This is a genomic window from Cryptosporangium phraense (assembly GCF_006912135.1).
Taxonomy (GTDB): domain Bacteria; phylum Actinomycetota; class Actinomycetes; order Mycobacteriales; family Cryptosporangiaceae; genus Cryptosporangium; species Cryptosporangium phraense.
Map to the genome: position 1 here is coordinate 168,221 of NZ_VIRS01000014.1, position 43,410 is coordinate 211,630.

Consider the following 43,410-nt stretch of genomic DNA (forward strand, 5'->3'; position numbering starts at 1 on the left):
GGGTACCGTGGCGGATCGGTACCGACGCGGTGCTCTCGGGTGACCCACGGTCGGTCGCGGCGGCCGGTGCGCTCAACACGTTCGCCCGGAACGTCTCGGGTGACGATCCGACGCGCATCCGGGCCGGGTACTCGCTGAAGGGTCGGGCGCTCACCGACGACCTCGAGCCGGCGTTCGTGGTGCCGTTCGCGGTGCCGGCGATGCTCGATCCGGGTGGTCAGCGGTGGATCGACAATCAGTGGCACTATCTGACGTCGACGCCGGTGCGGTCGGATGCGTACTACCCGGCGACGATCGGCCTGCAGGTGATGATCGTGCTCACCGGCAACTGGTGGACCCCGGGAGTCTTCTAGGGGTTGTGTGACCGGCCGGGTTCTCGGGTGCTTCGTCGGTGGGATGTCCCGGACCGATACCGGTCCCGGACCGCCCCTGAGCGCCTGCGCCGCTGGACCGCGGCGGGCTGAGCAGCACGTCCGCCTCGCCGCGGACGGGCCGGGAACGGCCCCGCAAAACGCCTTGACCGGGTGGTCGGGAACCAGGCGTATACGCATCCCCGACCCCGGGTCGCGCTGCGGCGGCGCGGGATCGCGGTGGCCGATAAGGCCTATTCTCATCCCTCGACCCGCGCCGCGCTAGGGCGCCGCAAGGTCGCGGTGACAATTCCTGAGCGGTCCGACCAGATCGCCCGGCGCGCCGCAAAGGGCTCGGCCGGAGGCCGGCCCCCGGTCTTCCACCGGCAACGTAACCTCGTTGAACGATGCTTCAACCGGCTCATACAGTTCCGCGCGGATCGCGACCCGGTATGCCAAACGCGGCCGCTGGCCGAGCCCTTAGCTTCAGCCGGACGGCCATGGGCCGTCCCCGCCCCTCGACCGCGGATCTTGCTGCTCAGCCCGCCGCGGAACCGCCCGATCGCCTCGCCTTGATGCGCCCGAACGACGCTGGAATCAACGTGGAAGGTGCACTCGATCTCCCCGACCGCGTCGTCGTGGACCTGGACGTGTTCCAGGATCCGGTCTCGAGTTCCGTCCGCGGACCAGCGGCGCAGCCGCTCATGAGCGGTACCGGTCCGGACCCGGCAACAACGACGCGATCCGCTCCCGCCCCGGCGGCGTGCCGGGGCGGTGGGGCTAGCTGTTCGGGGCGGGTTGGAACGTATTGGCGAAGTTCTGGAAGATCGGTCTGCCGGAGTTCCAGAGATTCGACGGCGTCTCCCAGTACAGGCTGTACGCCTGGGTCTTCGACGTCGCGAAGCCGCGGTTGATCACGTGGATCTGCTGGCCATCGCGGTTGAACGTGAACTCCCAGTCGGCCGCGGTGAGCGAGTTCAGGTAGTCGATCTTCTTGATGTAGATCCGGTTGTAGCCGTTGCCCTGGTCTCGGCGGTACTGCTCCTGACCCCGCCAGTCCGCCACGGCGTCGGGCTTCGGCTGGTCGGACTGCTCGATCAGCAGGAAGAAGCCCTTGCCGTCCTGGATCCGGAAGTCGGTGCCCCGGACCTCGGTCCGCCAGCCGTTGGGGATGCCGATCGTGAAGCCGCCCGGGCCGGTGACCCGGCGCCAGCCGGCCGGCAGCGCGGTGGTGCCGGTGCCGGTGCCGTTGCCGTTACTCGCGGACGCCGACGGGCTCGCCGGGGCGCTGGGGGAGGCCGACGCGGGCGCCGACGGGCTGCCGCTCGGTGCGGCCGACGATGCCGACGGCCCGGCCGGCGACGCCGAAGACGTCGACGGGGTGGCCGCGTTGTCGTCCCCATTGCGGTTCGAGAGCACGTAGGCGAGACCGGCCACCACGACCAGCACGATGACCACGGCGGCGATCGCGCCCAGCAGCGGGCCGCGGGATTTCGGGCGCTCGGCGGGAGCCATCGGCGTGCTGCCGGGCGGCGGAATCGACGCCCGCCTCGGCGTCTTGACCGCCGGCTCGGAGCCGAAACCGGCCACGGCGGGCTCGTCGGCGTCGGCACCGGCGGCGGCCGGCGAGACCGGGGCCGGGCTGACCGAGGCCTCCTCCGGGGAGGTCCGCTGCGCGGGCGCGGCGGAGCCGGCCGGAGCCGCCTCGGCCGCGGGCGCGGCCGGGCTCGTCGGCGCGGCCGGGCTGATGGGCGCAGCCGGACTGACAGGCACCGCCGGGCTGGTCGGCTTCACCGATGCCGGACCCGCAGCCGCCGCCGGGCCTGAGCCCGCCGCCGGGCTGGTCGGCTTCACCGCACCGGCCGCGGAACCCGCGGCCGAAGCCGCCTCGACGGCCGGCAGCACGGCCGTCCGGGTCGGCGTCCGACGACGGGGACGCTCGGGCGCGGGTGGCAGCGCGGCCAGCGAGATCTTGCGCAGCGCGAGCCGCGCGTCGTCGACCGACGGACGCTTCGCCGGCTCGCGCTGGAGCAGCGCGGTGAGCACCGGCGCCAGCGGACCGGCCTTCACGAACGGATCGGGGTCTTCCATCGCCGCGGCGGTCAGAATCGGGACGATCCCGTCCCGATCGTACGGCGGACGCCCCTCGACGGCCGTGTAGAGCGTCGCGCCGACGGCCCACAGGTCGCTGGCCGGGCCGGCGGGCAGGCCGCGGGCGCGCTCCGGCGCGATGTACGACGGCGAACCGAGGATCAGGCCCGACCGGGTCATCGCCGGGTCACCCTGCACGCTGGCGATGCCGAAGTCGGCCAGCACCACCCGGCCGTTGTCGCCGACCAGCACGTTGCTGGGCTTCACGTCCCGGTGGAAGATGCCGGACGCGTGCGCGACGCCGAGCGCGTTGAGCAACTGGACGCCGATCGAGGCCACCCGCTCGGGCGGCAGCGGCCCCTCGTCGCGGACGACCTGGTTCAGGCCGCGGGCCTGGACCAGCTCCATCACGATCCACGGCCGGCCCTCGACCTCGACGACGTCGAAGACCGTGACGACGTTGGGGTGGCTCAGCCGGGCGGCGGCGCGGGCCTCACGCTTGGTGCGCTCCATGAGGTCGTCGCGGGTCTCGTCGTCGACGCCCGGGGGCAGCAGCACTTCCTTGACCGCGACATCGCGGTCGAGCAGCTCGTCATGGGCGCGCCACACCGTGCCCATACCCCCGCGACCAAGCTGGTCGACGAGGCGGTAGCGGCCCGCCAAGACCGTCTGCTGCGTGTCGGCCATCGCTCTGAGGTACCCCCGAGTCCGTCACCGAAACGATACCGATTCTCCACTGTGTCCGTTGAACGGGGGATCGGTGCTGTACTTGCCCAGGTCAGAATGGGTCAGCAGGTCAAGTGGCCTGCGTCATAGCAAACCGGTCAGTTTGCCGGTTTTGGGCCAACGCGGAGTTTCGGGCAGCTGAATGTCTGATCGGGCTTGGTCCCAAAACGGAAACAGCTATGGAGCTCAGGCCCACCACGGCGGTACGAAGTTGCAGGTCCCGCCGTCATTTGCGGGGCCACCACGGACGGTTCAGGGGAACCGCCCGCGTGAAGGAGGACCTGTGCGTAACCCTCTCGCCCGCCGGTTCAGCCGGGTTGCGGCGCTGACCACGGCGGCAGCGCTCGCGCTGGCGATCACGGCCTGCTCGCCGCCCGAGAAGAACGACGACTCGAGCAGCAGCGGCGACACGGCGAAGGCGGCCACCGCCACCAGCGCCAAGGACCTCGGGAGCCTCGACGACCTGGTCGCGGCCGCGAAGAAGGAGGGCGCTCTCAACGTCATCGCGCTCCCGCCGGACTGGGCCAACTACGGCAACATCATCAAGGCCTTCGAGAGCAAGTACGGCCTCAAGGTCACCTCGGCCCAGCCGGACGCGTCCAGCGCCGACGAGATCACCGCGGCCAAGCAGCTCAAGGGCCAGGACCGCGCGCCGGACGTGTTCGACCTCAGCCCGGCCGTCGCCGCCGCGAACACCGACCTGTTCGCGCCGTACCAGACAGAGAAGTTCGCCGACATCCCGGCCGACCTCAAGGACCCCAAGGGCACCTGGGTCAACGACTACGGCGGCTACATGTCGATCGGCTACGACTCGGCCAAGGTCCCGGCTCCGGCGTCGATCGCCGACCTGCTCAAGCCCGCCTACAAGGGCAAGGTCGCGCTCAACGGTGACCCGACGCAGGCCGGCGCCGCGTTCAGCGGTGTCGTGATGGCCGCGCTGGGCAACGGCGGTTCGGCCGACGACATCGCCCCGGGCGTCGAGTTCTTCAAGAAGCTCAAGGCCGCCGGCAACTTCCTGCCGGTCGACCCGACCCCGGCGACGATCGAGTCGGGCCAGACCCCGGTCGTCATCGACTGGGACTACCTGAACGTCGCCGAGGCGGCCAAGCTCACGACCTGGAAGACCGTCGTCCCGGCGAACGCCGTGCTCGGCAGCTACTACGTCCAGGCGATCAGCAAGGACGCTCCGCACCCGGCCGCGGCGCGGCTCTGGCAGGAGTTCCTCTACTCGGACGAGGGTCAGAACCTGTGGCTCGCCGGTGGCGCCCGCCCGGTGCGCGCCGACTCGATGGAGAAGGCCGGCACGATCGACAAGGCCGCCTACGGGAAGCTCCCGGCCGTGACCGGCACGCCGGTCTTCCAGACCGACGAGCAGACCACGAAGACCAAGGAATACCTCGCCGCGAACTGGGCGAAGGCCGTTGCCTGAGTCAGCTCCTCCGATTGAGGTGCTGACCCGTCCGACCCCGCCTCCCGCACCAGGGGGCGGGGTCGGGCGGTCACGCCTCCGGTCACTGCCGTCACTGCTCGGCGTCGTGCCGTTCGGCGCCTACGTCGTCATCTTCCTGATCATTCCGACGCTCGTCGTCGCGATCGGGGCGTTCACCGCCAACCCGGAGGACGGGGGCGGCGTCACGCTGGCGAACATCAAGGCGCTGGGTGAGCGGCAGGTGCTCGACGCGTTCGTCTTCAGCATCTCGCTGTCGGCGGCGTCGGCGCTGATGGGCGCGATCCTGGGTGCGCTGCTCGCGTACGCGGTGGCGACCGCCAAGCCGAACGGGATGCTGCGCCGGGTCGTCACGTCGGCCTGTGCGGTGCTCGCGCAGTTCGGCGGCGTCACGCTGGCGTTCGCGTTCCTGGCGACGATCGGCCTCACCGGCTTCATCACGCTCTACCTGCAGAACCACTTCGACGTGAACATCTTCTCGGGTGGCGTCTGGCTGTTCGAGTTGCCGGGCCTCACGCTGGTCTACACGTACTTCCAGATCCCGCTGATGGTGATCGTGTTCCTGCCCGCGCTGGACGGGATCCGTCCGCAGTGGCGGGAGGCGGCCGAGAGCCTCGGCGGCTCGACCTGGCAGTACTGGCGCCTGGTCGGTGGCCCGCTGCTGGCCCCGGCGTTCCTCGGCTCGACGCTGCTGCTGTTCGCGAACGCGTTCTCGGCCTACGCGACCGCGGCCGCCCTGGTCAGCCAGGGCTCGCCGATCGTGCCGCTGCAGATCCGGAACGCGCTCACCAGCGAGGTGCTGCTCGGCCAGCAGAACGTCGGCAAGGCGCTGGCGCTCGGCATGGTCGTCGTCGTCGCGATCGTCATGTGGCTCTACGCGCTGCTGCAGCGTCGGACGTCACGGTGGCTCGGGTGAACGCGGCCCGGCGCCGGAAGCTGGCGCTCTTCCGCTGGATCGTCGTCGTCGTGCTCGGCCTGTTCTTCCTGCTCCCGCTGTACGCGATGCTGGAGTTCACGACCCGCGCGGCGAACGGCCGCACCGCGCAGACGTGGAAGACGCTGGCCGACTGGCGGCAGATCCAGGAGAACTATCCCGATCTGTCGACCGGCATCGTCTACTCGCTGGAGCAGGCGGCGTTGACCGCCGTGCTGATGCTGATCCTGCTCGTCCCGACGATGGTCTGGGTCCGGCTCCGGCTGCCCTGGCTCCGCCGTCCGATGGAGTTCCTCTGCCTGCTTCCGCTGACGATCCCGGCGATCGTCCTCGTGGTGGGTCTGGCTCCGGTCTACGCCTGGGTGACGTACCTGGTCAACGGCTCGTCGATCTGGCTGACGTTCGCCTACGTGATCCTCGTCCTGCCGTTCGCGTACCGGGCGCTGGACGCCGGGCTCTCGGCGATCGACGTCAAGACGCTGTCCGAGGCGGCCAGGAGCCTCGGCGCCGGCTGGGGCACGGTGCTCTGGCGGGTCGTGCTGCCGAACATCCGCTCGGCGGTGCTGTCGTCGGCGTTCCTCTCGGTCGCGCTGGTGCTCGGCGAGTTCACGATCGCGTCCCTGCTCAGCCGGGAGAACCTGCAGGTCGCGATCAACCTGCTGGGTAAGAGCGACACGCAGATCTCGGTCGCGGTGTCGCTGGTCGCGTTGGTTCTCGCGTTCGTCCTGTTGTTCGCGCTCTCGTTCGTCGGTGGCCGACGACGGTCTTCGAAGGAAGCCTCATGACGGTTGCTACGGATTTGCGCCAGGACAGCCTGGAAGTCGCGCTGGCCGGCCTGCGCCGCTCGTACGGCCCGGTGCACGCGCTGGACGGGCTCGACCTCACGCTGGCGCCGGGTGAGCTGGTCGCGCTGCTCGGCCCGTCCGGGTGCGGCAAGACCACCGCGCTACGCGTGCTGGCCGGTCTCGAGGACGCGGACTCGGGCACGGTGACCGTCGGCGGGAAGGACCTGACCCGGGTTCCGGCCAACAAGCGGAACATGGGCATGGTCTTCCAGGCCTACAGCCTGTTCCCGCACCTCACCGCGGTCCAGAACGTCGAGTTCGGACTGCGGTTGCGCGGGATCGGATCGGCCGAGCGCCGGAAGCGGGCGTCCGAGGCGCTCGACCTGGTCGGGCTCTCGGCGCAGTCGGGCCGGTTCCCGCACGAGATGTCCGGCGGGCAGCAGCAGCGGGTCGCGCTGGCCCGGGCGCTGGCGATCCGGCCGGCCGTGCTGCTGCTCGACGAGCCGCTCTCGGCGCTGGACGCGAAGGTCCGCGTGCAGCTGCGGGACGAGATCCGGCGGATCCAGCTGGAGGTCGGCACCACCACGCTGTTCGTGACCCACGACCAGGAGGAGGCCCTCGCGGTCGCCGACCGGGTCGGCGTCATGCGGGCGGGCAACCTGGAGCAGATCGGGGCTCCGGAGGAGGTCTACGCTCGCCCGTCGACGGCGTTCGTCGCCGAGTTCGTCGGGCTGAGCAACCGGCTTCCCGGTGAGGTCCGGGACGGCGGGGTGGTCGAGGTCCTCGGGCAGGTGCTGCCGATGGCGTCGGCCGAGGCCGCCTCCCGTGGGACGGCGGTGACCGCCTACGTGCGGCCGGAGGCCGTGCAGGTCTCCGCCGACGACACTGCGGACGCCCGGGTGGTGGCCGCCGCGTTCCTCGGGCCGAGCAGCCGGGTGACGGTGACGATGCCGGGCGGTGAGACCGTGATCGCGCAGGTGCCCAGCTCGACCGTGTCGTCGCTGGGTCCGGGCACGGCGGTGCGGGTGTCGTTCGCGCCGACCCCGGTCGCGGTCTCCGTCTGATCGGTGGGGCCGCGACTACCCGCCGCGGCCACGCCCCCTCCTACGTGTGTGTTCCTGGGCTCACTCCAGCCGGGGTGAGCTCAGGACTCCGTCTTCGACCGCGCGGTCGCGGAGTTCGAGCTTCGTGCGGGCCGCGCGCCCGGCCTGCTCGTACTTGTCGCGGACGCGGTCCAGGTAGCTCTTCGCCGTGCCCTGCTTGACGTTCAGGCGCCGCGCGACGCTGGACATCGTCAGGCCCGAGGCGTAGAGGCGCAGGGCCTCGCGCTCCTGGCCGGAGAGTTCCGGCACGCCGTAGGTCTTCGTCCGCTGGATCAGCGCCGCGTGGCTCTGCGACACGTGCCGCTCGCCGTTGGCCGCCGCGGCCAGCGCCTGGCGCATGTCGGTCGCGTCCTGCGATTTGCGGACGTAACTGAGCGCACCGGCGCGGCCGGCCTCGTGCACCAGGCCGGCGTCGTCGATCGTGCTGCACGTGACGACCGCGAAACCGGCCTGGATCAGCGCCATCACGTTCTCGGCGACCCTCCGCCCGTCGCGCAGGCGCAGATCGAGCAGTGCGACCGGAGCGAGCGGGGTGATCGGGCCGTCGTCGGCGAACGTTCGCGGGCGCATCGACGGGACCGAGGCGGTGCCCCGCGCCGGTTCGCCCGGGTGCACGCCGTTGTTGCGCCGCAGCGTCTCGTACGGCGTCCGGCTGTACCCGCCGGTGCCGTTGGTTCTCATTCCGTTGGGTTGAGCGACGCGCGCGAGCAGCTCGGTCACCGACTTCGCGGTCCCGACCACCCGGACGTCGAGTCCGTCGGTCGTCCCGTCGGGTCTCGGGGCCGCGTGGGAGAGCCAGGCGGCTATCCCGTGCAACAGGATCTCGTCATCGTCGATGACCACCACGCGGACCACGCCACCACGGCTCAGGCCGCTGTCTTCGTGTCCCATGTCACCTCCAGCCAGGCGATGCTCGTCATTTCGGGTTCTACGTCAACGCGGATATGTCGATCAGGAATCAGTTGGTTGCCGGTGCCGACCGCCACCGCCTCCAGTACCGGCGCGGGCGTGCCGGTAGGGAAGCAGAACGTGATCGCGATCTCCTCGGGCGTTCCCCGGACGGTGAACGTGGCCTCACCGGGCAGCGCCTCCATCAGCATCCGATCGGCCAGCCGCGTGAACGTGCGCTGCCAGTCGGGGGAGAGGGCGTCCAGGCCGTCGCCGAGATGCAGGATCGGTACGACGTCGCGCTGCCTCGCGCTGCGGGTGACGGCGGCGACGGCGTCCAGGGTGGCTATCGGGGTCGTGAGGTCGTCGTGGTCGACCAGCGCGCGGACCTCCGCGGCGGCGAGCTCGCACCGTCTTCGAACGACTGGGGTCTCCGGGTTCGCGCTGCCGTTGGCCAGGGCCCGGAGCAGCGGGAACAGGTCGCGGTTGAGGGCCGCGTCGCGTTGCTTGCGATCGGCGGTCACGGCCTCGCGCGCTGCGCGCGCAGCGTCCAGATGGTGCTGTTCGGACAGCGCGGCCGCCGCGTCGGTCGCGTGCTGACGGAGCTGGAGGACGATCACCAGCGCGCCGACCTGGGGAATTCCGGCACCGAAGACGACGCCGAGCGCGTACGCGAAGGCCGGGCCGGAGCCGCTCCACTCGATCGTCACCGCGCTGAGCGTGGTGAGCGCCAGCGACAACCAGGCCAGGTCGAACCACCGCGGACGCTGGACCGCGAACACCGAGAGGATCCAGCCGAGGACGCCGATCGGCCAGTTGGCCGGCGTGAGCAGGCCGGCCGGGGTGCAGTCGAGCAGGACGGCGAGCGCGGCGACGACCGAGAGGCCGGTGAGCCACCACGCGTGCCGGTCGATCAGGTCCGAGGGGAACCGGCCCTTGCCCTGCACCGTGACCAGCGCGACCTGGATCAGCGTGACGACGAACAGCACCAGCCAGCCGGAGAGCGCGGCCCAGCCCGAGCGGTACTCCGACCAGCTCGTGATCAGCAGGCCCAGGCTCAGCGCCTGCCAGAAGTGGCCGATCCAGGCGAGCGCGAGCAGCCCGTAGCGGGTGAAGCGGTCGGCGAGGACGCGCTCCTCGATCAGCGGGCCCGGCTCGGCCTCGCCGGGCGCCGGCGCGGGGTCGGCGACGCCGGACGGCGCGGGCTCCCACTGGGCCCCGGGCCGGACCAGGCGGGCCTCGGCCAGCGACCAGCGGAGCGTGACGACGGTGCCGCGCCCGATCGCGGACCGGACGTACGCGGCCCCGCCGACCGCGGCCATCCGGCCGGTCAGCGACTTCGACAGGCCGAGCCCGCCGCTGCCCGCGTTGGCCGGGTCGAAGCCGCGGCCGCGGTCGTGGATCGTGAGCTCGAGCGCGTCCGCGGTACCCCGGGCGGCGATGCCCACCTCGGTGGTGCCCGCGTGCTTCTCGACGTTCGACAGCGCCTCCCGGCTGGCGGCCGCGAACGCCGCGGTCACCTCGGCCGGGAGCACGTCGTCCGGAGCGCCGTCGGCGAGGTAAGGCCGCAGCCCGCGGTAGGACGCCTGCCGGGCGGCGACGGCGACGAGCTGGCGGCCGGTGCGCAGCGGCTCGTCGGACTCGGAGTCGCGGGACAGGGCCTCGAGGTCGTCGGTGCAGCGGGCGCGCACGATGTCGGCGCGGCCCCGCAGGCCGCCACGGGCGATCGCGGTCAGCGTCGTCAGCACCGTGTCGTGCAGCAGGAGACGGCGGGCGCCGCGGTCGTGCAGACGGGCCTGCTCCACCGTGTCGGTGCGGCCGGTGATGTTGCGCCTGGCGATCGTGGCGCTCGCGTTGGTCGCACCGAGCCGGACCAGGTGGACCAGCATGAGGCCGATCGCGGCCAGGGCCAGCAGCACGCCTGCGGCCTGCGCGGTGCCCTCGAGCGGACGGGCCAGCCCGAGCGGTTCGTTGCTGCCGGCCTGGATGCCGGCGACCCGGGAGCCGAACAGATACGCGGCGATCTCGACCAGGGCGACCGCCCAGACCAGCGGAGCGCGAAGCCGCCAGGCCGCGAGCAGGATCGAGACGCCGGCCCAGCCGACGACCCAGCTCCCGGCGGCGCCGACGAACTCGGTGGGGAGCAGACGAACCATGGCGATCAGCAGCCCGACTGAAACGAGCGTGTCGCCGAGAACCGCCCAGACCGGTAACTGTCCGCCACGCCAGCACGTCCAGGCCGCGATCAGCCCCCAGGCGATCGCGCCGGCGAGGAGCACGTCCCGCCAGTACGACGGCGCGGCCACCGGCCCGCTGGCGTACGCGACGACCGGCGCGATGACGCACCAGGCCGTCCGCAGAATCGCCGCCGATCGGGCCGCCACCGGCCCCAACCCGACTTCGCGGGAGAGGAGTGTCGGCGCCGGGAGCGCGGAATCCGTAGGTGTAGCCGGGTCACCGTCGTGGTACTCGGGCGGCACGTGCGCCGGTCTACCGCGTAATGCGTAGACCAATGTCAGTGGCATCCCGTCGATCCTTCGGTCTCGTCGGTCGGGCGGAATTCGTCTCTATTCGGGCTTAACACATCGGCTAGGAATGCGAAAACCTTTCAGGTATCGATTTCTGTGCTGTACTTCCCCGTTGGCGGGGCTGCTCACTCGTGCTGGTTCCGACCGGTACCAAAGATTCTTATTCGGTGGGTGACGCTGAGTGACTATTTCGGAGCCGGTCGATCGGTGACGCTCTGCAATGGGCTGGTGTCGCTGCTGCATTAGTGACGGATCGAGTCGCGGAATTGCGGGTGCGGCCCGCGCTCGGTCGGACACTGTGGATTCCCCGGAACCGGATTCCGTAGTGACGCGGATCGGAGTATGCCCCCAAACTGGAGCCAGTGGGGGGCAGGGCTCGTGGGCAGGGACGGTTCGGCGGGTCGGCTGAGGAGCGGGTAGTCCGTCCGGCCGAGGCGACTGGGTCGTGTGACCGGTGGGTGCTCTGAGGCTGGTGTTCGGCGGGCCGGCGGCGCGGCTTAAGAGAGCCCGAAGGCTCGCGTAAACCGGGCACCCGAATTGACCGGAGGGCAGTGGCACCCGGCACGATGAGACCCGTTTAGATGAGCACCGGTCTGTACGGCGGGTGCGGGGGTACTGGACGCATTCAGCGTCCGGTGTGGAGTGCGGAGGAACGGCTTGACCAGCAGGGCGTCAACCGACAAAGGCGTTCGGGCGTGACCCGGAATCGCCCGGAGGATGACTCGCGGGACGCGCTGGCCGAGACCGACTTCTTCGGAGCACCGCGTTCCCGGGACGGTGGCGCGCGAGCGCGGGCGCGTTCCGGGGATACGGGAGAGCTCCGATTCGGCACCGATCTGCCCGACTCCGGCCGTGGCCGTCATCGTGGTCAGCTCGGGCGGGACGCCGACACCGATCCGGGCCGTGGGCCCGGGGGGATAGCCGAATGGCGTCGTGATCTGGACGCCTACCGGACGCCGGAGCCGCGCCGCGAGCCCGAGCCGCAGCGGGAGCTCGAGGTTCGGCCGGAGGCGCAGTCGCGGCGCGACCTGGATTGGCGCCGGGAGCCGCCGGCCGGTGAGCGGGAACCCGGGGAGGCTCCTCGGCGCGCGGTGACCGGCGGCGCGGTGACCGGTAGAGCGGTGACCGGTAGCGCGGTGACCGGTAGCGCGGTGGCCGGCAGCGCGGTGGCCGGGGTGGCCGGGGCGGTGGCCGCCCGCTCGACCGGTGGGACCGACGGCGGGCGCCCGGACGACGCATTCCGGACGGCCGGCCTGGCCTCGGAACGACCGAGTAGCTTCTTCGCGCCGGTCAGCGCTGTGCCCGACCGGTCGTCCAGGCCCGAGGGGCCGGCCGCTTTCGCCGGCCCGACCGGCTGGTCGGCCTCGCCGACCGCTCCGCCGACGGCCACGGCTGAGGCGGACGCCGAGACCCGGGTGATCAGCAAGCCGCGGGCGGCGGCCGGTGGAGCCGCTGCTCCGGGCGGGCGGCTGGCCGGGTTGCGGCGGGTGCTGCGCCGGCGGTGGTTCGCGCCGGGGCTGGCCGGTGGGGCCGTGCTCGGCTCGGTCGCGCTGGTCACCGGCGTCGCGCAGTTCGCCGGTACCGCCTGCGCGGCCGCCCCGGTCGCCGTCCACGCCGCGGTACCCGCGCCGGGCACGACCGTCACCGGCAACGCCACGTTCTTCGACGGCGGAGTCGGCAACTGCTCGTACCCTTCGTTACCCGCCGACGACCTGTACGTCGCGCTGGGCCCCTCGGAGTACGCCGGATCGGCCGCCTGCGGCGAGTACCTCGACGTCACCGGCCCGGACGGCAAGGTCCGGGTCAAGGTCGTCGACCAGTGCCCGGAGTGCGCGGCCGGCCACATCGACCTCAGCCGCGAGGCGTTCGCCCAGATCGCCGACCCGGACGCCGGCGACGTCCCGGTGACCTACACCGCGGTCGCCAACCCGCCGGTGCCGGGCAACCTGAGCGTCCAGGTGAAGGACGGTTCCTCGGAGTTCTGGCTCGCGCTACTCGTCGACAATCACGGGAACCCGCTGACCAAGGTCGAGGTCTCGTCCGGCGGAGCTTTCACGGCGCTGAGCCGCACGACGTTCAACTTCTGGGTCGCCGAAGGCGGCCTCGGCGCGGGACCGTTCTCGGTGCGGGTCACCGACAACCAGGGCCGGACCGCGACGATCCCGGACATCGGGCTGAACCCGGGCGAGGTGCAGCAGTCGGACGTCGCGATGGGCGACGGTCCGGTGATCGCCCCGGTCGCACCGACGAAGTCGGCCTCGGCCTCGACTTCGGCTTCGCCGAAGCCGGCCGGGTCCTCCCAAACGTCGGACTCGGCTTCGGCCGATTCGGACGACACACCGCTCGCGGCTGGCGTTCCGGACAGCAGCACCCGAGCCGGGAGCGGCTCGACCACGGCGGCGACCCCGGACGCGGACGCGTCCGAGGAACTCGCGGCCAACCCAGTACCGTCGACGTCGGCCGCGACACCTCGCGCGTCCGAATCGACGGCCGGATCCACGGGGCGGAACACATGTGGCTAGGCCCAGGGGGGCGTCGGCGGTTGGTGGCCCGGCGAGGGCGTCGTCGCCCGGCGTCCGCACGGAGGGGGCCGGTCGGCCCGCAGCTGAGCCGGCCGCCGGCCGGTCAGCCCAAATCATCCCGCTGAGGGGTCCATCGGTTCGACAATGACCGGATGGCGCACGCCACGGTCACCGTCGACCTCGTCGTCCGCGATCTCCTCCACGAGGACCTCGCGGGCTGCGCGTGGACCGGCCACGTGCCGTTCATCTCGGCCGCCCTCGGGCGGCGGACGGCCGGTGCGGTCGACTACCTGGCCGTGTGCGGTCCGAGCGACTTACCGGTCGGCGTCGGCGGCGTGGACTACAGCCGCCAGGCGGACGCGGGGTGGCTCTGGCAGTTCGCCGTGCACCCGGCGTTCCGTTCGTGCGGCGTCGGCACGCTGCTCGTGCGCAGCGCCGAGGACCGCATCCGGCAGCGCGGGCTGTCCTTCGCCGAGTTGGGCGTCGAGCAGACGAACCAGGGTGCGCGTCGGCTGTACACGCGGCTGGGCTACGAGGTCACGCGCGAGCAGGACGAGGAGTGGGATGCGCTGGACGCCGCCGGACGGCCGGTCCGGCGGCGGGCGCACTGCGTCATGATGCGGCGGGCGCTGTGATGGTGCGTCGGCCGTTCAGTCTCCGACCTCGACGACCTTGAGCAGGACGATCGAGACGTTGTCCTTGCCGCCGCCCTCGAACGCGGCGTGCAGGAGCGCGTTGACCGACTCGATCGGGTCGGCGTGCGGGTTGGCGAGCGCGGCGGGCAGGGCCTCCGGCTCGCTGTAGTCGGTCAGGCCGTCGCTGCAGAGCAGGAAGCGGTCGCCCGGCACCACGCGGTGCTCGGAGACGTGCGGGTGGATGACGCTCTCCTGGCGGGTGCCGCCGAGCGTCTGCGTCACGATCGTGGTGAACCGCCGGCCCGACGACGGGTCGAGCGGCGGCGAGTCGTCGACCGAGAGCTGCTCGAGCGCGCCGTCGTCGTGCACCCGGTAGCAGCGGCTGTCGCCGACGTTCAGGCAGAACGCCCGGTCGCCGTCGAGGACCAGGCCCACGACCGTGGTGCCCATGCCGTACCAGTCGGGGTTGTGCGCCATCTCGGCGAACACCGCGTCGCTGGCGCCCCGGACGGCTCCGACGATGGCTTCCTCGTCGTGCAGGTCGGGGGTGGCGTCGGACAGCAACGCGGCGGCCAGCCGGCTGGCCCGGAAGCCCTCGACGTGCCCGCCGAGCCCGTCGGCGACGAGGAACGACACCGGGCGATGGGTGTTCACGTCCAACCGCACGGGCTCGTTCTCGAACGCGCCGGAGAGGAACCCAGCGACCGCCAGGGTGTCCTCGTTGCGGCCGCGGACCAGGCCGCGGTGCGTCACCGCGACTACGTCGACCCTGGTCACCGTGGACCTCCTCTACCGGCTCTGTGGCGACAGGCTATGCCCCGCCAGCATCCTGTGCTGCTCTCCGCGCCGCGCACGGCCGGAAAGCAACAGCGTCCGACGCGCGACGTGTGGCTGACGCCGCGGCCCCGGACCGGCAATCACTATGGACGCCGTCTACCGACGTCACCGCGCGGATGGTACCCAGTCGGCGCCAACCCGTCCGCTCGCGGCCCGGGTTTGTGGGTGTGGCGAGGTCTGGGGGCAAGACCCTTCGGGCGTTCTGGGGATATCCGGCCGGGTTGTGGACGGGCTAATCGGCGAGTGGATTCCGCGCATTCTGAGTGCCTCTTCGGAAATGGGAGGTGTTCTCATGGCGGGCAGTTTCGTGGGCGTGGCGGTACTCGTCGCCGGTGCGCTGGCCCTGAGTGCGGGCGGGCCGGCCCCGGTGACGTTCCACGTCCGGTACCAATCGGAGGGCGGCAGCCACCAGACGTACCTGGATGCCCTGCAGAGCGGGGGTGTGGCGGGGGAGGCGTGGCTCGATTCGTCCGAGCACGACGAGCGGCGGGCGCGCACGCTGACGGTCTGCGACCGGCGGGCCGACGGGGTCGGGGTCGCGGCCCGCATTCTCGTTCCGGACGGTCGCCGAATTGTCTATTCGGCGTCGGTCGGGAAGCGTTGTTTCGAGCGCGTGCTCGGTTATCCGATCGTGCGCTGGCAATTGTGGTTCGGCGGCGCGTTCTCCGGCGAGGTGCCGGCGCCGCCGCTGGTGTGAAGCTCGTGGAGCCAGGCCTGGTCGGCGACGGCGTCCCGGGTCCAGTGCCCGCGGACGCCGGGCCGGCCGGCCAGGTAGTCGGTGACGGTCTCGGGGTCCCAGCCGTGCGCCTCGGCCAGCCCGCCCGCGATCATCCCGAGGTAGCGGGGCGCCGGTGGGTTCGGTTCGACGTCCGCGCAGGCCCACGGTGCGGTGAACGTCACCATCGGGTGCCCGTCCAGCCGGCCCGGGCTGACCAGCGTCTCGTACCGGCCCGGGCCCAGCTGCGCCCGGCCGTCGGCCAGCGCCGTGCCCAGGTCGAGGTCGACGTCGGGCACGCGGGCCATCTCCTGCGCGGCGATGTCGGCGAACTGACCGGCGGTGACCAGGTAGCCGCGGGCGGCGGCCCGGCCGGGTAAGGCCGGGTCGTAGAACGCCATGCCGCCGGTCCAGGTGAGCGACTCGAGCGCGAAGTAGATGCCGCCGGGCAGGAACACCGGGGCGGTGCGGCGGGGCGGGCGGGCGTCGCGGCAGCCGGGGTAGACCCGGGCGGCGCCGGGCGGCTGCCCGCCGGCCAGGTAGTAGCGGAGCCGGTCGGCGTGCAGGTTCGACCCGTAGGCGACGTACCACACGAGCTCGGCCACTGCCCCAGCGTAGGCTCGGGGCGTGACCGAGCCCGCGAAGCCCGCTGAGCCGACGCTGGACGTCCGCATCGACACCTGGCTGCGTGGTCTGGCCAAACGGCGCGACGGGGGGCAGGGGAAGAAGCGCACGAAGACCGTCCGCGTGCTCGTGTACTGGCCCGAGGCCGAGTGGGACGCGATGGCCGCTCGCTGGCCGGCGTTCGTCCCGGAGTACGGCGACGACCACGACACGCACCGCCGGAACGTCGAGGACATGCTGCGGCGGCACGCCGAGGAGCCGAACGCGTCGCTCGGCGTGGCGTCGCTGACCGTCGACGGCTTGGTGGAGTTCGCGGAGGCCCGGGAGCTCGACCCGGCGGCCTCGGAGACGCGGGCCGCGTACGCGGCCGAGCTCGGGCGGGCCGGGAAGGTCACGTCGTGGCCGCCGTCGCTGCGCCAGAAGTGCTGGTGCGGGTCCGGGATCAGCTACCGCGACTGCTGCGCGGCTATCTGACCAGCTCGGGCCGGGCGTTGCGGACCGGGTAGGTCGTCGTCGACGTCACGATCAGCGGGGCCAGTGCGCCGCTGCTGCCGTCGGAGCCGGACCAGATCACGGCCCAGGTGATCGCGATCGTCGGGCGGTAGGCGCCGGGGACGCGGTAGGTGTGGCCGCAGTCGGGTGAGCCGGCGGGGCCTTCGGCCGGGTCGCTGAGCGGGGCGCCGGGGGTGCGGCAGACGATCCTGGTGCCGTCGCCGGGGCGCCAGGTGAGGCGGACCGGGGCCGCGGTGACCGTGGCTCGGAGGGTGCCGGCTCGGACCGTGCGGGTGAGCGGGGTGCGCCAGGGGGCCGGGTCCGTCCAGAGCCAGACCGGGACGCCGGTGAGGCCGCCGGGTCGGGCGTCGGGGAAGCGGACGAGGGGGCGGAGGGTCGGGGCCGGGAGCGGGAGGGCGAGTCGGCTGCGGGCTTCGGCGGCGAGCCGGGTGACGCCGGTGCCGAGGTTTTCGCCGCCGGGGGCGGCCAGGCAGAGCGCGTTCACCGAGGCGTTCGGGACGACGCAGGCCTCGTCCCAGGCCTCGGGTGCGTCGGCGGCTCGCGGGGGACGCGGCTCTTGGGTTCGGGTGGCGTCGTTCCGGACGCGGATGTCGACTGATCGATGGTTGTCGCCGGTGACGGTGATCGGGTCGTCGTCGGCGACGGCCGGCTGCGCCGCGAGCGCCACCAACACCGCGGCGACCGCCGCGACGCTCCAGCGCCGCAGCCCGGCGACGCGCCTGGGTGCGGCGGGGCGCCTGAGGTCGGCGGGGCGCCTGAGCGCGGCGGGGCGCCTGGGCGCGGCGGGGCGCCTGAGGCCGGCGGCGCGCCTGAGCGCGGCGGGATGGTTCAGCATGTCGGGGTGGCGGGGTAGGTGATCGCGGAGATGCGCCAGGTTCCGTCGGGGCCGCGGAGAAGCGTGGCACGGACGGCGTTTCGGGCGACTCCTCGGGTGACCGGGGCGCCGGTGGCGGTGTCGGCGACCCCGGATCCTCGTGAGTCGAGGCACCCCTCGACGAGCGCGAGCCCGCCCTGCACCCGGACGGTCGATTCCAGCGGTCGGTCGCGCCCGTAGTTGCGCTGCCCGTCGGCGTCGAGGGCCGCCCAGTTGGTGAGGAGGTGGCTCAGCTCGGGCTCGGTGGTGACCGGAGCCAACAGCGCCTCCCGCCGCCCCGCCGGCGCAACCCCGGCCCGAGGCAGCACGTCCACCCAAAACGCCGTGTACTGCGCTAACACTAGATCTGCGACCCCACCGGACGGCGCCGCAGAGGCCTGCGGCGCCCCATCGGCATCCGCCCCGCCTGGCGACCCCGCGGTCGCCGCAGCCGTGGTAGGCGCCGCGTCGGTAGCCGCCGACGGCAACGACCCGTACTCCTCACCCGAACCACAACCCGAGCCCACCACCAGCACCATTGCCCCGGTCACCCCCGCAACCGCGGCACGGCGCACGGCGGCGGTGCGCACCGCCGCGGCGGTGCGCACCGAGAGGGGTGGAGCTAAGCCGCCCAGGCGGCGGCGCCGAAGCCGAGAGCGCGAACGCATACGCCCCAAGGTAGCGAGCCGGCTACCCCTCGTACTCGTTTTCCACAGGCCAATCCGCCAGCGTGGACTCGAACCGCGACCGCACCAAATCGACCAGCTTCTCGACCTCCCCACCCGGCCAATCCACCGTCTCGATCGGCTCGAGAACAGCCACCTCCACCACCCCCGGATGCACCAGCAAAGAATCCCGCCACATCAGATCCCCAGCGTTCCGGATGACGATCGGCACGATCGGAACCCCGGCCTCGACGGCCAGATAGAACCCACCCTTCTTAAACCGCCCCAGCCGAGGCGTCGGCGACCGCGTTCCCTCCGGAGCGATCGCGATCGACACCCCGGCCCGCAGCTTCTCCACCGCCGGCGCCAGCGCCGACCGCCCGCGTCCGGCCGACCGGTCGACGTACGCGACGTCCAGCAGCGCCCCGATCGCCGCGAAGCGCGGGTCGTTCCGCGCCTCCTTCTTCACGACCGCGGTCACGTCCCGCCGGATCAGGCTCCCCAGCACCCCCAGATCCAGGCTGCTCTGATGGTTGAACATGAACACGGCCGGCCGCCGCGCCCACAGGTGCGACTCACCCACCACCGACAGCCGCACCCCGGCCAGCGCCAACGCCAGATCCGGCCCGATCGACCCGGCCAGGTTCGCCGCGGTCGCCCGCGACCTGCTCAGCACCCCGACGCCGGCCGAGAGCCCCACCGACCCCAGCAACGCCCCCAGCGCCACCGACGTCCGCACCAGCGGCCCGACCCCGAACCGCGACCCCGGAGCCGCCAGCCGCAGGATCGGCCACCCCTGCGTCAGCGCCAGAGCGGGCAGGTCACCGTCCGGGTTCAACGCCACCGGATGCCCCGCCAGCGCCAGGAACGGCACGTCCTCGGCCCCGTTCGAGTATGCGTAGCTGGTCGCCAGATCCACACCGGCCCGGGAAGCGAACCCGGACACCGCCGCGGCCTTGCCCGCCCCCCACAGCGTCCCGCCGTCCAACTCGCCGGTCAGCATCCCGTCGCGCACCTCGTGCCGGGTGCACAGCACCTCGTCGAACGACAGGTCGCGGGCCACCGGACAGGCCTGGAACCAGGTCGCCGACGTCGCCATCACCAGCGTGTGCCCGGCCTTCCGATGGGCCTCGACCAGCCGTCGCGCGCCCGGGTAGATCAGCCCGGCGATCTCCTGCCGGAACAGGCGCTCGCCCCACTCCTCGAGATCCTCTTCCTGGCGTCCGGCCAGGGCCCGGACCGCGAACGCGGCCAGCGCGTCGAGGTCGGCCCCGCGCAGCCGCATGTCCAGTGCCAGCCCCAGCGTCTGCCCGAATTCGAGCAGGCCGACGTCCCGCTTCCGGATCCGGTCGCGGTAGACCGCGACCGCGGTGTACCCGTCGATCAACGTCCCGTCGAGGTCGAAGAACGCTCCGACGGTCGGACCCTGCGGGCCGTCGGCGATCGCCGCCAGCCGTTCCTCCAGCTTCACGGCTGGGACACTCCCGGCCGACGAGCGCTCACGGTCACCGAGCCGAGAAACCCGGGGGACGCCTCGTCGGCGACCGGACCGAGCGCCGCGTCGCCCGGGTCGAGCGGCTCACCGAGCGCCAGCGCCCGCACCCGGCGGACCCGGCGCACCCAGCCCTCGATCTCGTCGGCGAACTTCTGCCGGGCCGCTCGCACCTCGTCCCGCCCCGGATCCACCAGGTCCCGGTTGGATGCCAGCTTCAACGCGGTCGCGAACAGCTCGCCGGAGATCGACTCCGAGCTCGCCAGCTGCTGCTGCATCCGCAGTTGCCGAGCCACGTCCAGGCACTCGCGGGTGAACGGCTTCGCCTCCACCGGAACCCGCGGATCCCGTGCCGCCAGCCGCTGGGCGACCACCCAGTACGCCTCCAGGAACGGCTGGAGCACCCGGTGGGCCAGGTGCACCGGCAACGACGCCAGCAGCGTCGACGGTTCGTTCAACCGCGACCGCCACTCCGGGTCGATCAGGTCGAGCTCCCGATGCAGCTCGGCCCGGAACGCGTCCTTGTCGCTGAAGAAGAACTCGAACTTCAGCAGGTCACGCAGCTCCAGAGCGACGGCCCACCCGTACTCGAGGACGTCGGGGGAAGCCAGCGATCGCTCGGCTACCGCCTGCAGCATCAGCTCGGCCACCGCCCGCACGACCAGGAAGTGGATCGTGTTGTTGCGGTAGAACGCGGCGACCAGGTGCTGGTCGGGCCCGACCCGGTAGACCGCCTCGGTGCCCTTGTCGAACCGCTCCACCACGCCCGACGACGCCAGCTCGTCCAGCACCCGCCGGACGCTCCGCTCCTCCGAGAGATCCAGATCTGAGGCCAACCCACGAGCCGAGAAGTAGGAAACCAGCGGCGAGAGGACGGCGAAGACCTCGGCCACGGTCAGCGCCCGGTCCTCGATCCCGAGCAGCGCCAGCGTCACCAGCGACCGGGGCATCACCGGCGTCGCCTCGTTGATCCGGTGGCTCACCTCGAACGCGGTCTTCTGCACGGCCAGCCGCTGGTCCGTCTCGGAGTCCAGCGCGGCCCGCAGCGACAGCGGCTCCCCGAACCGCACCTGCACCGACCCGCGCTGGGTGTCCTGGGCCCGGTTGAACTTCAGCAGCCAGGAGAAGCTCTCCGGCGCCTTGGCCGCGCCGTGCGCCTCCTCGGCCATGATCCCGACCTCGTACAGCTGGTCGTATGACAGCGACACCGGTACCAGGTAGACGTCCTCGGCGCCGCTGGAGCGGAACGCCTCGGCCAGGTACGTCAGCAGCCCGTACCGCGGTGGACGCAGCTTCCCGGTGCGCGACCGGCCGCCCTCGATGTACCACTCCAGGTTGAAGCGCTTCGAGATCAGGTAGCCCATGTACTCGCGCAGCACCCAGCGGTACACCGCGTCGTCGGCGATGCTGCGCCGGATGAACACGTACCCGCTGCGCCGGGTCAGCGGCCCGATCGGCCAGAAGTCGATGTTGATGCCGCCCATGACGTGGTTCAGCGGCAACCCGTGGGCCAGCAGCGCCGGCCGCAGCACCAGCGGATCCAGGTACGACCGGTGGCTGGGCAGGAACACCAGCGGGTACTTCCGCCCGAGTTCCCGCAGCGAGTCGGCCTTCGAGTCGTCGACCGACACCCGGTAGGCCCGGGAGAAGTACCGGCCGAGCCGGTTCCAGGCGTCGATCGCCGTCCGGCTCTGCGTCGCCACCATCTGGTTCAGCGCGGCCAGCGCGCGCTCGTAGACGACCTCGACCGGGAGGTCGAGCTCGGCCGACAGCTTCTCGATCCCGGTGCGGAACCGCGGCGACGCGGTGATCTCCTCGACCACGTACCGGGCGACCTTGTACTGGCTCCCGATCAGCGCCCGCTCGGCCCGGTCGAGCGCCAGAACCGCCTGACGGCGCACGAACGACTCGAAGTCTCCCGATCCCGCCTGCCGCTGCCACCGCTCCCGCAGGTCGTCCACGGTCGCCGGCTTGCCGACGATGACCCGGCAGCGGTCCGGCCGCAACTTCAAGATCAACTTCTGGACGCTCTGCCGCGAGCGCCGTGCCCCCGCGCGCCCGACCGACGTGCGCAGACGGGCGAGCGGGCCGTCGTCCCCATCGGCCGGGAGCCAGGCCACGCGCACCGGCGTGACCAGCAGGTCGTCGTCCAGCGTGGTGCGAAGCCGCTCGTCGGTCAGGTCGAGCACCAGACGGCCACCGTCGCCGTTCTCGAACTGGCTCGTCAGCCAGGCCGAGATCGCCTGCCGCTCCTGAGGAGTCTCCGACTGGATCAGGTACAGCGTCGCGCGCGTCATCGAGCACCCTTCCTCTTGCGGCCGAGCCGCAGGACTTCGTCCAGCCCCTCGGAAAGACACTCGAGGAACAGGTCCGGTGACGTCACCGCGGCCGTGTCGATCGTGACGCCGATGCAGCAGACCCCGGTGTGCGAGACCAGCGTCGCCATCACGCCGCAGCCCGGAGCGGGCGCGAACGGGAACATCCGGTCGATGCGCGCACCGGCCATGTACACCGGCACCGTGATCCCGGCGACGTTGCTCGCCTGCAGGTCGATCAGCGCGGTCTGGGCCAGGTACCAGCGGGCCACCGCGGCCACCGGCAGCCGGGAGAGCGCGGGCGCGGCCATCGACAGGACGTCGGCGGCCGGCTCGTCGCGGGCCTCGAGCACCAGCTCGCGCACCCGCCGGATGCGGTCGGCCGGATCGGCGACGCCCACCGGCGCCGCGAACCGGGCGACGCCGAACCGGTTGCCGCCCATCGGGTCGGACGCGTCACGCAGGCTGATCGGCATCCCGATCGGCAACCGCTCGATCGGCGAATCGAGCCGCTCGTGATAGAGCCGGAACCCGCCCAGCAGCGCGGCCAGGTAGGCGTCGTTCAGCGAGCCGCCGACCGACTTGGCGGCCGCGCGCAGCTCGTCGACCGTCGTCTCCAGCGTCCCGAACCGGCGCCCGAGGCCCCGCGCGCGCATCAGCGGCGACGGCGGGCAGGCCGGCGGCGCGGCCAGCCGCAGCAGCGACTCGGCGAACCCGAGCGCGGCGCCGGGGTCACGGGCGACGCGGGAGGCCAGCGACACCCCGGCGCGGCCCGCACCGGCCACCGACGACGGCAACGTGAGCACGCGCTCGACGACCTGCTCGCGCAGCGCGTCGAACCCGGTCAGGTGCTCGGGCGGCGGCGGGAGCGCGGTCGGCTTGTCGGGCGTGGGCTCGCGCCGGCGACTGTGCAGCAGCGTGACCAGCTGCATGCCACCCATGCCGTCGGTGATGCTGTGGTGGGTCTTGAGCAGGTAGATCGCCCGGCCGTCGTCCAGACCCTCGACGAGCAGCGCCTCCCACGGCGGCCGGGCCCGGTCGAACGGCCGGTCGACGACCGTGCGGCAGAAGTCGAGTGCGTCGTCGAACGTCGCCGGGGAGGGGAGCCGGATGCGCCGGAGGTGGTAGTCGAGGTCGAACTCCGGGTCGACCGACCAGACCGGCTTGCCCAGCCCGAACGGCGGGTCGACCACCCGCATCCGGAACCGGGGAATGACGCCGAGGGCCCACTCGTGGGCGGCGACCAGCCGCTTCCACTCCGGGGTCGTGTCGAGGACGTCGACCGCGGCGATCGTCGACCGTAACCGCGGCTCGGCCGTCTCCAGCCGCCACATGCCGGCCTCGAAGTCCGACATCGTGCGGCTCGCGCCCCAGCCGATCGTGCCGTAGTCGACGTCGACTGCGCTCGGAGGAAGCTGCGGTCCCGCCATGCCACCTCCCCCGGAACGGACGCCCTTCCTATTTCGGTCGCCCGCGCCCAACTCTGCTTGCCGTCGATGTGGCGCGCAACACAGTTGGCGAGATCGGTTGGCTCCGGAGTGACCAGCGCACGAGCTGGGCCGGACGGTCCGACCGGAGATCCACGGTGTCCGGGCACGTGTTCCGGTGCGCGATCGCGCCCGGGTCGCGGTAAGCCTCGGGGAACTCCTCGAGGATCTCGTCCAGCGCGGTCTGCAGCCAGGCCACCGCCGGCTCCGAGAGGCCCTGCCGTCGACCGGCCCACAGCGTCCAGGCGGTGAGCACGGCCGGCATCGCGTTCCGCGCGGCCGCGTCGAGGGCCGCGTGCTCGGGGACGTCGACCAGCAGCAGTTCGTCGAGCACGCCCGGACCGACCCGGGCCGGATCGTCGGACGCGTTCAGCGCCCGGTCGACGAGCAGCCGGGCCCAGCGCTCGGCCATCTCGAAGTCCGGCAGGTCGGCGGCCTCGGACGACGACAGGAACTCCTCGATCAGGACGTCCGGGTCCACGGCCGGCTCGGGTTCGTCGAGTTCGATGCTCGGCGGGAGCGTCCGGACCCGGGCCAGCGCGAGCGCCCGGTGCGGCGCGAAGTCGTCCTTGACCCGGGGCTCGACCCGCCCGTCGGTGGTGCGGAACGCGCGCTGCAGCCGTCGCCGGGCCACCCCCGGCTCGATCGGTTCGAGGAACGCGACCGGCGTGGAACCCAGCTCGTACTGCAGGTCGGCCAGGCTGCCGGCGACCGCCTCGGTGAAGAACACGTCCTTGGCGATGCCGCCGAGCGTGTAGTCGATCAGCACCAGCATCGCGTGCTCGGTCTCGCCGCGGCGGAACGCGCAGAGGATCGTCTCCTGGTCGCCGTAGACGTCGCCGTAGTGCCAGCACTCGCCGGACGTGATCTCGTCGACCGCGGCGGCCCAGCGCGGACGCGGTTCGCCCAGTCGGTCGGCCGCCGCCAGAGCCGCGCGCCGGGCCGATCCGCTGCCGGCGATCGCGCCCAGCGCGGTGAGCGCGACCAGCGCCGCTCCCTCGTCGTCGTCCTCTTCGGCGGCCGCGATCCAGGCCCCGACGAACGTCTCCTCGGCCGTCGGGTCACCGTCGGTTGCGGCCCAGACCGCGCCCAGGACGTCCGAGCACCAGAGCTCGACCTGGATCGGGTCGTCGATCTCGAGCAGATTGCCGGCCTGACGGAACAGCAGTCGTACGAGGTTTTCCGGCAGCGCGTCGGACGGGCGAGACTGGAGGGGCGGAGCGAGGGACAGGTGCGACGGCTTACGCCTCATGGGCCGGAATCCTTCCACCGATCCGTGTGCTCGTACGACGACGCCCCGGTAGTAACTGGTAATCGTAGTTTTATACGAGAAACCAGGACCTTTGCGATACCGACGCGTATCAGCGCGGAAGAAGGGGACTAGGCGTTCCCCACCACGACACCCGGAGCGACTCCCTTGTCCGGGTTGCGGCCACGAACAGCAGTGAACGCTCCTGCTGGACGTCCATCGCGTAACCGAGCGGGTCGTCGTCCTCCGGGGTCAGCGCGGCCGAGTCGGGCACCGCTCCGGCGTTGACCCCGATCAGCGCCACCCGCCGGAACTCCAGGCCCTTCAACGCGTGCATCGTGCCGACGAAGACGCCGTCCAGCATCGAGCGGGCCCGGTCGGCGACCGCGGGCGTCCGGGCCGCCACCCCGATCTCGTCGGCCGGCACGCCTTCCGCGCGCCAGCCGGCCACCGCCTCGGCCAGCCCGGCGAACTCCTCGGCCGCGGTCAGGTACCCCACCACCTCGGGCGCCGGACCGTGCCGGGCCGCGCGGTAGCCGCGCATCGAGTCGACCCCGCCGTTCAGGTCGTCCGAGTCGGTCTCCTCGAGGACCCGCACGGCCCAGTCGAGGACCTCGGCCGTCGTCCGGTGGTTCGCGGTCAGCCGGACCGTCCGGTCCCCGACGTCGACCCCCATCCCGGCGAGGTGCACCCGGTGACCGTGAATGCGCTGGTGCGGGTCACCGATCAGGAACAGGTCGTCCGGCCCGGCCGCGACCGCGGCCCGCAGCAGCCGCCACTGCGCCGGGTGCAGGTCCTGCACCTCGTCGACGACGACGTGCGCGAACGGCTTGTCCGGACGCGACGCGAGCAGCTGCGCGGCCTGGTCGGCGACGGTCAGCGGAGTGCGGACGCCGGTCGCCAGCAGTACCCGGCTCGCCTCGGCCAGACCGGGCCAGAGCTGCTGCTTCTGCGCGGTCGACAGCCGCAGCCCGCGCCCGCGCCGCCCGGCCGCCAGGTAGCCGTCGAGGTCGGCGACGCGCTGGGCGAACACGACGTCCTCCCACTCCCGGCGCAGGAAGTGCGGGCCGAAGCGACCGCCGGTCCGCCGGGCGGCGTCGGCCCAGAGACGTTCGTGTTCGGCGTCGGTCACGTACCGGATCGGGCCCTGCTCGGCGCTCACGGTCTCGTCGGCGAACCGGCCGAGGCTGAGCACGCGGACGGCGGCGCGCTGGGTGGCGTCCACCAATTGGGACAGATCGCGGTCGAGCGCGTCGGTCAGTTCGTCGGAGAACGAGGTCAGCAGGACCGGCCCCGCGGAGCGGGCCAGCAGATGTTTGACGCGGTGGAGCGCGACGACGCTCTTGCCGGTGCCGGGACCACCGAAGACGGTCGCCGGACCGGGGAAGGAGTGCCGGTAGGCGACCGCCTCCTGGGCCGGGGTGAGGAAGATCCGCTGGCGCGAGGGCGGGACCGCGAGCAGCGCGAGCAGCTCGGCCGGGCCGTCGACGAGCGCGATCCGGCCCTGGGAGCGGCGGATCGCGGCGGCCAGGTCGCCGGACTCCGGACGCTCGGGAGGATCGGGCGTGAGCCCGTCGCCGAGCAGGTGGAGCGTGGTGTACTGCGCCTCGGGCAGGACGTTCTCGAGGGTCCGGAGCTGGTCCAGGTCGCGGATCGTGCGGGCGATGTCCAGCACCGGGGGGCTGATGCCGAGGGCCCGGAGCCGGTCGTCGGTCAGCCGGTCGAAGAGCCGGGCGGACGCTTTCTCGGCCTCCTTCCGGTATTCGGGAAGGAGCCTCTCCAACTCGTCCAGATCGGTGATCTCGAGAACCCCGGACGCGCCGTTCACCGTGACCGCGGAGCGTTCGGCGACGGCGGTCGCCTCGTCGGTGGGGTGCAGGCCGAGGAGGAGCGGGGGATCGGCGGCCACGACGACGGCGGAGAGCCGATCGGTGAGGGTCGCGGTCCGTAACCGCTCGTCCCGCGCGCCGGGCACCGGATCGGTCGTCAGGCCTCGTTCCAGCGCCACTCCGACGGCCTCGCGCCGGGCCGGGTCGAGCCGTCCGTACCGGTTGACGAAGTCGACATGTACGGCGAGCGATTGCGTCACAGCCCGAGCCTGCCATGCCGGGAGTCGTCGAATTGATCTGGTACACACGGGGACATGGCGAAGTTGAGCACGATCCTCGACCAGGTGGACGCGGGATCGATGCTCCTGCCGGAGTTCCAGCGCGGGTACGTGTGGAACCGCGACCAGGTCCGCGGGTTCATGCGATCGCTCTACCTCGGCTACCCGGTGGGCTCGCTGCTGGTCTGGGAGACCGACACCACCGACAAGGCCGTGCGCGGCGGACCCGGCGGCGGGATCCGCCAGTTGCTGCTCGACGGGCAGCAGCGCGTCACCTCGCTCTACGGCGTGACCCGCGGGCAGCCGCCCGCGTTCTTCGAGGGCGACCCGGCCGCGTTCACCGGCTTACGGTTCAACGTCGCCGAGGAGACGTTCGAGTTCTACGCGCCGGTCAAGATGAAGGACGACCCGCTGTGGATCGACGTCACCGACCTGTTCGTGCGCGGGGCCGAGCCGCAGATCGAGCGGCTGTCGGTGGACGCGAAGAACTGGCAGTACGTCGGCCGGTTGATGAAGCTGCTCAACCTGCTGGAGAAGGACTTCCACGCCGAGCAGATCACCGGTCCCGACAAGACGACGGACGTCGTCGTCGAGATCTTCAACCGGGTGAACTCGGGCGGCACCAAGCTCTCCAAGGGTGACCTGGCGCTGGCCAAGATCTGCGCCGAGTGGTCGGGCGCCCGGCCGACGATGCGGTCGTACCTGCAGCGCTGGGCCGACGAGGGCTACGACTTCAGCCTCGACTGGCTGCTCCGGAACGTGAACGCGGTCGCGACCGGCCGGGCGCCGTTCTCGGCCCTGGACGACATCTCGGCCGACGAATTCGAGCAGGCGCTGACCGGCGCGGCCGAGCACATCGACCTGGCGCTGGACGAGATCGGGGCCCGGCTCGGGCTCGACCACGCGCGGGTGTTGCCGGGGCGGCCGGCGATCGCGGTGCTGTCGCGATTGCTGTCCGAGTCCGGCGGTGCCTTCTGGGACGAGGGGCAGCGGGACAAAGCGCTCTACTGGTACGTGCATGCGGCGTTGTCGGGGCGGTTCGCGGGCTCGACCGAGACCTACCTGAACCAGGACCTGGCGACGGTGTCCGGGCCGGACGGCGTCGACGGGCTGATCGCGCGGCTGACCCGCTGGCGGGGGAACTCGCTGACGATCACCGCGCGCGACCTGGAGGGGGCCGGCAAGGGCGCCCGGTACTACCCGCTCGTGTACCTGGTCTGCCGGGTGCTGGGGGCGCGCGACTTCGCGACCGGACAGCCGGTGGGGGCGCTGGCCGTGCAGCCGCTGTTCTCGAAGTCGCTGCTCTCCCGGGCCGGGTACCGGCCGGCCGAGATCAACGCGATCGCGAACTTCGTGCTGGTGTCGCCGTCGTCGGCGGTGGAGGTGGCGCGTCGGCGTCCGGACGACTACCTGGGCCGGGCCGAGGCCGCGTTCCCGGGCGTGCTGGCCTCGCACGCGCTGCCGTCGGACCCGGCCCTGTGGTCGGTGGAGCGGTACCGGGACTTCCTGGCCGCCCGGCGGGAGCTGCTGGCGTCGTCGGCGAACTCGATTCTCACCGGGCTGTTGTCCGGGTCGCGGGTCTCGGCACCGCGGCTGCCGGCCGTGGTGGTGCGGGCCGGTGGCGAGGACGAGATCGACATCCGGGCCGAGGAGGTCGGGGCCCTGATCGAGGAGTTGCTGCAGCTCGGGCTGGCCGCGCCGGAGCGGGACTCGGAGATCCCGGATCCGGAGACCGGGCGGGCGCTGTCGGTCGCCGAGGCGGTCTGGCCGGACGGATTGCAGCCGGGGCAGGGGGCGCCGGTGGTGCTCGAACTCGATCCGGACGACGCCGATCTGCCGCGGATGGCTGAGCTGGGGTACGAGGTCTTCACGTCGGTGGAGGCGCTGCGTGGGTACGCGTTGCGCCGGAACCGGGAGGCGGGGGGTCTGCCGGTTCCGGAGCCGGCCGCGCCGGTGGCTGCCTTGCCGGTGGCCGTGACCGATCTTCCGGCGGAGTTCCATCAGGCCATGGCGACGATCTACCAGCGGGCCCGGGACGAGACCGGCCACTCGGCGACGTACCTGCTGGCGATGCTGGCCGAGGACGGCGGGGTCGAGACCGCTCGCCGGCTGCTCGCGTCGGCCACCGTGAGCACCGGGTTCACCGCGCTGTGGAACAAGGGGCGCCTCGACCTGACGGTCGAGGCGCTGGTCCTCTCACCTCGTTTCGCGGAGCTGTTCACGGCCGAGGAGTTGCAGGTCGCCCGGGGCCGGCTGGCCCAGTTCGGATCAGAGCTGGGCGTCCAGGTAGGCCCGTAGGTGGGTCAGCGCGGGCTGGGGCGGGTTCCGGAACGTGAAGACGACCTCGCCGCCGGCCGAGCCTCCTCGCGCGACCGCCACCTCCATCGCCGGCATCCCGGCGATCGGCAGCTCCAGCGTCCCGCTGGTCGCGCCGGCCGCGGACTCCCCGGCCGCGAAAGCCGCCCGCACCCCGCCCTCACTCGCGTCCTTCAGCGTCACCTCGTACCGCCGCCCACCGGCCGCGAAGACCCCCACCCCGCGCACCGGGATGCGTTCATCGGCTCGCCGTTCCATCTGGTTACGCAGGTCCGACATCCCGCGCACCCGCTCCAGCGCATTGGCCAGCCGCTGGTCCATGCTCGCGACCGTCGCCTGCTGGTGGTTCGCCACCTCCAGCAATGCGCCGGTGGCCTCGTCGACCCCGCCGATGCCGGTAGTCATCGCGCTGATCGTCGTCGACACCGCGCCGGCCTCGCGCTCCAGCGCCTGGATCGTCCCGGTGATCTCCTCGGTCGAGCGGGCGGTCGTCGCGGCCAGCTCCTTGACCTCGTTCGCGACGACCCCGAACCCCTCGCCGGCGTCGCCGGCCCTGGCCGCCTCGATCGTGGCGTTCAGCGCGAGCATCTTGGTCTGGTCGGCCACCGACGCGATCAGCTTCGTCATCCCGGCCACCCGCTGCAGCCGCTCACCGAGCGCGGTCGCCACCGCGTCCGCGTTGCCGGCGTCGGAGAGCAGACCCCGCAGCACCTCGTCGGCGTTGCCGACGCGCTCGTGGATCGAGCCGGCCGACGCGCGGACCGCCTCCACCTCGCCGGCGACGTCCGACAGCTCGCTGGTCAGCGCCGACACACTCTCCTCGATGAGCTGCTGGGCGAGCTGGCGGGCCTGCTTCTCGGCCCGGCGCTGCTGGGCGAAGTTCTCCTTGGCCGCCTGTTCCTGAGCCCGAGCCGCCTCGGCCAGCGCCACGTCCTGCGAGGCCAGGTTCTCCCGGGCCTGCTCGAGCGCCCGCCCGATGTCGCCGAACTCGTCCCGGCCGGACGGCAGCGAGTGCTCGCTCGTGTCCCGGGCGGCCACTGCCTGAACCCCGGCCAACACCAGCGCCACGTCGTGCCGCGACCGCCACCAGACCGCGAACGCCAGCCAGAACGCGAGCACGAAACCCACGGTCGTGACCGTGAGGATCACGTTCCGGGCCGCCTCCCGGCCCGAGATGCGGGTCGAGAGCAGGGAGTCCAACGCCCCTTCGGAGGCATCGATCGCCGCCTCGGCCGCGGTGGCCACGGCTCCGGCGTCCGCGCCCGTTCCGTCCAACGTCGCGGTGATGCGCGCGGCCAGCGCGTCCGTAGCGTCCGCCAGGGTATCGAGTCCGGTCAGCCGAGGGCCGAGGCCCGAGGCGTGGGTGTTGGCGACGGCGGTCTTCACGTCGGCGCGGAGCGCCTCGGCCGCGGTGGACAGCTCGCCGGCGATCACCGCCCGGTCGGCCACGCCGGTCGTGGCCGCCGCGGAGGCGGCGGCGATCAGGATGCGCGGGATCTGCACGACCTGGCTGTCCATCACGTAGAACGAGTCGAGGTCGGGGTCGAGGATCAGGTTCGACGCGTTGCCGATCTCGGTGACGAGGTCGCCGATCGACTCGGCCACCTTCTCCCGTCCGGCCGGGGTGTCGGTCGCGCCGGCGGCCCGCACCGCGGCCAGCTCGGACGACAGGCCGAGCTGCGACTCCTCGCGCACCGCGCGGTCGGTCGGACCCAGGTCGGGAGCGCGACCGCCGACGACCGCGGCCAGCGCGTGCAGCGTCGGCTTCAGGACGTGGACGCCGTCCCGCTCGGCCTCCGAGAACGCGATCTGCCGATGCTCGCTCAACGTGTACTCGACCGTGGCCACCAGCCCGGGCACGAGCAGCAGGACGATCACCAGACCCAGCCGTGACGTCGTCCGGAGCCGGTCGAGCACGGCCAGCACGGGCCGCAGCCCCGTGGGCGGATGCGGCGTCACCGCAGGGTTCCCCTCACCGGCACCTCCGTCGCGGTTTACACTCAGCCATCGGTCGGGGGGCCGACAAACTGACCATTTCGCCCAACTAGTCGGGCGGGAGTCACCTGAACGGCAGCGCCGCAAGAGACGTCTTGCGGTCGAGAGAGCAGCAACCCCAAGGAGTGGCGTGAAGGTCCTCGGCTGGCACGGAACCCCGGTGACCGGTGTCCGGTTGCTCGACACCGAGCTCACCGTGGTGGTCTCGCCGCAGGACGACGGGCTCCCGGTCCACGACGGGCCTCCGGCCCTCGACGGCGTGCTGGTGCCGGTCGACGGCTCGTGGCGGCACGGCCTGTCGATCGCCCGCGCCTGCCTCCCGTTCGCACCGGCCGCGCTGCGGCTCTCCGAGCCGCCGAGCGAGCTCTGCCTGTTGGAGTGCGGTTACGCCGACGTCGGGATCGTGGTCGGCGACGAGGTCGTGCTGGCGCCCCGTCCGCGTCGGACGGCGTCGGGCTCGCGCCGGACGATCGACCGTGCCCTCCGCGGCGAGCTCGAACGCGTTCTCAGCGCTTCGTCAGCTGGGTGAAGATCGCGTCGACGTCGTTCTTGGTGAAGTTGCCGACGATCTGGAGCTGACCGCCGGTGATCGGCTCGGCGATGGTCGGGGCGCTGAGCACGGTGCCGTCGACGATCAGCGCGACCTGCTTCTTCACGTTCGCCGACGTCAACGCCCGGAGCGCGACCGTGTCGGCGCTGGAGAACCGCATCTCGAGCAGCCAGAAGTCGTCGCGAAGCCCGGTGCTCAACCGCTCGACCACGACGACGGTCATCCCGCCGGTGCCGAGCGTGTAGCACTCGCCGTCCCGGCCGCGGGTCAAACCGTCCGAACAGGACTCCTTCGTGACGCCGACCACCGGCACGATCCGGAGCGGCTGGGCCAGCGCGCCCGAATAGCTCCGCGCGGCCGGGTCGGCGGGCGTCGGCTCGTTCGAGCGTAAGAACGAGAACCCGGCGACCAGGATCGTCACCATCGCGAACACCAGCACGGTGACCGCGACGACCGCGATCACGACCGTGGTGCGGGCGTTGCTGCCCGGCTTCGGGCCGATCAGGTGCTCGGAGGGGTCGCGCTCCGGCGCGACCGTCGACCCGGTTTGCTGTTCCAACGGGACACTCCGTTCTTTCCCTGCCCCATCATGCCCACCCGCCGCTAGCCCTCGTCCACCGACCGGCCAGACAATTCGCGTCATGCGGTTCGGGATCCCGGGGCCGGTGCTCCTCGTCTCGGGCGACGGGCGCCCGCTCGCCGTCGGTGGCGCGCGCTCTACGCGCTGCTGGTCGCCGACGCCGGTCGGGTCGTCTCGGCCGAGGTCGACGTCCACCGGTTCCGTCAGCTGGTGGCCGAGGCGCGAACGGCGGAGGGCGCGCGTCGCCGAACGCTGCTCCTCGAGGCCTTGGGGACGTGGGAGGGCCGGCCCGCAAGAGACTCCCGGCTCAGCTCACCAGCTTCGTCGGCCGGGAGGCCGAGCTCGAGCGGCTGGATGAGCTGTTCTGCGCGCACCGGCTGGTCACGCTGACCGGCCCGGGTGGCGCCGGGAACACCCGGCTGGCGCCGGGAAGGCCCGGGTGGCGCCGGGAAGACCCGGCTGGCGGTCGAGGCCGTGGCCCGTCGCCCGGGGGAGCGCGCGCTGGTCGAGTTCGCCGCGGTCCGCGCGGCCGGTGACCTGGCCCAGGTCGTGCTGGACGCGCTCGGCCTGCGCGACAGCGGCCTGCGCCCGACCGCCCAGGCCGACGAGCCGTTCGAGCGCCTGGTCGCGGCGCTGTCCGGGCGCCCGATGCTGCTCGTGCTCGACAACTGCGAGCACGTCGTGGACGCGGACGCCGAGCTCGCCGGCCGGCTGCTGCGCTCGTGCGCGTCGCTGCGCGCGCTCGCCGCGCGGCAGCCGGCCGGGAACCGCTCGGCGTCACCGGCGGGCGTCTGCTGCCGGTGCGGGCCCTCGGGTCCGCGCCCGCGGTGCAACTGTTCGCGGACCGCGCGACCGCGGCCGATCCCGACTTCACTGTGGACGTCTCGACCGCGGCCGACGTGCAGCGGATCTGCCGCACTCCGGACGGCCAGCCGCGCGCGCTGGAATCGGCGGCGCCCCGGCACCGCAGCGTGCCGCTGGCCGAGGTGGCGGCCCGGCTGGACGACCGGTTCCGCCTGCTCTCGCGCGGGGAACGCACCGGCCCAGCCCGGCACCGGACGCTCCGGGCGGCGGTGAGCGCGAGCGGAGCCGGCGGGCGCACGCGGAGTACTTCCTCGACCTCGCCCAGCGCGGCGACGCCCGGCTCCGGACGCACGAGCAGCTGCGCTGGGCCGCGATCCTCGACGCCGAGCGCGACAACCTGCACGCCGCCGTGCGGTGGTCGATCCGGGACGATCCGGTGCTCGGGCTGCACCTGATGGCGGCGATCGCGATGCACCCGTGGATCCGTGGACGGCGTCAAAAGTACGCGGCGCTGATCGCCTGGTACCGCGACCTGGGCGTCGACCCCTGGACGGTCGCGCTGCAGCAGTTCGGGCTCGGGTTCATGCGCCGGCTGTTCACCGAGGACGTCGAGGGAGCGCGGACGAGCCCAGGGGTCGCTGGTCGCATTCCGGTCGGTGGGTTACCGGTGGGGCGCGGGCATTGCGCTGGTCGACATCGCCGACGGTCAGGGCGACGATGTGCTGTCGCGGCGCTGAGCGACGAGGCGATGCGGTGCGCGGTCGAGCTCGGCTCCGACGACGACCGCAGCGACCTGCTGTGCCGCCGGGCGGCCAGCCGCCTGCGGGCCGGCGACCGGGACGGCGCGGGCACGCTCTACCGCGACGCGGCCGCGCTCGCCGCCCGGGCCGGGGTGTCGGACGTGCTCAGCCGGCCAGGCCGGCACTGGCCGCGCGCCTCCTCGGCCTCACGCCGACGCTGCGCGGCGGGCAGGCGCCGAGCTTCCCGGGCCTGCCGTCCACCGCCGACCCGGCCCGGGCCGCACTGGGCGCCGAGGCCTTCGAGGCCGGGTACGCGGCGGCCCGGGCGCTGCCCAGTGACGAGGCGATCGCCGAGCTACGCCGCCTCACCAGACCCGGTACGGAAGGAACTTGCCGTTGAGGGTGAGAACCACCCGGTCGCCCTTCGGATCCTGCTTCCGCTCGAACTCCAGCTCGAAGTCGATCGCCGACATGATGCCGTCGCCGAACTCCTCCGCGATCAGCCGCTGGAGCGCGGGCCCGTAGACCTGCACCATCTCCTGCAGCCGGTAGACCACCGGCTCCGAGGTGTCGACGGCCCGCGCACCGCGGACCGGTGGCAACGTCAGCGCGTCCACCACCTCGGCGTCGAGGCCGAGTTTGTCGCCGACCAGCTGGGCCTGTTCGAGCGTCAGCGGCTGCTGGCCCAGCAGCGCGGACGTCGTCCAGACCAGCGAGCGGCAGAGCAGGTCGGCCAGATCCGGCCAGCTGACCCCGGACTTCTGGCGAGCGATTTCGACGGCGGCACCGGCTTCGAGTCGATCCATGCCGTCCACGATCGCACCCGGCGATGTGCTCGTCGTCACGTTCACGCGGCTGTCACGTTTCGGCCCGCCCGGGTGTCGATAGAGCGACGACGAGCGAGGAGACGGCGATGGACGTGCTGGTGGTGGGCGGTACCGGGGAAGCCGGGCGGGCCGCGGTACGGGCCCTGGTCGCGCGGGGGCACACGGTGCGGGCACTGAGCCGCTCGGGAAAGACCGACGTGCCCGGGGCGATCGGGTACCGCGCCGACCTGACCACCGGCGACGGCCTCGACCAGGCCCTGAGCAACGTCGACGCGGTGATCGACGCGTTCAACGTGCAGTCCCAGTCGTACGCGGTCGCGCGGGCCGCGTTCGTCGGCGCGACCGAGCGGTTGCTCGCAGCGGAAAGAGACGCAGGCGTCCGGCACCACGTGCTGCTCTCGATCGTCGCGATCGACGACTCGCCGTACGCGTACTACCGGGCCAAGGAGGCCCAGGAGCAGGCGGTCGTCGCCGGCGGGGTGCCGTACACGATCCTGCGCGCCACCCAGTTCCACGAGTTCGCCGGCCAGCTGGCCGGCCGGCTCAAGTTCGGCCCGTTCGTGCTGGTCCCGCAGTTCGTGACCCGTCCGGTCGCGGTCTCCGAGGTCGGCGAGGCCCTGGCCGACGCGGTGGAGGCCGGGTCGTCCGGGCGCGCGCCCGACCTGTTCGGACCGCGCGTCGAGCGGGTGTCGGACATGGCCCGCCGCACGCTGAAGGCCCACGGGACCAGGGCGGTCGTCGTCCCGTTGCCGCTGCCCGGGAAGGTCGGCGCGATGATGCGGTCGGGCCACGCCGGCGGCGACGGCGTCGGGCGCGAGAGCCACCTGACGTTCGACGAGTGGGTCCGGGGGGAATCCGCCAGGGCATGACCGTCTACGGCGTCCACGCGTCCCACGAGCAGCTCCACCCCTCCGACCTGCTGGCCGCGGTGGCCAAAGCGGAACGCCTCGGGTTCACCGCCGCCATGTCGTCCGACCACTTCTCGCCCTGGAGCGCCCGGCAGGGCCACTCGGCGTTCGCGTGGTCGTGGCTCGGCGCCGCGCTGCAGGCGACCGACCTGCCGTTCGGCGTCGTGAACGCGCCCGGGCAGCGGTACCACCCGGCGATCATCGCGCAGGCGATCAGCACGCTCGGCGCGATGTTCCCGGGGCGGTTCTGGGCCGCGCTGGGCTCCGGCGAGGCCAGCAACGAGCACATCACCGGCGCCCCGTGGCCCCGCAAGGACGTCCGGAACGCGCGCTTACTCGAGTGCATCGAGATCATCCGGGCCCTGCTGGCCGGGGAGGAGGTGAGCCACCAGGGGCTCGTCACCGTCGATCGGGCCCGGCTGTGGACCCGTCCGGAGGTCGAGCCCGCGCTGGTCGGCGCGGCCGTCAGCGTCGAGACCGCGCGGTGGTGCGCGTCCTGGGCCGACGGGTTGATCACCGTGGGTGCGCCGGTGCACCACTTGAAGAAGATGATCGACGCCTATCGGGACGCCGGGGGCCGCGGGCCGATCAACCTGCAGATCCACCTCAGCTGGGCGGAGACGGCCGACGAAGCCGAGGCGATCGCGCTGGAGCAGTGGCGCAGCAACGTGTTCGCGCCGCCGGTGTGCTGGGACCTGGAGATGACCGATCACTTCGACGTCGTGTCCGAGCGGGTCGGCATCGACCAGGTGCGCGAGGTCGTGAACGTCAGCGCTGACCTCGGGCAGCACACGGCCTGGCTGGCCGAGTACGCGGCGCTGGGCGTCGACGGCATCTACCTGCACCACGTCGGACAGGACCTCGACCCGTTCCTGGACGCGTTCGCCGACAAGGTGCTGCCCCAGTTGGACGTCACGAAGGCCCCGGAAGCCCGCTCCCTGCACGAGAAGGACGAGCAGGCCGGCGCCCCGGGTGGCCTCCCCTCCGGAGAAGGCCCCCAGCCCACCGGCCTTCCTTAGTGGGCGGGCTCCAGGTCAGAACCATTCGGTCAGCGGCCGCGGCGGCGGACGGCCTCGCGCTTGGTCGGCGGCGGGGTCAGGCGGCGGGTTCCCGGCCACTCGAGCGTCAGTTCGGCGCCGATCGCCAGCGCACCCCACCGCGCCTCGGCCGCGTGCAGCGCGGCCACCGCTCGCGAGACCTCGGCCACCGGCACCGGATCCGTCTGCGTCGCGAACCACTGGCGGTACAGCGCCCCGATGTCGTCGCCGGCCGCCGCCGCCTCCACGAAGCCGCCGATCAGCTCGGCCCGCTGCAGGCGGTCGCGGTGCGTCCGGATCAGCTCGGCCGACCGTTCGGCGGCGTGCGGCGGCCGCCGCCCGGACACGTGCGTCATGCTCCGGAACACCACGCCGCCGGCGATCGCGCCCCAGATCCCGTCCGAGATCCGCAGCGCGTCCTCGACCGTGAAGTGCACGAGGTCGTGCGGCAGCTCCGCGGTCATCGGGCCGGCGCCCATCCGGTACACGACGTGGTCGTCCCGCTCGATCAGAACGGAACCCCACTCGTGGTCCGGCAGGCGCGTGAACGTGACCCTCACCCTTCGAGGATCACCCGCCGAGCAACCGCTTTACCGCGGCCAGCAGCCGGTCCTCCGCCCCGGGGGCCGACGTCAGGAACAGGTGCGGCTCGATCAGCTCCGCTTCCATGACGATCGGCTGCCCGGCGTCGTCCAGCACCAGGTCGATCCGGCCGTACAGCGGCGGCACCGGCGCGGACGCCAGCACCGCGCGGGCCAGCGCGTGCTCGGCGTCGCTGGGCGTGTACGGCCGCGGGTCGGGATGAGACTGTTCGCCCCGCAGCCCGGACGCCGTCACGAGCACCGCACCCTTCACGATCGCATGGCTGAACTCGCCTCCGACGTAGACGATCGCCCGCTCGCCGTCGGTCTCCACCCGCCGCTGGTACGGCTGCACCATCGCGGTGAACCCGGCGTCCTGCAACCCGCGGACGTGCTCGGGAGCACCGTCCGGACTCCGGAAACGCCGGGCGCCCCGGGCACCTCCGCCGACGGTCGGCTTCACCACGAAGTCGTCGTAGGACGGCAGGTCGACGCCCGGCGTCAGGAACGTCGTCGGGACGGTCGGTACACCGGCCGCGGCCAGGTCACCGAGGTACGTCTTCACCGAGTTCCACCGGACGATCGCCGGGTCGTTCACCAGCCGGGTCACCGCGCCGGTCGCGTCCGCCCAGGCCTGGAACTGCGCGAGCTTCGCCGGGTAGTTCCAGGTCGAGCGGATCAGCGCCAGGTCGTACCGCTCCCACGCGACCGCCGGGTCGTCCCACGCGACCACGTCGGCGTCCAGCCCGGCCCGCGCGGCGGCGTCCGGGAGCAGCGACAACTCGGTGTCCGGCACCGGCGTTTCGGTGGCCGTGACGAAGGCGATCCGTGAACCCATGTCACCCACCCTAGAGTCAGCTCTACCGACGTCCGGGGGCCAGTATCCGTGCCGCCGCGACCCCGAGCTGATGAGCTGACCGGCGTGAAAACACTTCTCGGCGCCCTCGCCCTGGCGACGGCCGGGCTCGCGTTCTTCGTCGGCCAGCTCGTCGTCCAGTCGGCCTGGACCACCCCGTTCAGCTGGGCCGACAACAACATCAGCGACCTGGGCATGGTGTCCTGCGGCGACTGGGGCGACCCGGCCCGGTACGTCTGCTCGCCGTGGCACGCCGGCATGAACGCGGTGTTCGTCGCCAACGGGATCCTGATCGCGATCGGGGCGCTCCTCGCGGTGCCCCGCCGGCTGGCCCGGGTCCTGTTGCTCGCGGCCGCGGTCGGGTGCGTGCTGGTCGGCCTGGCGCCCGCCGACCTCGACGAGAACCGGCACGTGCTCGGGGCCGCGCTCGTGTTCGTGCTCGGCAACGCCGGGATCATCGCGGTCCGGAAGCCGCTGCCGGTCGTGCTGGGAGCCGTCGGCCTGGTCGCCACCGGGCTGCACCTCAGCCGGCACGGGCTGGGGCTCGGCGTGGCCGGGATGGAGCGCCTGGCGGTGTTCCCGCTGTTCGCCTGGTTCCTGATCGAGGGCGTGCGGCTCGTCGCGGCCCGCCGGATACCGTCGGAACGTGCTGACGCTGCCTGACCTCCCCGTGCGTCCGGCGCTGCCACGGATCGTGGACGCGCTGGCCGACGGGGGAGCGGCGGTGCTCGTCGCCCCGCCCGGCAGCGGAAAGACGACGCTGGTGCCGCTCGCACTCGCGGCCGGCATCGACCGGAGGATCGTCGTCGCCGAGCCGCGCCGGGTGGCCGCCAGGGCGGCGGCGGCCCGGATGGCGTCGCTGCTGGGGGAGCGGGTCGGCGAGACCGTCGGGTACACGGTCCGGGGCGACCGCACGACCGGCCCGCGCACCCGCATCGACGTGGTCACGACCGGGGTGCTGGTCCGCCGCCTGCAACGCGACCCGGAGCTGCCGGGCGTCGGCGCGGTGATCCTCGACGAGATCCACGAGCGTCACCTCGACTCCAACCTCGCGCTCGCGTTCACCCAGGACGCCAGGGGAACGCTGCGGCCGGACCTCTCGCTGCTGGCCACGTCCGCGACCGTGGCGTCGGAGCGGCTGTCGGAGCTCCTCGGCGGTCCGGTGCTCGAGGTCCCGGGCTCACCGCACCCGGTGCGCACGGTCTGGTGCCCACCGCCGGTCGCGCTCCAGGGCCGGACCGACCCGCGGCTGCTCGACCACGTCGCCGCGGTGGTGCGCCGGGCGTTGTCGGAGACCGACGGCGACCTGCTGGTCTTCCTGCCCGGCGCAGCCGAGATCGGCGGCGTTTCCCGCCGTCTCGGCTCGGTCGACGCGACGGTCGCGGTCCTGCACGGGCGCCTGGCCTCGCGCGATCAGGACGCCGTCCTGCGGCCGGCGGCCGGGAGGCGTCGAATCGTGCTGGCGACCGCGGTCGCCGAGAGCAGCCTGACCGTGCCCGGGGTCCGGGTCGTGGTTGACGCCGGGCTGGCCCGGGTGCCCCGGATGGACCAGGGACGGGGCCTCGGCGCGCTGGTGACCGTGCCCGAATCCCGGGCGACCGCGACCCAGCGAGCCGGTCGCGCGGGCCGGGAAGCGCCCGGGACCGTGTACCGGTGTTGGTCGGAGGCCGATCACGCGCGGATGCCGGCCTGGCCCGAGCCGGAGATCGCGGCCGCCGACCTGACGCCGTTCGCCCTCGACCTGGCCTGCTGGGGGACGCCGTCCGGCGAGGGCCTCGCGCTGCCCGATCCGCCGCCGCCCGCCGCGATGGAGGTGGCGCGCACGACGTTGCGGGCCCTCGGCGCCCTCGACACCGACGGCCGGGTGACGCCCCGCGGCCGGACACTCGCCACGATGGGCGTCCACCCCCGGCTGGCCCGGGCGCTGCTCGACGGCGGTCCGGTGGTAGGCCCGCGCCGGGCCGCCGAGGTCGTGGCGCTGCTGGCCGACGACACGCTCACCAGCGGCGCGAGCGACCTGACCGCGGCCTGGCGGGTACTCCGCGACGGCTCGATCCCCGACCGGGCCCGCCGCTGGCGCGACGAGGCCGGCCGCCTGGCGGCGTCGGCGCGCGAGGCCGATCCCGCGGCACCGGCGGACCGCCCCGCCGGCGAGCGCGGACCGGCCGCGCCCGTCGATCGGCGGAGCCCGGCGGCGCCCGTCGGTCGGCGGAGCCCGGCCGCGGCCGGGCTCCCGGACGATCTGGCGGCCGGCCTGATCGTCGGGATGGCCTACCCCGAGCGGCTCGCGCTGCGCCGGGCGGACGCCGGCCGGAGTTACCTGATGGCCGGCGGCACCGCGGCCGACCTCGCGGAAGCGTCCTCCCTCGGCGGCACTCGCTGGCTGGCGATCGCGGTCGCCGACCGCTCGCCCGGGCACGCCAACGCCCGGATCCGGCTCGCGGTCGCGATCGACGAGGCCACCGCGGTCGACGCCGGGTCCAACCTCCTCACCACCGAGGACGAGATCCGCTGGGACGACGGCGAGCTGCTCTCCCGGCGAATCGACAAGCTCGGCGCGATCCCGCTGGCCGAGCGCGCGATCGACCCGGACGTCAACATACGGGCGGACGCCGTCCTGGCCGGCGTCAAAAAAGAGGGCCTGAACCGGCTGCGGTGGGACACGGACGCGCGCGTCCTGCGGGAGCGCCTGGCGTTCGCCCACGCCGCCCTCGGGCCGCCCTGGCCGGCCATGGACGACGGGACGCTGCTGGACCGGGCCGCGGAGTGGCTCGGCCCGGACCTGACCCGGGTCCGCCGCCGGGCCGACCTGGCCAAGGTCGACGCCGGAGCCGCGCTGCGGCGGCTGCTGCCCTGGCCCGAGGCGGCCCGCCTCGACGAGCTCGTCCCCGAGCGCCTGGCGGTACCCAGCGGATCGAAGATCCGCGTCGACTACCGCGACCCGGCCGCGCCGGTGCTCGCGGTCAAGGTGCAGGAGGCGTTCGGCTGGACCGCGACCCCGACGGTGGCGGGCGTCCCGGTCCGCCTGCACCTGCTCTCACCGGCCGGACGTCCGGTCGCGGTGACGTCGGACCTGGAGTCGTTCTGGCGCACCGGCTACCCCAGCGTGCGGGCCGAGCTCCGCGGCCGGTACCCGAAACACCCCTGGCCCGACGACCCGACGACGGCGACGCCGACTAGGCGGACCACCCGTCCCCGATAGCCGGTGCCCGGTAGAGCTCGCTGATGCCGAGGACGTCGGCCAGGCTGCGCAGCTCGGCCTCGAACATCGGCCCGGCGTCCGAGAGCGCGAACTTGAGCTGCCCGAACACCTCCATCGACACCGTGCCGTAGAGCCGGATCCAGGCGCTCAGGAAGACTTGGGTGACGCCCAGGGGTAGCGGCTGCGGGAAGCAGTCGTTCCAGGTCTGGAGCTGTTCGCGCAGCTGGGGCTCGATCTCGTCGTCGGCCGGGATCGGGAACGGCCGGGTCAGGAACAGCTCGGTGATCAGGTTGCCGAAGACCTGGCCGAACCGCTCGCCGGTGGGGTCGACCGAGCCGTCGGACGGCCGGTCCAGCCCGATCGCCGAGCTGGTGAACACCAGCGTGAACTCGGCCGGATAGGCCATCGCCCAGCGGCGGAACTCGCGGCTGACCGCCAGCAGCTTCTTGACCAGCTCGGTCTCGGCGTCGCGGACCTGCTCCAGCGACTCGGTCAGCTCGAGTTTCAGCTCGGCGACCAGCGCGGCGATCAGGTCTTCGCGGCTCGCGTAGTAGCGGTACAGCGCCGGCGCGGACATCCCCATCGCCCGGGCTATCGCGCGCAGCGAGAGCCCGTCGTACCCCTCGGTGACCAGCATTCGGCGCGCGGTGGTCTGGATCTCCTCGACCGTTTCGGCCCGGAGCCTCTCGCGACGAGTGAGCGGTGCAGTCACTTCGGTCCTCCTTCGACGACGCTGCCGAAGCCTAACGCGGTAGCGAACACCCGTTGTTGAGTAAATAGTATTGCTTTCGCGAACAGTGTATGCAAGATTGTCGGGCGTACGCAGCTTACAGTGTTCGCACTGCGATCAGAGATCGCACGATGCCCGGAGGGGGCAACGATGTTCGAGCGACTCGGGCGGACGATGTACCGCCGACGGTGGGTGGTCCTCGGTCTTGCCGTGGCCTTCATCGCGTTCGGCGGCATCTGGGGAACCCAGGTGTTCGGCCAGCTGATCGGGGGCGGGTTCGACAACCCGTCCAGCGAGAGCACCCGCGCCATCGAGAAAGCGGACGCGGACCTCGGGCGGGACGGCGCCGACGTCATCGTCCTGTACCGCAGCGCGACCACGACCGTGGACGACCCGTCGTTCGCATCGGCGGTCGACGGCACGCTGTCGAAGCTGCCCAGCGACGTCGTGACCAGGACGGCGACGTACTGGAGCACGAAGAGTCCGGGGCTGGTCAGCCACGACAAGCACGCGACCTACGCGGTGCTGACCCTGAAGGGCGACGACGACGAAGCCCGCGCCGACGCCCTCGACGAGATCCACGACGACCTGGCCGCCCCGGGGTTACAGACGCAGGTCGGCGGCCCGGCCGCGATCAACCGGGACATCAACACCCAGGTGTCCGAGGACATCGCGACCGCCGAGTCGCTCTCGATGCCGGTGCTGCTGGTCCTGCTCGTGATCATCTTCGGCAGCCTGGCGGCGGCGAGCCTGCCGTTGGCGGTGGGTGGTCTGGCGATCCTGGGGGCGTTCACCGCGCTGCGTGGTCTGAGTTACGTGACCGACGTGTCGGTGTTCTCGGTCAACGTGGTCACGATCCTCGGGCTGGGCCTGGCGATCGACTACGGGTTGTTCATGGTCGGGCGGTTCCGCGAGGAGCTGTCCCGCGGCGCGACCACGGAAGACGCGGTCGCCCGGACGATGGCCACGGCCGGCCGGACGGTCGCGGTCTCCGGCGTCACGGTGGCGGTCTCGCTGGCCGGGCTGCTGATCTTCCCGCTCGCGTTCCTGCGCTCGATGGGCCTCGGCGGCCTCTCCGCGGTGCTGGTCGCGATGATCGCCGCGCTGACCGTGCTGCCCGCCCTGCTGGGCGTGCTCGGGCACCGGGTGGATGCCTTGTCGGTGCGACGCCTCTTCCGCCGCAAGGCCGCGGTTCAGGTCGAACGCGGGTTCTGGTACCGCCTGGCGCACAGCATCATGCGTCGTCCGGTGGTGTACGCGGTCGGTGTGCTGGCGGTGTTGTTGCTGGCCGGGGCGCCGTTCCTGCGGGTGGAGTTCGGGGGGATCGACGCGCGGGCGTTGCCGTCGGGGACCGAGAGCCGGGTGGTGTCGGAGACCCTGGATCGGGATTTCGTGCGGAACGGTCAGTCGCCGATCAC

The 43,410-nt window shown here is 72.6% G+C and carries 36 protein-coding genes and 2 pseudogenes (1 of these 38 running past the window's edge); 18 read left to right on the forward strand and 20 right to left on the reverse strand.

The window, feature by feature from the left end; all coding sequences use genetic code 11:
- Nucleotides 1-353, forward strand: partial view of a family 8 glycosyl hydrolase gene (locus FL583_RS20720; RefSeq protein WP_142706353.1) — the final stretch only. It extends 1,072 nt beyond the left edge of the window; 353 of the gene's 1,425 nt are visible here — the last part of the coding sequence; its start codon lies off the left edge, out of view; its stop codon occupies nt 351-353.
- A gap of 237 nt (nt 354-590) precedes the next feature.
- Nucleotides 591-834: pseudogene (locus FL583_RS20725) on the forward strand (IS5/IS1182 family transposase); the annotation flags it as partial.
- 3 nt (nt 835-837) lie between these two features.
- Here the strand turns inward: FL583_RS20725 and FL583_RS41790 are convergent.
- Nucleotides 838-1,063 (reverse strand): annotated as a pseudogene (locus FL583_RS41790) (IS5/IS1182 family transposase); the annotation flags it as partial.
- Between the two features lie 67 nt (nt 1,064-1,130).
- The gene (locus FL583_RS20730) at nt 1,131-3,128 is read right to left on the reverse strand and encodes a serine/threonine-protein kinase (RefSeq protein ID WP_142706354.1); all 1,998 of its coding nucleotides are present in this window, start codon (nt 3,126-3,128) and stop codon (nt 1,131-1,133) included.
- Between the two features lie 322 nt (nt 3,129-3,450).
- On the opposite strand from FL583_RS20730, the gene FL583_RS20735 reads away from it, so the two are divergent.
- From FL583_RS20735 to FL583_RS20750, 4 genes are read left to right on the forward strand one after another with little or no spacing between them, the layout of a single operon-like run.
- On the forward strand, nt 3,451-4,596 hold the full coding sequence (locus FL583_RS20735; protein ID WP_240746753.1) for an ABC transporter substrate-binding protein: 1,146 nt from the start codon (nt 3,451-3,453) through the stop codon (nt 4,594-4,596).
- 22 nt (nt 4,597-4,618) lie between these two features.
- Nucleotides 4,619-5,530: an ABC transporter permease gene (locus FL583_RS20740; RefSeq protein WP_420843167.1), complete on the forward strand. Its 912-nt coding sequence runs from the start codon at nt 4,619-4,621 to the stop codon at nt 5,528-5,530.
- The gene (locus FL583_RS20745) at nt 5,527-6,333 is read left to right on the forward strand and encodes an ABC transporter permease (protein WP_240746755.1); all 807 of its coding nucleotides are present in this window, start codon (nt 5,527-5,529) and stop codon (nt 6,331-6,333) included. Before FL583_RS20740 ends, FL583_RS20745 begins: the two co-directional genes overlap by 4 nt.
- Nucleotides 6,330-7,397 carry an ABC transporter ATP-binding protein gene (locus FL583_RS20750; RefSeq protein WP_142706356.1) on the forward strand — a complete coding sequence of 356 codons (1,068 nt, stop codon included), beginning with the start codon at nt 6,330-6,332 and terminating at the stop codon, nt 7,395-7,397. The genes FL583_RS20745 and FL583_RS20750 overlap by 4 nt, the downstream gene beginning before the upstream one ends.
- 60 nt (nt 7,398-7,457) lie before the next feature.
- Here FL583_RS20750 and FL583_RS20755 read toward each other — a convergent pair whose 3' ends face one another.
- A complete protein-coding gene (locus FL583_RS20755; RefSeq protein WP_142706357.1) occupies nt 7,458-8,327 on the reverse strand; it encodes a LuxR C-terminal-related transcriptional regulator in 870 nt (289 codons plus the stop codon).
- Entirely contained in the window at nt 8,303-10,849 is a 2,547-nt protein-coding gene (locus tag FL583_RS20760; RefSeq protein WP_142706358.1) for a sensor histidine kinase, read from the reverse strand. Before FL583_RS20760 ends, FL583_RS20755 begins: the two co-directional genes overlap by 25 nt.
- 698 nt (nt 10,850-11,547) lie before the next feature.
- On the opposite strand from FL583_RS20760, the gene FL583_RS41025 reads away from it, so the two are divergent.
- Nucleotides 11,548-13,374, forward strand: coding sequence for an expansin EXLX1 family cellulose-binding protein (locus FL583_RS41025; RefSeq protein WP_205752309.1), 1,827 nt, complete (start codon nt 11,548-11,550; stop codon nt 13,372-13,374).
- Nucleotides 13,375-13,526: 152 nt separating this feature from the next.
- Nucleotides 13,527-14,009 (forward strand): GNAT family N-acetyltransferase, encoded by a 483-nt coding sequence (locus FL583_RS20770; protein ID WP_142706359.1) that lies wholly within the window; start codon nt 13,527-13,529, stop codon nt 14,007-14,009.
- Nucleotides 14,010-14,024: 15 nt separating this feature from the next.
- On the opposite strand, the gene FL583_RS20775 is transcribed toward FL583_RS20770, so the two are convergent.
- Nucleotides 14,025-14,786: a PP2C family protein-serine/threonine phosphatase gene (locus FL583_RS20775; RefSeq protein WP_142706360.1), complete on the reverse strand. Its 762-nt coding sequence runs from the start codon at nt 14,784-14,786 to the stop codon at nt 14,025-14,027.
- Between the two features lie 352 nt (nt 14,787-15,138).
- On the opposite strand from FL583_RS20775, the gene FL583_RS20780 reads away from it, so the two are divergent.
- On the forward strand, nt 15,139-15,543 hold the full coding sequence (locus FL583_RS20780; RefSeq protein ID WP_142706361.1) for a hypothetical protein: 405 nt from the start codon (nt 15,139-15,141) through the stop codon (nt 15,541-15,543).
- On the opposite strand, the gene FL583_RS20785 is transcribed toward FL583_RS20780, so the two are convergent.
- The gene (locus FL583_RS20785) at nt 15,468-16,166 is read right to left on the reverse strand and encodes a hypothetical protein (RefSeq protein ID WP_205752310.1); all 699 of its coding nucleotides are present in this window, start codon (nt 16,164-16,166) and stop codon (nt 15,468-15,470) included. The two genes, FL583_RS20780 and FL583_RS20785, sit on opposite strands and share 76 nt — an antisense overlap.
- 22 nt (nt 16,167-16,188) lie before the next feature.
- On the opposite strand from FL583_RS20785, the gene FL583_RS20790 reads away from it, so the two are divergent.
- Complete coding sequence (locus FL583_RS20790) at nt 16,189-16,659, forward strand: SEC-C domain-containing protein (RefSeq protein WP_142706362.1); 471 nt, start codon at nt 16,189-16,191, stop codon at nt 16,657-16,659.
- Here the strand turns inward: FL583_RS20790 and FL583_RS20795 are convergent.
- From FL583_RS20795 to FL583_RS20830, 7 genes are all read right to left on the reverse strand, one after another.
- Nucleotides 16,652-17,371: a hypothetical protein gene (locus tag FL583_RS20795; protein ID WP_170323770.1), complete on the reverse strand. Its 720-nt coding sequence runs from the start codon at nt 17,369-17,371 to the stop codon at nt 16,652-16,654. The two genes, FL583_RS20790 and FL583_RS20795, sit on opposite strands and share 8 nt — an antisense overlap.
- 155 nt (nt 17,372-17,526) lie before the next feature.
- Entirely contained in the window at nt 17,527-17,886 is a 360-nt protein-coding gene (locus FL583_RS20805; protein ID WP_142706364.1) for a hypothetical protein, read from the reverse strand.
- A 355-nt stretch (nt 17,887-18,241) separates the two neighbouring features.
- Nucleotides 18,242-19,687 carry an HAD-IB family hydrolase gene (locus FL583_RS20810; RefSeq protein ID WP_142706365.1) on the reverse strand — a complete coding sequence of 482 codons (1,446 nt, stop codon included), beginning with the start codon at nt 19,685-19,687 and terminating at the stop codon, nt 18,242-18,244.
- Nucleotides 19,684-22,005: a glycerol-3-phosphate 1-O-acyltransferase gene (locus FL583_RS20815; RefSeq protein WP_142706366.1), complete on the reverse strand. Its 2,322-nt coding sequence runs from the start codon at nt 22,003-22,005 to the stop codon at nt 19,684-19,686. Before FL583_RS20815 ends, FL583_RS20810 begins: the two co-directional genes overlap by 4 nt.
- Nucleotides 22,002-23,453, reverse strand: coding sequence for a wax ester/triacylglycerol synthase domain-containing protein (locus tag FL583_RS20820; RefSeq protein ID WP_142706367.1), 1,452 nt, complete (start codon nt 23,451-23,453; stop codon nt 22,002-22,004). Before FL583_RS20820 ends, FL583_RS20815 begins: the two co-directional genes overlap by 4 nt.
- Before the next feature lie 28 nt (nt 23,454-23,481).
- On the reverse strand, nt 23,482-24,762 hold the full coding sequence (locus FL583_RS20825) for a hypothetical protein (RefSeq protein ID WP_142706368.1): 1,281 nt from the start codon (nt 24,760-24,762) through the stop codon (nt 23,482-23,484).
- 109 nt (nt 24,763-24,871) lie between these two features.
- Nucleotides 24,872-26,848: a UvrD-helicase domain-containing protein gene (locus FL583_RS20830; RefSeq protein WP_142706369.1), complete on the reverse strand. Its 1,977-nt coding sequence runs from the start codon at nt 26,846-26,848 to the stop codon at nt 24,872-24,874.
- A gap of 54 nt (nt 26,849-26,902) precedes the next feature.
- Here FL583_RS20830 and FL583_RS20835 point away from each other — a divergent pair, with 54 nt between their 5' ends.
- Nucleotides 26,903-29,164: a GmrSD restriction endonuclease domain-containing protein gene (locus FL583_RS20835; protein WP_142706370.1), complete on the forward strand. Its 2,262-nt coding sequence runs from the start codon at nt 26,903-26,905 to the stop codon at nt 29,162-29,164.
- Here FL583_RS20835 and FL583_RS20840 read toward each other — a convergent pair.
- The gene (locus FL583_RS20840) at nt 29,135-31,141 is read right to left on the reverse strand and encodes a methyl-accepting chemotaxis protein (RefSeq protein WP_142706371.1); all 2,007 of its coding nucleotides are present in this window, start codon (nt 31,139-31,141) and stop codon (nt 29,135-29,137) included. The two genes, FL583_RS20835 and FL583_RS20840, sit on opposite strands and share 30 nt — an antisense overlap.
- 166 nt (nt 31,142-31,307) lie before the next feature.
- Between FL583_RS20840 and FL583_RS20845 the strand changes: the two genes are divergently transcribed.
- Entirely contained in the window at nt 31,308-31,706 is a 399-nt protein-coding gene (locus FL583_RS20845) for a hypothetical protein (RefSeq protein WP_142706372.1), read from the forward strand.
- Here FL583_RS20845 and FL583_RS20850 read toward each other — a convergent pair.
- Nucleotides 31,684-32,286: a SecDF P1 head subdomain-containing protein gene (locus FL583_RS20850; RefSeq protein WP_142706373.1), complete on the reverse strand. Its 603-nt coding sequence runs from the start codon at nt 32,284-32,286 to the stop codon at nt 31,684-31,686. The genes FL583_RS20845 and FL583_RS20850 overlap by 23 nt on opposite strands.
- Nucleotides 32,287-32,706: 420 nt before the next feature.
- On the opposite strand from FL583_RS20850, the gene FL583_RS20855 reads away from it, so the two are divergent.
- Nucleotides 32,707-33,384 (forward strand): hypothetical protein, encoded by a 678-nt coding sequence (locus tag FL583_RS20855; protein ID WP_142706374.1) that lies wholly within the window; start codon nt 32,707-32,709, stop codon nt 33,382-33,384.
- A 632-nt stretch (nt 33,385-34,016) separates the two neighbouring features.
- On the opposite strand, the gene FL583_RS20860 is transcribed toward FL583_RS20855, so the two are convergent.
- Nucleotides 34,017-34,220: a hypothetical protein gene (locus tag FL583_RS20860; protein WP_142706375.1), complete on the reverse strand. Its 204-nt coding sequence runs from the start codon at nt 34,218-34,220 to the stop codon at nt 34,017-34,019.
- Nucleotides 34,217-34,657: a cyanase gene (cynS, locus tag FL583_RS20865; RefSeq protein ID WP_142706376.1), complete on the reverse strand. Its 441-nt coding sequence runs from the start codon at nt 34,655-34,657 to the stop codon at nt 34,217-34,219. Before cynS ends, FL583_RS20860 begins: the two co-directional genes overlap by 4 nt.
- 107 nt (nt 34,658-34,764) lie before the next feature.
- Between cynS and FL583_RS20870 the strand changes: the two genes are divergently transcribed.
- Both FL583_RS20870 and FL583_RS20875 read left to right on the forward strand, forming a co-directional pair.
- Nucleotides 34,765-35,547 carry an SDR family oxidoreductase gene (locus tag FL583_RS20870; RefSeq protein WP_170323771.1) on the forward strand — a complete coding sequence of 261 codons (783 nt, stop codon included), beginning with the start codon at nt 34,765-34,767 and terminating at the stop codon, nt 35,545-35,547.
- Nucleotides 35,544-36,605 carry a TIGR03885 family FMN-dependent LLM class oxidoreductase gene (locus FL583_RS20875; RefSeq protein ID WP_142706378.1) on the forward strand — a complete coding sequence of 354 codons (1,062 nt, stop codon included), beginning with the start codon at nt 35,544-35,546 and terminating at the stop codon, nt 36,603-36,605. The genes FL583_RS20870 and FL583_RS20875 overlap by 4 nt, the downstream gene beginning before the upstream one ends.
- Before the next feature lie 29 nt (nt 36,606-36,634).
- On the opposite strand, the gene FL583_RS20880 is transcribed toward FL583_RS20875, so the two are convergent.
- On the reverse strand, nt 36,635-37,183 hold the full coding sequence (locus tag FL583_RS20880; protein ID WP_142706379.1) for a hypothetical protein: 549 nt from the start codon (nt 37,181-37,183) through the stop codon (nt 36,635-36,637).
- Between the two features lie 10 nt (nt 37,184-37,193).
- Nucleotides 37,194-38,042, reverse strand: coding sequence for an ATP-grasp domain-containing protein (locus FL583_RS20885; protein WP_142706380.1), 849 nt, complete (start codon nt 38,040-38,042; stop codon nt 37,194-37,196).
- 84 nt (nt 38,043-38,126) lie between these two features.
- Here FL583_RS20885 and FL583_RS20890 point away from each other — a divergent pair, with 84 nt between their 5' ends.
- On the forward strand, nt 38,127-38,723 hold the full coding sequence (locus FL583_RS20890; RefSeq protein ID WP_142706381.1) for a DUF998 domain-containing protein: 597 nt from the start codon (nt 38,127-38,129) through the stop codon (nt 38,721-38,723).
- Nucleotides 38,707-41,262, forward strand: coding sequence for an ATP-dependent helicase HrpB (hrpB, locus tag FL583_RS20895; protein ID WP_142706382.1), 2,556 nt, complete (start codon nt 38,707-38,709; stop codon nt 41,260-41,262). Before FL583_RS20890 ends, hrpB begins: the two co-directional genes overlap by 17 nt.
- Here hrpB and FL583_RS20900 read toward each other — a convergent pair.
- Nucleotides 41,237-41,974, reverse strand: coding sequence for a TetR/AcrR family transcriptional regulator (locus tag FL583_RS20900; RefSeq protein ID WP_205752311.1), 738 nt, complete (start codon nt 41,972-41,974; stop codon nt 41,237-41,239). The genes hrpB and FL583_RS20900 overlap by 26 nt on opposite strands.
- A gap of 168 nt (nt 41,975-42,142) precedes the next feature.
- Here FL583_RS20900 and FL583_RS20905 point away from each other — a divergent pair.
- The coding region (locus FL583_RS20905) for an MMPL family transporter (RefSeq protein WP_142706383.1) at nt 42,143-43,410 on the forward strand (1,268 nt) is incomplete at its 3' end.

Coding starts and splice junctions, on each gene's coding strand:
- FL583_RS20730 (WP_142706354.1), bottom strand. CDS start 3,128: ATGGCCGACACGCAGCAGACGGTCTTGGCGGGCCGCTACCGCCTCGTC.
- FL583_RS20750 (WP_142706356.1), top strand. CDS start 6,330: ATGACGGTTGCTACGGATTTGCGCCAGGACAGCCTGGAAGTCGCGCTG.
- FL583_RS20755 (WP_142706357.1), bottom strand. CDS start 8,327: ATGGGACACGAAGACAGCGGCCTGAGCCGTGGTGGCGTGGTCCGCGTG.
- FL583_RS20760 (WP_142706358.1), bottom strand. CDS start 10,849: ATGCCACTGACATTGGTCTACGCATTACGCGGTAGACCGGCGCACGTG.
- FL583_RS20770 (WP_142706359.1), top strand. CDS start 13,527: ATGGCGCACGCCACGGTCACCGTCGACCTCGTCGTCCGCGATCTCCTC.
- FL583_RS20780 (WP_142706361.1), top strand. CDS start 15,139: ATGGCGGGCAGTTTCGTGGGCGTGGCGGTACTCGTCGCCGGTGCGCTG.
- FL583_RS20815 (WP_142706366.1), bottom strand. CDS start 22,005: ATGACGCGCGCGACGCTGTACCTGATCCAGTCGGAGACTCCTCAGGAG.
- FL583_RS20820 (WP_142706367.1), bottom strand. CDS start 23,453: ATGGCGGGACCGCAGCTTCCTCCGAGCGCAGTCGACGTCGACTACGGC.
- FL583_RS20825 (WP_142706368.1), bottom strand. CDS start 24,762: ATGAGGCGTAAGCCGTCGCACCTGTCCCTCGCTCCGCCCCTCCAGTCT.
- FL583_RS20835 (WP_142706370.1), top strand. CDS start 26,903: ATGGCGAAGTTGAGCACGATCCTCGACCAGGTGGACGCGGGATCGATG.
- cynS (WP_142706376.1), bottom strand. CDS start 34,657: ATGGATCGACTCGAAGCCGGTGCCGCCGTCGAAATCGCTCGCCAGAAG.
- FL583_RS20870 (WP_170323771.1), top strand. CDS start 34,765: ATGGACGTGCTGGTGGTGGGCGGTACCGGGGAAGCCGGGCGGGCCGCG.
- FL583_RS20875 (WP_142706378.1), top strand. CDS start 35,544: ATGACCGTCTACGGCGTCCACGCGTCCCACGAGCAGCTCCACCCCTCC.
- FL583_RS20885 (WP_142706380.1), bottom strand. CDS start 38,042: ATGGGTTCACGGATCGCCTTCGTCACGGCCACCGAAACGCCGGTGCCG.